31 protein-coding genes (2 of these 31 cut by a window edge) are annotated in these 57,671 nt (G+C 63.4%); 15 read left to right on the forward strand and 16 right to left on the reverse strand.

Annotation, left to right across the window (positions count from 1 at the left end; translation table 11 throughout):
• Positions 1-49, forward strand: the 3' portion of a protein-coding gene (locus IFT99_RS18575) for an oxidoreductase (RefSeq protein ID WP_192134188.1). Its footprint begins 785 nt before the window's first position; 49 of the gene's 834 nt are visible here — the last part of the coding sequence; the start codon falls outside the window, past its left edge; the stop codon is at positions 47-49.
• A gap of 485 nt (positions 50-534) precedes the next feature.
• Here the strand turns inward: IFT99_RS18575 and IFT99_RS18580 are convergent, their stop codons facing one another.
• Complete coding sequence (locus IFT99_RS18580) at positions 535-1,296, reverse strand: FadR/GntR family transcriptional regulator (RefSeq protein WP_192134190.1); 762 nt, start codon at positions 1,294-1,296, stop codon at positions 535-537.
• 247 nt (positions 1,297-1,543) lie between these two features.
• On the opposite strand from IFT99_RS18580, the gene IFT99_RS18585 reads away from it, so the two are divergent.
• The 7 genes from IFT99_RS18585 (at position 1,544) to IFT99_RS18615 (ending at position 8,164) form a co-directional block, all read left to right on the forward strand.
• Positions 1,544-2,284: an SDR family oxidoreductase gene (locus IFT99_RS18585; protein ID WP_192134192.1), complete on the forward strand. Its 741-nt coding sequence runs from the start codon at positions 1,544-1,546 to the stop codon at positions 2,282-2,284.
• Positions 2,285-2,350: 66 nt separating this feature from the next.
• The gene (locus IFT99_RS18590) at positions 2,351-3,196 is read left to right on the forward strand and encodes a fumarylacetoacetate hydrolase family protein (RefSeq protein ID WP_192134194.1); all 846 of its coding nucleotides are present in this window, start codon (positions 2,351-2,353) and stop codon (positions 3,194-3,196) included.
• Between the two features lie 191 nt (positions 3,197-3,387).
• Entirely contained in the window at positions 3,388-4,665 is a 1,278-nt protein-coding gene (locus IFT99_RS18595; protein ID WP_192134196.1) for an L-fuconate dehydratase, read from the forward strand.
• Positions 4,666-4,716: 51 nt separating this feature from the next.
• Positions 4,717-5,610 (forward strand): amidohydrolase family protein, encoded by an 894-nt coding sequence (locus IFT99_RS18600; protein ID WP_192134198.1) that lies wholly within the window; start codon positions 4,717-4,719, stop codon positions 5,608-5,610.
• Positions 5,607-6,383: an SDR family oxidoreductase gene (locus IFT99_RS18605; protein WP_192134200.1), complete on the forward strand. Its 777-nt coding sequence runs from the start codon at positions 5,607-5,609 to the stop codon at positions 6,381-6,383. The genes IFT99_RS18600 and IFT99_RS18605 overlap by 4 nt, the downstream gene beginning before the upstream one ends.
• A gap of 10 nt (positions 6,384-6,393) precedes the next feature.
• Positions 6,394-6,771, forward strand: a complete 378-nt coding sequence (locus IFT99_RS18610) for an L-rhamnose mutarotase (RefSeq protein ID WP_192134201.1) — start codon at positions 6,394-6,396, stop codon at positions 6,769-6,771.
• A gap of 160 nt (positions 6,772-6,931) precedes the next feature.
• Positions 6,932-8,164, forward strand: a complete 1,233-nt coding sequence (locus IFT99_RS18615) for a sugar MFS transporter (protein ID WP_192134203.1) — start codon at positions 6,932-6,934, stop codon at positions 8,162-8,164.
• 229 nt (positions 8,165-8,393) lie between these two features.
• Here IFT99_RS18615 and fhuF read toward each other — a convergent pair whose 3' ends face one another.
• From fhuF to IFT99_RS18685, 14 genes are all read right to left on the reverse strand, one after another.
• Positions 8,394-9,107, reverse strand: a complete 714-nt coding sequence (gene fhuF, locus IFT99_RS18620) for a siderophore-iron reductase FhuF (protein ID WP_192134205.1) — start codon at positions 9,105-9,107, stop codon at positions 8,394-8,396.
• 42 nt (positions 9,108-9,149) lie between these two features.
• On the reverse strand, positions 9,150-9,983 hold the full coding sequence (locus IFT99_RS18625; RefSeq protein WP_192134206.1) for a N(5)-hydroxyornithine transformylase PvdF: 834 nt from the start codon (positions 9,981-9,983) through the stop codon (positions 9,150-9,152).
• 11 nt (positions 9,984-9,994) lie between these two features.
• A complete protein-coding gene (locus IFT99_RS18630) occupies positions 9,995-10,987 on the reverse strand; it encodes a TauD/TfdA family dioxygenase (RefSeq protein ID WP_192134208.1) in 993 nt (330 codons plus the stop codon).
• Positions 10,988-11,024: 37 nt separating this feature from the next.
• Positions 11,025-11,225 carry an MbtH family protein gene (locus tag IFT99_RS18635; protein WP_065986085.1) on the reverse strand — a complete coding sequence of 67 codons (201 nt, stop codon included), beginning with the start codon at positions 11,223-11,225 and terminating at the stop codon, positions 11,025-11,027.
• Positions 11,226-12,125: 900 nt separating this feature from the next.
• Positions 12,126-14,324: a TonB-dependent siderophore receptor gene (locus IFT99_RS18640; protein ID WP_192134210.1), complete on the reverse strand. Its 2,199-nt coding sequence runs from the start codon at positions 14,322-14,324 to the stop codon at positions 12,126-12,128.
• Between the two features lie 176 nt (positions 14,325-14,500).
• Positions 14,501-15,931, reverse strand: a complete 1,431-nt coding sequence (locus IFT99_RS18645) for an aspartate aminotransferase family protein (RefSeq protein ID WP_192134212.1) — start codon at positions 15,929-15,931, stop codon at positions 14,501-14,503.
• Entirely contained in the window at positions 15,924-32,138 is a 16,215-nt protein-coding gene (locus IFT99_RS18650) for a non-ribosomal peptide synthase/polyketide synthase (RefSeq protein WP_244657014.1), read from the reverse strand. The genes IFT99_RS18645 and IFT99_RS18650 overlap by 8 nt, the downstream gene beginning before the upstream one ends.
• Positions 32,138-41,872, reverse strand: coding sequence for a non-ribosomal peptide synthetase (locus tag IFT99_RS18655; RefSeq protein WP_197986035.1), 9,735 nt, complete (start codon positions 41,870-41,872; stop codon positions 32,138-32,140). Before IFT99_RS18655 ends, IFT99_RS18650 begins: the two co-directional genes overlap by 1 nt.
• A 129-nt stretch (positions 41,873-42,001) precedes the next feature.
• Positions 42,002-43,348 (reverse strand): lysine N(6)-hydroxylase/L-ornithine N(5)-oxygenase family protein, encoded by a 1,347-nt coding sequence (locus IFT99_RS18660; RefSeq protein WP_192134214.1) that lies wholly within the window; start codon positions 43,346-43,348, stop codon positions 42,002-42,004.
• Positions 43,349-43,512: 164 nt separating this feature from the next.
• Entirely contained in the window at positions 43,513-45,207 is a 1,695-nt protein-coding gene (locus tag IFT99_RS18665; RefSeq protein WP_192134216.1) for a multidrug ABC transporter permease/ATP-binding protein, read from the reverse strand.
• Between the two features lie 45 nt (positions 45,208-45,252).
• Entirely contained in the window at positions 45,253-45,804 is a 552-nt protein-coding gene (locus IFT99_RS18670; RefSeq protein ID WP_167355800.1) for a sigma-70 family RNA polymerase sigma factor, read from the reverse strand.
• Positions 45,805-45,951: 147 nt separating this feature from the next.
• Positions 45,952-46,530, reverse strand: a complete 579-nt coding sequence (locus IFT99_RS18675; RefSeq protein WP_192134218.1) for an NUDIX domain-containing protein — start codon at positions 46,528-46,530, stop codon at positions 45,952-45,954.
• A gap of 496 nt (positions 46,531-47,026) precedes the next feature.
• Positions 47,027-47,953 (reverse strand): Gfo/Idh/MocA family protein, encoded by a 927-nt coding sequence (locus IFT99_RS18680; RefSeq protein ID WP_192134220.1) that lies wholly within the window; start codon positions 47,951-47,953, stop codon positions 47,027-47,029.
• Positions 47,954-48,019: 66 nt separating this feature from the next.
• On the reverse strand, positions 48,020-49,207 hold the full coding sequence (locus tag IFT99_RS18685) for a XylR family transcriptional regulator (RefSeq protein ID WP_065989647.1): 1,188 nt from the start codon (positions 49,205-49,207) through the stop codon (positions 48,020-48,022).
• 188 nt (positions 49,208-49,395) lie between these two features.
• Between IFT99_RS18685 and xylA the strand changes: the two genes are divergently transcribed.
• The 6 genes from xylA (at position 49,396) to IFT99_RS18715 (ending at position 56,111) form a co-directional block, all read left to right on the forward strand.
• The gene (gene xylA / locus IFT99_RS18690) at positions 49,396-50,712 is read left to right on the forward strand and encodes a xylose isomerase (RefSeq protein ID WP_192134222.1); all 1,317 of its coding nucleotides are present in this window, start codon (positions 49,396-49,398) and stop codon (positions 50,710-50,712) included.
• A gap of 712 nt (positions 50,713-51,424) precedes the next feature.
• Entirely contained in the window at positions 51,425-52,426 is a 1,002-nt protein-coding gene (gene xylF / locus IFT99_RS18695; protein WP_192134224.1) for a D-xylose ABC transporter substrate-binding protein, read from the forward strand.
• 218 nt (positions 52,427-52,644) lie between these two features.
• On the forward strand, positions 52,645-54,231 hold the full coding sequence (gene xylG, locus IFT99_RS18700; RefSeq protein WP_244657015.1) for a D-xylose ABC transporter ATP-binding protein: 1,587 nt from the start codon (positions 52,645-52,647) through the stop codon (positions 54,229-54,231).
• Entirely contained in the window at positions 54,228-55,364 is a 1,137-nt protein-coding gene (locus tag IFT99_RS18705; protein ID WP_192134226.1) for a sugar ABC transporter permease, read from the forward strand. The genes xylG and IFT99_RS18705 overlap by 4 nt, the downstream gene beginning before the upstream one ends.
• Before the next feature lie 230 nt (positions 55,365-55,594).
• On the forward strand, positions 55,595-55,837 hold the full coding sequence (locus tag IFT99_RS18710) for a CopG family ribbon-helix-helix protein (RefSeq protein WP_192134228.1): 243 nt from the start codon (positions 55,595-55,597) through the stop codon (positions 55,835-55,837).
• Complete coding sequence (locus tag IFT99_RS18715) at positions 55,827-56,111, forward strand: type II toxin-antitoxin system RelE/ParE family toxin (protein ID WP_192134230.1); 285 nt, start codon at positions 55,827-55,829, stop codon at positions 56,109-56,111. The genes IFT99_RS18710 and IFT99_RS18715 overlap by 11 nt, the downstream gene beginning before the upstream one ends.
• 43 nt (positions 56,112-56,154) lie before the next feature.
• Here IFT99_RS18715 and dusA read toward each other — a convergent pair whose 3' ends face one another.
• Complete coding sequence (dusA, locus tag IFT99_RS18720) at positions 56,155-57,165, reverse strand: tRNA dihydrouridine(20/20a) synthase DusA (RefSeq protein ID WP_192134232.1); 1,011 nt, start codon at positions 57,163-57,165, stop codon at positions 56,155-56,157.
• A 452-nt stretch (positions 57,166-57,617) separates the two neighbouring features.
• On the opposite strand from dusA, the gene IFT99_RS18725 reads away from it, so the two are divergent.
• Positions 57,618-57,671 carry the beginning of a CsgE family curli-type amyloid fiber assembly protein gene (locus tag IFT99_RS18725; protein WP_192134234.1) on the forward strand. Its footprint extends 390 nt past the window's final position, so the window shows 54 of its 444 coding nt (coding positions 1-54); it begins with the start codon at positions 57,618-57,620; its stop codon lies off the right edge, out of view.

Raw genomic sequence — 57,671 nt, forward strand, 5'->3', positions numbered from 1 at the left:
AGCCGAGTTTGCGGAATGGGAAGAGGTGTCGCGCTCGACGGATGGGTGAAGTTCGATGAAAGTGCGTCGGCCTAACGGCCTCGGGTTTCGCCTTCGGCGAGTTACTTGATAAAGCCCCAAGTAACCAAGGGCTTTTGCTCCTGGTTGGGCCCTTCCTTCGTCAGGGTTCCTTCACTCCGGTCTCGCTCCGTGGGCCCGCGCCGAACGAACATCCATGTCCTGACGGCGCTCTCGCCGCATCCATGCGGCTCGGCCCACTGCGCGAGACCTGCGTTCAGCCTGCACCCAAGTCGCGTTTGGCGGTGACTGGACTTTTTGCGTATGAAGGTCAAAAGCAGATCAACATCAACATCAACATCAACATCAACATCAACATCAAAAGCTTCCCGGCTGAAGCCGGTCCTACAGACCTGCTGCGTACCCACCGTAGGACTGGCTTTAGCCGGGAAGAGGCCGGCATGACCGCCATCATTTTTTCTGGGATACGCCCTCCTTGTGGGAGCCGTCAACCGGGAACTCGTGGCGTAACTTAACCTACACCCCGCCCCGGCTGAAGATGCGGATCACTTCATCCAGATGCCCCGCCATCGCCTGCCTCGCAGCTTCTGCATCGCGGTGTTGCAAGGCATCGAGGATCAGGCGGTGTTCGTGCTCGGAGCGGAACGGCATGTCGTCGGAAGTGTAGTGGGCCTGCAAGCGCTGGAACATGCTGCCGTACTGATGCCCGAGCAGGTGCTTAATCATCAGCCCATAGGCCGGGTTGCCCGAGGCCTGGGCGATGCGGATGTGGAACAGGCGATCGCCGGGGTGGGTGTGGGAATGCTCGCGGTTGTCCCGGGCGTTGCGTTCGAAGGCCTCGCGGATCGCGTCGAGTTCTTCATCGCTGGCGTTTTGCGCGGCAAGCGCCGCCGCTTCCGGTTCGATCAGCCGACGCGCCTGAAGCAGGGCAAACGGCGGAATCTCCGCGCTGAAATCCACCTCGATGCCCAGCTCCGGGTCGACGTCCTTCCACTGATCGCGGGTGACCTGGGTCATCACCGGTTCATCGGACAGCTTCTGCCCCGGCGGTTCGCAGACCAGCACGCCATTGCCCACCCGCACATCCACCAGCCCGATTACCTCAAGGGCAATCATCGCCTCACGCACCGACGCCCTGCTCACCCCCAGCATCTTCGCCAATTCACGTTCGGCCGGCAGGCGGCTGCCCGGTGGAAACTCGCCGCTGTCGATCAGCGCACGCAGCTGATCGGCGATCTGGCGATAAAGTCTCTGGTTATCAATTACTTGGATTGGCATGGGGAATCGGCTCGGAAATTTTCAGCGCACTGGATCGACAAATGGCCTTGTTGCGGCCCATGACAAGTGCTAAAAACAGGACCAATGGCCTGACCATTGGAGCGCTGCAGTGATCGGAGCATAGCAAAACCCGATGGGGTTAGCGTGCGTCGTCGTCGCCTGAATGCGGCCTCCGTGGCCCGGTCAGCAGACCTGAACCGCTTGATAGCCAGGCAGGTCGTCTCAACAATAAAAACAAGGGATCAACATGGACCTCACCGGTAAGCGAGTGCTCATCACGGCCGCCGCCCAGGGCATCGGTCAAGCCAGCGTCGAGGCCTACCTGAAGGCCGGCGCGGAAGTCTTCGCCATCGACATCAACGGTGCAGCGCTGGACCATCTGCAAGGCGTGCACAAGCGCGTGCTCGACGTCAACGACCACGCCGCCATCGAACGGCTGGCCGCCGAAGTGGGCGCGCTGGACGTACTGTTCAACTGCGCAGGCGTGGTGCACAGCGGCAACATCCTCGAATGCTCCGAAGACGACTGGCGCTTCGCCTTCGACCTCAACGTCACCGCGATGTACAAGATGATCCGCGCGTTTCTGCCGGCAATGCTGGCCAACGGTGGCGGCTCGATCATCAATATGTCGTCGGTCGCCTCGGCCATCAAGGGCGTGCCCAACCGCTTCGCCTACTGCGCGAGCAAGGCCGCCGTGATCGGCATCACCCGTTCGGTCGCTGCTGATTTCGTCGGGCAGAACATCCGCTGCAACTGCATTTGCCCCGGCACCGTGGAATCCCCTTCCCTGCGTCAGCGGGTGGCCGATCAGGCCGCGCGCGAGGGACGGGAAAAGGCCGAGGTGTACGCCGCGTTCGAAGCCCGCCAACCTATGGGACGCCTGGGTACGCCCGAGGAAATTGCCCAACTGGCGCTGTACCTCGGGTCGTCCGCCAGCGGTTTTACCACCGGCACTGCGCAAATCATCGACGGCGGCTGGAGCAATTGAGTCCGCCGCCAATCCCGCATATTCGTTAAACCGATTTCTGATCAATCACCATTTAGAGGACTCCCCATGAAATTGCTGCGTTACGGCGAACCCGGTCAAGAACGCCCTGGCCTGCTGGACAGCAACGGCCGCATTCGCGATCTGACCGATCTCATCGGCGACCTGTCGGGCACCGCCCTGAGCCCGGAAAGCATCGCGCACTTGCAGTCCCAGGACATCAACAGCCTGCCGCTGGTCGAGGGCACTCCGCGCCTCGGCCCGTGCGTAGGCAAGATCGGCAAGTTCATCTGCATCGGCCTGAACTACGCCGACCACGCCGCTGAAACCGGCGCCGACATTCCGAAAGAGCCGATCATTTTCAACAAGTGGACCAGCGCCATCGTCGGCCCCAACGACAACGTGGAAATCCCGCGCAACTCGAAGAAGACCGATTGGGAGGTCGAGCTGGGCGTGGTCATCGGCAAGGGTGGTCGCTACATCGACGAGGCCGATGCGCTGGAGCACGTGGCGGGTTATTGCGTGATCAACGACGTGTCCGAGCGTGAATTCCAGCTCGAGCGCGGCGGCACCTGGGACAAGGGCAAGGGTTGCGACACCTTCGGCCCGATCGGCCCATGGCTGGTGACCCGCGATGAAATCGCCGACCCCCATCAGCTCAACCTGTGGCTGGAAGTCGACGGCAAGCGCTACCAGAACGGCAATACGCGCACGATGATTTTCCAGATTCCCAAGCTGGTGAGCTACCTGAGCCAGTTCATGAGCCTGCAACCGGGCGACGTGATTTCAACCGGCACACCGCCGGGCGTGGGCCTGGGCATCAAGCCGGAACCGGTTTTCCTGCGCGCCGGCCAGACCATGCGTCTGGGGATTGAAGGGTTGGGTGAGCAGCAGCAGCTGACGGTCGACGCCTGAGGCAGCAAACACCATTCCTGTGGGAGCGAGCTTGCTCGCGAAGAGGCCAGTGCATTCCCTGCCTATTCATCAGGAGTAAAGGCTTCGCGAGCAAGCTCGCTCCCACAGGTTCTGCATGCACTTGAGATCAGTGGTTTCCTCAGTTTTCCCAATACGCCGCGCTGCCCATAACAATGCCAAAGGGACCCGCCATGACCACCATCACCGCCTTTCGCGTTGAAGACATCCGTTTCCCCACGTCGCAATTGCTCGACGGCTCCGACGCGATGAACCCGGACCCCGATTACTCGGCGGCCTACGTCATTCTCGAAACCGATCACCCCACCCTGCAGGGCCACGGCCTGACCTTCACCATCGGCCGTGGCAACGAGATTTGCTGCACAGCGATCAACGCACTGGCCGGCGTGATGGTCGGCTTGACGCTGGAATGGATCACCGAAGACATGGGCCGTTTTTGGCGCCACGTCACCAGCGACAGCCAGTTGCGCTGGATCGGCCCGGACAAGGGCGCTATTCACCTGGCGACGGGCGCCGTGGTCAACGCAACCTGGGACCTGTGGGCCAAATCCGAGGGCAAGCCGGTGTGGCAACTGGTGGCGGAAATGACCCCGGCGCAACTGGTGCGCTGCATCGATTTTCGCTACATCACCGACTGCCTCACCCCGGACGAAGCCCTGACCCTGCTGACCGAGCGCGCCGAGGGCAAGGCGCAGCGGCTGCGAACGCTGCTGGCCGACGGTTACCCCTGCTACACCACGTCGGCGGGCTGGCTGGGCTACGCCGACGACAAGCTGCGCCGGCTGTGTCAGGAAGCGGTCGATGGCGGCTTTTCTCACATCAAGCTGAAAGTGGGCCGCGACCTGCAGGACGACATTCGTCGGGTGCGCATCGCCCGGGAAGTGCTGGGGCCGGATCGCCATCTGATGATCGACGCCAATCAGGTCTGGGAGGTCAAAGAGGCTATCGACTGGGTCCGCGAGCTGGCGTTCGCCAAGCCCTGGTTCATCGAAGAACCGACCAGCCCCGACGACGTCGAGGGCCATCGCACGATTCGTCTCGGCGTCCACCCGGTGAAGGTGGCGACCGGCGAGATGTGCCAGAACCGCATCGTCTTCAAGCAACTGATCATGCGCGGCGCCATCGACGTGGTGCAGATCGACGCCTGCCGGCTCGGCGGGGTCAACGAGGTGCTGGCGGTGATGTTGATGGCCGCCAAATACCAGCTGCCGGTCTGCCCCCATGCCGGCGGCGTCGGCCTGTGCGAGTACGTGCAGCACCTGTCGATGATCGATTTCCTGTGCATCGCCGGGACCCATGAAGGTCGGGTGGTGGAGTATGTCGATCACCTGCATGAGCACTTTGAAGATCCGTGTGTGATTCGCGATGCGGCGTATCTGCCGCCGGCCGCACCGGGGTTCTCGATTCAGATGAAGGCCGCTTCGCGGGAGCAGTACGCGTACAAAGGCTGAGGACCCCGCCAGAGCTTTGCCCAGGCATGAAACGGACGGAGTACAACAACAATGTCGTCCCGACACTCAAGCGTTCCGGCAGCGCCCTTGCGGGTGGATGCCCATCAGCATTTCTGGACCTACGACGCCCGGGATTACCCCTGGATCGACCAGCGCCATGCCGCGTTGCAACGTGATTTCCTGCCGGGGGATTTGAAACCTCTGCTCGATGAGCACGGTATCGACGGCTGCATCGCGGTGCAGGCGCGGCACAGCGTCAGCGAGACCGACGCGCTGCTCAGCCACGCCGCCACTTACCCGTGGATCTTTGGCGTGGTCGGCTGGGCGGATCTGCGGGCGGATGACCTAGAGGCGCAACTCTCACGCTGGGGCGACGCTCATAAAGGCGCGCAAAAACTGGTCGGCCTCCGTCATCTGATCCAGGACGAACCGGCGCCGTCGCTGTTCCTCCAGGACCCTGCGTTCGCCCGTGGCATTCAGCTGTTGCAACGCCACGGGCTGGCGTACGACGTGCTGATAAAAGACAAAGACCTGCACGCCGCCACCGACTTCTGCCAACGCCACGACCGGCATCACCTGATCCTCGATCACCTCGGCAAACCGGACCTGTCCCGGGAAGACCCCATCGACTGGGCCGACCGCCTCGCCCCGCTGGCCGCCCTGCCCCACGTCGCCTGCAAGCTCTCCGGGCTGATTACCGAGGCCGACTGGCAGCACTGGCGAGCGGGGGAGCTGCTGCCTTACTTCTATCTGGCGCTGGAGCTGTTCGGGCCGCAACGGTTGATGTTCGGTTCAGACTGGCCGGTCTGCCAGCTCGCCGGCCGTTACAGCGATGTCCACCAGTTGTTCGAAACCGCCATCAGTAGGCTCTCTGTCGATGAGCAACATGCGCTGCGCGGCGGCACCGCCATTCGCCTTTATGGCCTGCAAGGAAACTGCCCATGAATCTGCACCTGCACGACAAAATCATCATCGTCACCGGCGGCGGCTCGGGGATTGGCGCAGCCATCTCGCTGGGGCTGGCCGAAGAAGGCGCGATCCCGGTGATCTTCGCCAATCAACCGCTGCCCGCCGAACTCGCGGCAGAACTGGACAGACGCCAGCCGCACACCCTGTTCGTCCAGGTCGAGCTGCGCGATGAGGCCGAATGTGCGGCGGCGGTGAGCCAGGTGCTGGAACGCTTTGGTCGCATCGACGGGCTGGTCAACAACGCCGGGGTCAATGACAACGTCGGGCTGGAGGCGGGTCGCAGCGCGTTCATCGAGTCGCTGGAGAAGAACCTCATTCACTACTACGTCATGGCGCATTTGTGCGTTGACGCGCTGAAGGCCAGCAAGGGCGCCATCGTCAACATCGGCTCGAAAACCGCCCTCACCGGCCAGGGCGGCACCAGCGGTTATACCGCCTCGAAAGGCGCGCAACTGTCCCTGACACGGGAATGGGCGGCGTCGTTGCTGAGCGATGGCGTGAGGGTGAACGCGGTGATCCCGGCCGAAGTGATGACGCCGCTGTACGAGCGCTGGATTGCCAGCTTTGACGACCCTGACGGGAAGCTGGCGAAGATCGTCGAGAAAATCCCCTTGGGCCAGCGCATGACCACGCCGACCGAGATCGCCGACAGCGTGCTGTTTCTGCTATCCCCGCGCGCGTCCCACACCACCGGGCAGTGGCTGGTGGTGGACGGCGGCTATACGCACCTTGACCGAGCACTGACATGAGCGCGCTGACATGAATACTGGGCTGGTTGCGCAGCGTTTTTGTCTGGCTCTGGACCTCGCCGATGACGAGGCATTGATTGCCGAGTATGAGCAGTTGCATCGGCGCATCTGGCCGGAAATCGCCGATCATCTTCGCGGCCAGGGTGTGCTGGACATGCAGATCTGGCGACTGGGCACGCGGCTGTTCATGGTCATGGACACAGCGCCGGGCTTCAGTGCCGACGCGATGGAGCAGGCGTCGGCGGCCCATCCCAAAGTGCAGGAATGGGAAGCGCTGATGTGGCGGTTTCAGACGCCGACGCCGTGGACCGAGCCGGGGAATAAATGGCAGCCCATGGCGCAGATTTTCAGTCTGGATGAGCAATTCAAAAGACTGCATGAGCCCTGACACCCCTCTGCGCCGGCTGCTGAATGGGTCTCTGGTGGGAGCGAGCTTGCTCGCGAAAGCTGAGTTTCAAACGCTGGAAAACTCGTGGATGTACCGGCCTCTTCGTGAGCAAGCTCACTTCCACAGGCACGCTTGAACAACAACAAAAAAGGAGAGCGTTATGTTGACCAAACACAGCAAAGTACAGACTGGGGTGTATCGGCACGCTGAGCCATCGGTGCGGATGGCGTTGATGCTGGTGACCAGCCTGTTTTTTCTCTGGGGCCTGTCGTATGGCCTGCTTGATGTGCTGAACAAGCATTTTCAGGAAACCCTGCACGTCAGCAAGGCCCAGTCCGGACTGTTACAGGCCGCGTACTTCGGCGCGTATTTCATCATCGCCCTGCCCGCCGGCTTTTTGATGGACCGCTTCGGCTACAAGGCCGGGATCCTGCTGGGTCTGTGCCTGTACGCTGCGGGCGCGTTGCTGTTCATGCCGGCGGCCAATGCGGCGAGCTTCCCGTTCTTCCTGTTCGCGCTGTTCGTCATCGCCCTGGGCCTGGGTTGTCTGGAGACGGCGGCCAATCCCTATGCGACGGTGCTGGGCGATGCGAAAGGTGCTGAACGTCGGCTCAATCTGGCGCAATCGTTCAACGGCCTTGGCCAGTTCGTCGGGCCGCTGCTGGGTGGCGCGCTGTTCTTCGGCGGCAGCAACGCCGGCAGTGACAACAGTTCGCTGCAAACCACGTATGTGGTCATCGCGGTGATCGTCCTGCTGGTGGCGGCGCTGTTCGCCCGCACGCCGATGCCCGATCTGCGCGAACAGGAATCGAGCATCCAGCGTCAGGACAGCAAAACCCTCTGGCAGCACCGCGAATTCGTCGGTGGCGTGGTCACGCAGTTCTTCTACGTCGCGGCGCAAGTCGGCGTCGGCGCGTTCTTCATCAACTACGTCACCGAGCACTGGGCGAGCATGACCAGCCAGAGCGCCGCATACCTGCTGTCGGTGGCGATGATCTGCTTCATGTGCGGACGTTTCTTCAGCACCTGGCTGATGGGGCGCATCCCGGCGCAAAGGCTGCTGATGGTCTACGCGTGGATCAACGTTGCGCTGTGCGCGGTGGTGGTCAGCGGCGTGGAAAGCGTGTCCGTGGTGGCGCTGGTGGCGGTGTTCTTCTTCATGTCGATCATGTTCCCGACCATCTTCGCCATGGGCGTGAAAAACCTCGGCCCCCACACCAAACGCGGCAGCTCGTTCCTGATCATGGCCATCGTCGGCGGCGCCCTGATGCCGTATTTCATGGGGCTGGTGGCGGACCACTTCTCCACGGCGCTGGCGTACCTGCTGCCGCTGGGGTGTTTTGTGGTGGTGGCGTTTTATGGGCGTAGCGGGTTACGCGGGCGGGAGGCGTGATCTCGGTTTTGTGGTGTGAGGACTGACGCCTTCCCGGCTGAAGCCGGTCCTACTATCAGGTTTCAGCGAGTCCCAATCGGCGTGCGCGACGCTTTTGTGGGACCGGCTTTAGCCGGGAAGAGGCCCGTGGCAGCAGCCTCACTTTTGCGGTGTGACGCCTGGTGCTTTCCCGGCTGAAGCCGGTCCTACTGTCAGGTTTCAGCCAGCCCCAATCGGTGTGCGCGATCAGTCAGGACAGCGGGCAGTTGCTGCAGTAATCGAGGCCTTTAACTCGATAGCGAATGCAGCACACACGGCGTTGTCGCTTGGGTTCGTCTTGCCCTTTGACCTTGATGTAGCGCACCGGTTGAAACAGAGGATTGCGGCGTCTGTCTGGCAGGTAGTGGGCGTTGAGCAGCTGGTGGCCGTGACTCACATCGGCGTGGGGTATCGCGTTTGCGAGGACGCCCAATAGCCATTCGAAATAGTTGCCGGCGTTGCTCCACAGCACCTTCGGCGACAGGCGCACATGGCGGGCGAAAGTGTCGATGAAGGGCCTGAGGTGCTGCTCCAGCAAATCATCGAAACGCTCGAAGGCATCACTCGGACCGGGCGTCCATTGCTGTCCCTCGTCAGGCAGCTTGAAGGCGACAGGCAGGCAATCATCGTCGAGAATCAGCTGCAGATGATCGAGGTGCAGCGGCAGGCGATGGTCGAGTATCAGTGAGGCCGCGACCACCGGTGGTATCAGTTTGATGAAGTAATACTTGCTCCAGATCGACGCCAGCCCGCGCGGGTCGCTCTCGGGATAGGCAGTACCGAATCGCGTTAGGACATCGTTCAGGTAATCGCCGCCGAGAAAGGTGCGTAAAGGCACACCGACGCGAGGGTCGTCGGGCAATACGAGCACATCGCGATAGTGCTCGAAGTCAGCGATAAACAGCGGCGCCAGCGCAGGAATCATGGGGCGATTCGCTGTGCTGGCCGCCTGTTCATCGTGAAGCGGTCAATGGGACTGCTGCCGCGCCAGCACCCACAACCCCTGCTCCAGCGCGGGAAACAGGCTGTTGTTGAAGTTGTTCCAGCGCAGTTCGAGGATGGTGTCGTCGGGCGCGATCGGCGTGTCGAGCACGTCGAACACCACCTCACCGGAATCGATGCCGGTGTCGACGTAATGGAACGACGCGCCGGTCATGTTCACCACCGGCGTGTCCACCATCTCCCGCGTGGTCCAGTCGACCACTTTCTTGCCCCGGGCGCCGTACAGCGCGTCGAGGGTGGCATAGGCTCCGCGCCGTTCGTACGGTGACTCCAGCCGCGTGATGCCCGGGTGCACGTTGAAGATGCGCCGATGGAAATCAGCGCCTTCGCGCACCAGTTCGTCGAGGATTACCAGCAACCCGTCGAGGACCACGACGTCGGCGCCCAGCGCGTGCAGTCGCTCGCCGAGACGTCGCTCGAAATCCGACTTGCCGGCCGGCCGCGCACTGTCGTCGAGGCGCAAGGCGCGGTAGCTCGACGGCACGTTTTCCAGCAGGTCATCGACCTTGCGCCCCTGCACCGTCAGGCCCGCCGGGTAGAACCAGTGGGCGCCCTCCCCCGGCGTGAACCCATAGTCCTTGATGCTCTCGCGGTCCCGCGCGGACTCAGGATTCTCGTCGTAGATGATCGCTTCCAGCGAGTAGTGATCGCCGAGGGCGGTGTCGTTGAGCGCCTTGACCAGGTACTCCAGCGGCGAGGTCATGTAACGCTGCTCGCCGTGGTAATCGACGTATTGACCGGCCTTGTCCGCCGCGGCGTTACGCAGCGACCAGACGTAAACAAGCTTGGTTTTCTGCATGAATATCGGACTCAGGAAAGGGTGTGCAGGGTGTCGCCGCTGACGCCTTCGGCCATGGCGACCACGACTTTGCGTTCGCCGCTGAACGGCTTGCGCGAGTGCGCCGTGAGCATGTTGTCGAGCATCAGCACGTCGCCGGTCTGCCAGGGGAAGACCACTTCGCATTCGCTCAGCACGCCACGAATTTCCGCCAGGGCGTCGGCCTCCAGCGGGCTGCCGTCGCCGTAGTAGACGTTGCGCGGCAGGCCTTCTTCGCCGACGGTGTCGAGGAGGATCTCCTGCATCTCCTCGTCCAGGTTCGACAGGTGGAACAGGTGCGCCTGGTTGAACCAGACCCAGTCTTTGGTGCGCGGATGCTGGGCGACGCCTTGCACCAACTGCCGGGTGCGCAGGTCGCCGTCCTCGTTCCAGTCGCACTGGATGCCACGGGGGCGGCAGTAGTCTTCGACGTCGCTGTGGCGCTCGGTGTTGAAGACCTGTTGCCAGGTCAGGTCCAGCCCGTTGCCGTAATTGCGCACGTACATCAGGCGCTTTTCTTCGAAGCGTTTGCGCAGCGCCGGACTGATGCGCTGGAACACCCGGCGGCTGTCGGCAATCGGCGTCTCGCCTCCGCTGACCGCGGCTTTGGCGCAGTAGAAGAAGATGCGCATGGGCCATTCGGTGGTGTAGGCCTGTTCGTTGTGCAGGGGGATCGAGCGGTGGGCCGGGTATTCGGTGGAGGTGTAGACGCCTTTGCCATCGACCTGGCTGCGCGGGGTGGAACCGAATTCGTAGTTGAGCAGCGAGTGGCCGAAGGAGGCGGCGAACTGCTGGAAGCCTTCGACGCCTTCGGGGGTGAAGCCGCTGAAGAGGATGGCGCCGTCGCGCTCAAGCGAGTGGTCAACGACGCTGCGCAGGGCGTCGATTTCGGCGGCCAGGGAGACGCCGGTCTGGCCGGGCTGGACGCGCAGGGGGAAGCCGGCTTCAAGGCGCAGGCGTTCGGGGGTGAGCATGCGCATGTTCATGGGCGGGACGCTCCTGATGTGGCTGAAGGGGGTGGGTTCAGGCCATGGCCTTGCGCAGGCTGAGGGGGCGCATGTCGGTCCAGACGCTTTCGATGTGGTTGAGGCAGGTCTGTTTGTCGCCTTCGACGCCGACGCTTTTCCAGCCGTCCGGGATGGCTTTGTAGTCGGGCCAGATGGAGTACTGTTCTTCGTGGTTGATGACGACCCGGAACTGTGTGTTTTCGCTGTCGAAGCTCATGTGTTATCCCTCGTGGTGTTGGAACGGCGCAGGTAAGCGCGCCTTACCTGAAAGACGAACGAGGGGGCTGGATGGTTAGTGGTTTTCAGTAAAAAATCTGTTGCCGCGTGAAGCTTGAAGATCACAAGCATCTGCCTAACGGCAGATCGTTTCGCCTTCGGCGAGTTACTTGGAAAAGCACCCCAAGTAACCAAGGGTGCTTGCTCCTGGTTGGGCCCTTCCTTCGTCAGGGTTCCTTCACTCCGACGACACTCCGTGGGCCCGCGCCGAACGGACATCCATGTCCTGACGGCGCTCTCGCCGCATCCATGCGGCTCGACCCACTGCGCGTCGTCTGCGTTCAGCCTGCACCCAAGTCGCGTTTGGCGGTGACTGGGCTACCGCGTAGAAGATCAACAGCGAGAGCAAAAGCAAAAGCAGATCAAGGGCTTCCCGGCTGAAGCCGGTCCTACTAACAGACCGCGCGCACCCGTAGGACCGGCTTTAGCCGGGAAGCCGTTGCCGTTGCCGTTGCTTTTGATCTTCATACACATGAAGCTCAGACGACACCCATCGCGACTTGGGTGCAGGCTGAACGGAGGTCTCGCGGAGTGGGCCGAGCCGCATGGATGCGGCGAGAGCTGCCCCCCGCCATGGATGGCGGATGGCAGCGGGCCCACGGAGCGGGACCGGAGTGAAGGAACCCGACGAAGTCGGGCCCAACCGAGAGCAAGCACCCTTGGTTACTTGGGGTGCTTTTCCAAGTAACTCGCCGAAGGCGAAACGTCTGCCCCTAGGCAGACGCTTTTGATCCTGGCGCAATAAGCCGCACCGCGCACCTCGGGGACAGATTAATTGACGATGAAGCGCTGTAAATAAATCGGTCCCCTAACGGATTAAATAAATCGGTCCCCTAACGGATTACCAGCGGAACGCCACAGTGCCCAGGACCGTACGCTCTTCGCCCCAATAACACCGACCCGCGTTATTGCAGCCGCTCACATACTCCTTGTCGAACAGATTCTTCGCATTCACATCCACCGACCAATGCTTATCGATGTCATACCCCACCAACGCATCCACCAGCGTCACATCGCCCGTCTTCAACTTCCCGTACAACGTCGGCCTGGTATACGCGAACGTATTGTCGAAATAACGCACCCCGCCACCCACACGGAAACCGCTCATCGGACCATCCAGGAAGCGATACGTCGCCCAGGTACTCGCCTGATTACGCGGTATGCCGGTCAACTGATGATCCTCGTACAACGACCCCGCACTGTCCTTCGTCACCCGCGCATCGGTGTAGGTGTACGACGCCGTCAGGCTCAGGTTCTTGGTCACATCACTGTTGACCTCCAGCTCCACGCCCTTCGACTCGCTCTTGCCGATCTGACGGCTGTATCCGTTCGAACCGGAAATCACATCGTGGGTCTTGGTCAGGTCAAACACCGCCGCGCTGAACGTCGTGTTCCAGCCAGCCGGCTCGTACTTCAGGCCCACCTCGTACTGCTCGCTGAGAATCGGGTCCAGCAACTCACCGTTCGGTTGCGACGACTGCTGCACTGGCGTGAACGCCGTCGAGTAACTCACGTACGGCGAAATCCCGTTCTCGAACTGGTACATCAAGCCGGTCTGCCAGCTGAAACGATGGTCCCAGCCGTCCAGGTCTGCGGCGCCACTGGCGGTTCCGGCGCGGTTGCGGTACTGGCTGTTGACGAAGTCCTGGCGACCGCCCAACAGATAGATCCAGTTGTTGTACTTGCTCTGCAGCTGGCCGTAAACGCCGTACATCTGCTGGTCCAGTTGCGAGTTCTGCGCTGTAACGAGCATCCGTGGAGTGCCCGACGGAAACACCGGACTAAAGGCGTTGTAGGTACCGCCGTTACCGATCGCCCAGTCTTGGTTGTAAGAGGTGCGGTCGTAGCTCGCGCCCAGCAGCACGGTGTTTTCCAGTGCGCCGGAGGTGAAGTGGCCTTCGAACTGGTTGTCCAGCGAGTAGGTGATCGACTTGTTGTCGCGATCGTAGGCTTGGCTGCTCAGCGTGCTACCGAAGCCAGAATTACTAAGATCACCTGGCCAGGTCTCATGACGGTCCAGACGCGATTCCATGAAGCGAGAATTTTGGCGGAACTGCCAGGTGTCGTTGAGCTGGTGCTTGAACTCGTAACCCAGGGTCCAGGTTTCGCGCTCGAAGTCGTCCCAGTTCGGGTTGCCGTTGAACTGGTCCTTGCCGATCTTGCCGTTGACGTTGTTCAACAAGGTGCCCGCTGCGGGGTAGCCGAGCAGCAGCTTGGTGCGGTCGCGCTGGTAGGACGAGAGCAGGGTCAGCGCGGTGTCTTCGTCGAAGTTGAAGGTCATCGACGGCGCGATGTAGATGCGGTCGTCCGGCACCGAATCCACCTGGGTGTCGGCGTTGCGGCCGAGCATGACCACGCGGCCGAGGATGCGGTTGTCGTCGGTCAGCGGACCGGACACGTCGAGGGACAGCTGGCGGCGGTTGTTGCTGCCATAGGTGAATTTGGCTTCGCCCTGGGGCGTTTCGGTCGGGCGTTTGCTGACCAGGTTGACCAGCCCGCCCGGCGCGTTTTCACCGTAGAGGATCGAGCTCGGGCCGCGGAACACTTCAGTGCGTTCCAGGCCATAGGGTTCGGTGGTGGTGTCGTAACGGTTGCCTTGCAGACGCAGGCCGTCCTTGAGCAGGCCGTAACCGTAGTCGGTGGCGTTGTAGCCGCGAATGGAGAACAGGTCGCCCGCGAGGCCGTCGCCGACGGCGAATGGCGGGGCGAATATGCCGGGGACGTAACCGAGGATGTCGGTCAGGGATTGCGAGCCCTGATCCTGAATGCGCTGGCGTGTGACCACCGACACCGAGCGCGGGGTTTCCGACAGCGGTGTGCTGGTCTTGGTGCCGGCCGTGCTGTTTTTCACCTGATAGCCTACGGTTTGCTCCCCTTCGGGTGCTTCACCGGTGACCACCGAATTCTGCAGCTCGATGGTGGCGCCCTGCTCGGCCTTGGCCGGGGCATCCGCCGCCCAGGCCGCGCCGTGGCAGGCGACCGTTGCGACCAGTGCGGCCAAGGCATTGATCTTGAATTGACCCTTGTTATTGCTCGCCATCCGAACTCCCCCTCCCTTTGATATCACACGGGGCAAGGCCCCAAAATTGACCACATATGTCAAAAAAGCGTGAAAATGTAACAAAGAACGTTTCTCATTACCATTCTTATCGTAAAAAAAGGGCGAAGGGCCACTGCTGGTCCTACGCCCTGGTTCAACGCTGTTACAACAAGGGTTTAACGCTGTTTGACGGCCGCTGAAACGGCGGCGGCGAAGATGTCGGCGATCTGGTCGATCTGCGCGGCGGTGACGATCAGCGGCGGCAGGAAGCGGATGACCGACGAGTGCCGCCCACCTACCTCAATGATCAGGCCGCGCTGCAAACATTCACGCTGAACATTCGAGGCCAGCGCCCCGCTGTGGGGGAAGTGACCGAGGGCGTCCGGGCGGCCGTCGAGATCGACCATTTCCACCCCGAGCATCAAGCCCATGCCACGCACATCACCCATCTGCGGGAAGTCCTTCTGCAGCGAGCGCAGGTGGCCGATCAGGCGCTCGCCCATGGCGGCGGCGTGCAGGTCCAGTTGCTGTTCGCGGACGATGCGCAAGGTTGTCGAACCCGCCACCATCGCCAGCTGATTGCCACGGAAGGTGCCGGCGTGGGAGCCCGGTTTCCACACGTCCAGGGACTTGTTGTAGACGACCACCGCCATCGGCTGGCTGCCGCCGATGGCTTTGGACAGCACCAGCACGTCCGGCACGATACCCGCGTGTTCGAAGGCAAACGGCTTGCCGGTGCGACCGACGCCACACTGGATTTCGTCGAGAATCAGCGGCACGCCAGCGTCGCGGGTGATGCGGCGGATTTCCCGCAGCCAGTTGGCCGAGGTCGGCACCACGCCGCCCTCCCCCTGCAGGGTTTCCAGAATCATCCCGGCCGGCGGCAGGACGCCGCTTTCCGGGTCGGTCAGCTGGTTCTCGATGTAGTGCAGGCCGATGCGCTCGCCGGCCTCGCCACCGACGCCGAACGGGCAGCGGTAGTCGTAGGGAAACGGCAGGAACTGCGCGCCGCCGGCCATGCCGTCCAGATAAGTCTTCGGCCCCAAGTTGCCCATCAGCGCAAGCGCGCCCTGGGTCATGCCGTGATAGGCGCCGTGGTAAGCCATGAGATTGCTGCGCCCGGTGGCGGTGCGTACCAGTTTCAGCGCCGCTTCCACCGCATCGGTACCGGCCGGGCCGCAAAACTGAATGCGCGCGTCCTTGGCGAATTCTGGCGGTAGCAAGGCGAACAGCTCGTTGATGAAATCGTCCTTGGCTTCAGTCATCAGGTCCAGGGTGTGCAGCGGACGCTGGCCGTCGAGGGTGGCGCGCATCGCCTGGATCACCTCGGGGTGGTTATGCCCCAGCGCCAGGGTGCCGGCGCCGGCCAGGCAATCGATGAACCAGCGCCCTTCGCTGTCCTGCACGTGAATGCCCTGGGCGCGCTTGAGTTCCAGGGGGATGCGCCGTGGGTAGCTGCGCGCATTGGATTCCACGGCGGCCTGCCGCTCCAGTCGCGGGGTCGGCGCAAAGCGGTAGTCGGCGTTGGCCACGGCGGCGTCCGGGCTGCTCGGCAGCGCCTCGCTGTGGCGGGCGGCAATCGGCGTCACGTTGTGTTGGCTATGCATGTTCGTGCTCCTGGGAATCGTAGGAATGAGGGCGTTCGTTGACCTGCGCGAGGGCCTCGGCAAGCTGAGTGATAAACGGCTGATCACGGACGATCGAAAGGTGGTCGGCGTCGATCCAGGCAGAAACCTGCAAGCGAACACCCATGCCCTGCTCCAGAAGAGCCGGTGCGTTATCGTTATTTTCCGGCGAGCGCTCGGCCCACCAGGCGTAGACCGGCACGCTGAGGGCGTGGATCTGGCGGCATTGATTGGCCAACTGGCGCATGTGCCGCTCGACGCCGAGCAACTGTTGCCAGTGCGCGTCGGCTTCCACGCCCTCGTCATCAGCGTCGAGAACCGGGGTTCCCGGCACGGCAGGACGCGGCAGGCCGGCGCCCGGTACGTAGCCGTCGATCAGGCCGACGAACTCAACGCGCTTGCCGAGTCGGGTCAGCAGCCGGGCCATTTCCAGGACCATGGTCCCGCCCATGGACCAGCCGATCAGCCGGTATGGGCCGGACGGTTGCTGTTCAAGCAGCGCCTTGACGTAGTCGCGGGCCATTTGCTCAATGGAGCTGTCGCGCCACTGACCGTCCAGCACCTGACGGTTCTGAATGCCCCACACGTCCCACTGCGCAGACAGCCGACGGGCCAGTGCGTAGTAACCCACCACCGTGCCGCTGACCGGGTGCACGCAGAACACCGGCGGCTTGTCACTGGCGCCGCCGCTCAGACGAATCAATGGATTTGGCGCGCCGTCGCGGCTGACCGACAGGCTTTGCGGTGCAGTCGATTGCGGCGCGGCCGGTTGCGCCGACGGCAGGCTTTCCAGCAACGCCACCAGCCCGTCGCGATAAGCCGCTTGCAGACGTTCGATGGTCGGGCGCTGATAGCGCTGACCGCTGAAACGGAAAGTCAGCCCCAGTTGCCCGGCGAACACCTGACCGTTGATTTCCAGCTCGCGATTGAGCGGCGTGGACGGATCCACCAGCGCCCCGGCCGACAGCTTCGACGGCGAGAAGCGGCCATCGCCCAGGTCCTGATCGAACTGACCGAGGTAGTTGAACACCACCTTGGGTTCCGCCAGCGCGGCCAATGACTGACGCGCCGAATCGTTGCCCAGATAGCGCAGCAGGCCGAAGCCGACGCCCTTGTCCGGCAAGCCCCGCAGGCTGTCGCGCACGCTGGCGAGGGTCTGGCGGATGTCGTTCGCAGCACGCACCCGCAGCGGGAACAGACTGGTGAACCAGCCCACTGTACGGCCCACATCCAGGCCGTCGGCGAGGGCTTCGCGGCCATGGCCCTCCAGCGCGATGAGGGTGTCGGGCTGGCCACTCCAGTCCTTGAGCGCTTCGGCGAGCACCGCCAACAGAATTTCATCAGTGCGCGCCGCCAGTGCCGCCGGGGCTTCGCGCAGCAGACGACGGGTCAGCCCGGCGTCCAGCAGCAGCTCGCACTGTTCGAGGTCCTGTTGCGTGGCGCGGCCTTCCGGGTGGTCCACCGGCCACACCGGCTCGGTGCTGCCGACCTGCTCCCGCCACTGGCCCACTTCGGTTTGACGCTCAGGCGCTTGTGCCGCATCGACCAGATGCCGGGCCCAGCGCTGAAAGCTGCTGGATTTCGGCCCCAGATCGACCGAGCTGCCCGAAGCAATCTGGGCGTAAGCCCGCGCCAGATCCTCCAGCAGCACCCGCCACGACACGCCGTCGACCACCAGGTGATGAGCGACCAGCAACAGCTTTTGCCCTTCAGGTATCTGCGCCAGCACCACGCGCAACAGCGGGCCGTTATGCAGGTCAAGGCTGCGCTGGGCCTGTTCGCACAGCGCAGTCATGGCGCGCTCGTCGGCCACGTCACGCAGCCAGAGGCTGTCGACAGCCGGTGTCGCTCGATAGCGCTGCTGCCAGCGACCGTCGGCGTGCTGATGGAAACTCAGGTTCAGGGCATCGTGATGACCCAGCAGCGCGTCCAGCGCCTTGCTCAGCAATGCCGCTTCCAGCGGGCGCTGCACGTCCAGCAACAGCGCCTGGTTGAAGTGCGCGCGGTTGCTCATCGGCTGCTCGAAGAAATGCGCCTGAATCGGCGTCAACGGCAACTCGCCCTTCGGCGCGTCTTCAATCAACGGCGCTGCGCCGGCCTCGATGACCGTGAGGCGCAGGGCCAGATCCTTGAGCCGCGGATGGCTGAACACGTCTTTGGGCAGCAGCTTGAAACCGACCTGACGCAGACGGGTGATGACCGCCAACGACTGGATCGAATCGCCGCCCAGCTCGAAGAAGCTGTCCTGACGGCTGATGGTTTCGACGCCCAGCAATTGTTGCCAGACCTTTGCCAGCTCGACTTCGCGCTCACCTTCCGGCGCTTCGACGGCCTGACTGCCGAGCTGCGGATCAGGCAGCGCGTTGCGATCGAGCTTGCCGTTGGGCAACTGCGGCAGACGCTCCATGACCACGATGTGCGCCGGCACCATATATTCCGGCAGGGTGTTTTTCAGCTGATCCTTGAGGCTGTCTTCCGACAGTTCATTGCCGCCGACATAGCCGAGCAACTGCTTGCCGTTGCCTTTGTCGCGCACGATCACCAGCGCTTCACGCACGCCCTCGCAGGCCTTGAGCGCCGCTTCGATTTCACCGGCCTCGATGCGGAAGCCACGGATCTTGATCTGATGGTCGATACGGCCGAGGTATTCCAGCAGTCCCTCGCTGTTGAGGCGCACGCGGTCGCCGCTGCGGTAGATGCGTTCGCCAGCCCTGAACGGGTGCGGCAGGAAACGCTCGGCCGTTGCGCCGGGACGGTCGAGATAACCCCGCGCCACGGCGCCGCCCAGATAAAGCTCACCGGCGATGCCCTGAGGCAGCGGGTTCAAATTCGCGTCCATCACGTAGCCCTGACGATCCCCCACCAGATCACCAATCGGCGCGTAGGCCGTGGTGAAATCGGCGGTCTCGGCAGACGCCAGCCACAAGGTCGGTGTGACCACGGTTTCCGTCGGGCCATAACCGTTGATGATCCACAGCGGTTGCAGGTTACGAATGACGTCGTGGAGCATTTCGCGGCTGAAGGCTTCACCGGCGAAGCAGTAGGTCTTCACCCCAGGGCCCTTGTCCTGCACGCCGGCCCAGTCGGACAGCTGACGCAGGTAGCTCGGCGGGAACGAGGCCACGGTGATGCCTTCGCGGATCAGCGTGTCGTAGGTCTGCTCGACGCTCCACAGCTCTTGATCGCGCAGTACAACGCGAGCGCCGTAACACAGCGGCATCATCCAGCCTTCGTGGGCGCCGTCGAAGCTGATCGAGAGGAAGTGAAACTTGCGGTCTTCCGGGGTAAAGCGATAACGCTCGCCGATGGTCTGGATGTGCATCGAGATGTCGGCGTGGGCAATGGCCGCGCCCTTTGGCTTGCCGGTCGAACCCGAGGTGTAAATCAGATAGGCCAGTTGCTGCGGGTGAATGACCACATCCGGTGCCGTAGTTGGCTCGGATGAGCAATCCAGTTCATCGATATTCAGCAGCGGCACATCACCGACCGGCACACGACCCAGCGCAGCGTCGTGGCTGATCAGCAGCTTCACGCCGCCGTCTTCCAGCATGTAACGCAGGCGCTCTGTCGGGTAATCCGGGTCCAGCGGAATGTACGCCCCTCCGGATTTCAAAACGGCATAAAACGCCAGCCACAAATCAATCCCCCGCTCCATGGCAATCGCCACCCGCACTTCGGTGCCAATGCCTCGGGCGCGCAGCGCATGAGCCAGTTGATTCGCGCGACGGTCAAACTCGGCGAAGGTCAGGCGCTGCTCGCCATGGACCAGCGCGATGGCGTCGGGCCGAATGCGCGCGTGGTCGGCGATCAGCGCGTGAATCGGCCGATCCACGTAAGGCGAAAACGGCGGCGTGTTCCACTGATCTAGCGCGGCCAGGTCCGTCTCGCCGAGCAACGGCAGGTCGCCGATGGCGGCGTCGGGCTGGGCGCAAATCGCCCGCAACAGCGTGACCAGTTGCTCGAACAGACGCGCCACGGTTGAGGCGTCGAACAGGTCAATGGCGTAATCGAGGTAGCCGCTGATACTGCCGTCGCGGTGCTCGAAGGTGCCCAGCACCAGATCGAACTGCGCGCCCTTGATGTCCCATTGGCGGGCTTCGCAGCTCAGGTCGTCGAACTGCAGCAGCGACAGGTCCGGCTGCTGCTGATGGTTGTAGCTGACCTGGAACAGCGGGTTGACGCTGAGGCTGCGCGCCGGTTGCAGCGCTTCCACCAGTTGCTCGAACGGCAGGTCCTGATGGGCATGGGCGCCGAGCAGGTTGTCCTTGACCTGGGCGAGCAGCGCGGTGAAGGGCTGGTCGCCGCTGAGCTGGGCACGCAGCACCAGGGTGTTGACGAAGAAGCCGATCAGGCCCTGGGTCTGCACCTCGGCGCGTCCGGCCACCGGCACGCCGATGCGCAGGTCGCGCTGGCCGCTGAGGCGATACAGCAGCGTGTCGAACGAGGCCAGGAACAGCATGAACAGCGTGGCGTCGTGGGTTTTTGCGGTCTGGCGCAGCGTGTCGGCCAGGTCTTGCGGCAGCACGAAGGCATGGCGCCCGCCTTTGCCGTCGCGTTCGGCCGGACGCGAACGGTCCGCCGGCAGTTCCAGCACCGGCTGCTCGTCACCCAAGGCTTCACGCCACCAGTTCAACTGGCGCTCGCGCTCAGCGCCGCTCAGGTGCTCGCGCTGCCAGCAGGCGTAGTCGGCGTAGTGCACGCTTAGCTCCGTAAGTTGCGGCCCAGACAGTTGCACGTCGCTGCCCTGGGCGAACCGGCGATACAACGCGGCGAAGTCTTCGAGCATGACCTGCACCGACCAGCCGTCGGAGATGATGTGATGCATGCACAGCAGCAGGCGCCATTGATCGTCCGCCACCCGCGCCAGGGCCACCCGCCACGGCGCGCGCTCGGCGTCGAGGTCGAAGGGCTGGTTCATGAACGCCTCGGCCAGCGCGTCGAAGGCGGCTTCCGGCGCCGCGTTGTCGCGCAGATCGTGACGGCCGATGTGCACGCTGCTGATCGGCAAAATCCGTTGCTGCGGCACCGCCTCCCGGTGTTGAGTCGGGGATGGACGGAAGCAAGTGCGCAGGGTTTCGTGACGGGCCGCCAGGGCATCGAAGGTCTGCTGCAGGGCATCAAGTTTCAGCGCGCCGCTGAGGTTGAGCACGCACGGCAGGTTGTACGCGACGCTTTCGGGCTCCAGTTGCGCGAGGAACCACAGGCGCTGCTGGGCAAAGGACTGCGGCGCGAACTCGCGGTCGGCACGGGGCTGCAGAACCGGCATCGCCGTCGCAACGGCCTGTGTGTTCAGGTAGTGAGCGAGGTCAGCCAGCACCGGTGACTCGAACAGCGCACGCAGGGGCAGCTCAAGCTTCAGGTCGCGGCGGATCTGCGCCACCAGTTGAATGCCAAGCAGCGAATGACCGCCGAGGGCGAAGAAGTTGTCCTGACGGCCGATCTGCGCCACGCCAAGCAGGTCTTGCCACAGCGCGGCCAGCTGGGTTTCGACCCCCGCCAGTGGCGCTTCGAAGGCCCGTTGCTGGATGTGCGGGTCAGGCAACGCCTTGCGGTCTAGCTTGCCGTTGGCGGACAGCGGCAGGCTGTCCAGCGTGACGAAGTGGGCCGGGACCATGTAGTCCGGCAGGCGTTGTTTCAGTTGAGTGCGCAGGTGTTCTTCGTCGAAGTCCTCGGCCACCAGATAGCCCACCAGCTGCATCCCAGTGCTGAGCTCACGGGCGATAACCACCGCTTCGCTAACGGCTGGATGATCGAGCAGCGCCGCTTCGATTTCGCCGATTTCAACCCGCAGACCGCGCAGTTTGATCTGGTGATCGAGACGGCCGAGGTATTCCACCACGCCGTCGGCACGCCAGCGGGCCAGGTCACCGGTGCGATACAGACGCTCGCCGGTGCCGAACGGGCTCGCCACGAACCGCTCGGCGGTCAGGCCGGGACGCAAGTGGTAGCCGCGCGCGAGGCCGGCGCCGCCGATGTACAGCTCGCCGGGCACGCCGACGGGTTGCGGGTTGAGGCGGCTGTCGAGGATGTGGATCTGCAGGTTGGCGATGGGGGCGCCGATGGGCACGGAAACGCCCGGCTCATCAACGCACGTCCAGTGAGTCACGTCGATGGCCGCTTCCGTCGGGCCATACAGGTTGAACAGGCCGGCGTTGGGCAGGCGTTGAAGGGTTTCCCGCGCCAGATCGGCAGGCAAGGCTTCGCCGCTGCAGACGATGCGTTTCAGGGAAGCGCAGCTAGTGAGATCGTCCTGAGCCATGAAGGCACCGAGCATCGACGGCACGAAGTGCAGCGTGGTGATGTGCTGCTGTTCGATCAGCGATTTCAACAGCAGCGGATCGCGATGATCCCCCGGTTGAGCGACCACCAGACGCGCACCCACCATCAACGGCCAGAAGAACTCCCAGACCGACACATCGAAACTGAACGGCGTTTTTTGCAGTACCGCGTCCGAGGCGTCGAGAACATAGGCCTCTTGCATCCAGGCCAAACGGTTGAACAGCGCGGCGTGGGTGTTGCCCGCCCCCTTGGGTTTGCCGGTCGAACCGGAGGTGTAAATCATGTAGGCCAGTTGTTCGGGGTGCAGCTCTACAACTGGCGCTGTGACCGGATAATCCGCCAGTGCCAGGTGATCGAGGTTCACCACTCGCAGGCCTTCCACAACCGGGAGGTCATTGATCACGGCATCGTGGCTCAGCAGCAACCCGATCCCGGCGTCTTCGAGCATGTAGCGCAGACGATCCGCCGGGTACTCGGGATCAAGCGGCACATACGCCGCACCGGCTTTGAGCACCGCATACAGCGCAACCACCATTTCCACCGAGCGCAACGCCGCCACGCCTACCAACGATTCGCGGCCGACACCTTGCTCCCCGAGGTAATGGGCCAACTGATTCGCCCGCTGATCTAGCTCGCGATAGCTCAACACCTCATCGCCAAAGCGCAAGGCTTCCCGCTCAGGATGCAACTGCGCCAGACGCTCAAACTGGCGATGAACAAATGGCTCATCGGCAGCCCAGTTCCGTGCTGTGTCATTGACCAACGCCAACCGCGCACGGTCTTCAGCATCCAGCAGCTCGAAATCGCCAATCGCCGCGTCCGGCTGCTCGATCAACTCGGCGAACAGCTGCTCAAAGCGAGCATGCAGCCGCTCGATACTGCCGTGATCAAACAGATCCGTGGCGTAATTCCACGACCCACCCAGCCCGCCCTCGGCGTCTTCGTGGGTGTTCAGCGCCAGGCCGAACTGGCTGCTGCCGTCGTCCAGCGGCAGCACGTCGGCGCGCAGACCCGGCAGCCCGGCGAGTGATTCGAAGTTCTGCTGCTGGTGATCGTAGGCCACCTGGAACAACGGGTTGTGGCTCAGGCTGCGCGCAGGTTGCAGCGCCTCGACCAATTGCTCGAACGGCAAGTCCTGATGGGCCTGGGCGCCGAGGGTTCGTGTCTTGGCCTGCTCCAGCACCTGGCGATAGCTCAGCTCGGCAGACACCTCGGCGCGCAGCACCTGGGTGCTGACGAAAAAGCCGATCAGCCCTTCGACTTCCAGCCGCGAACGACCGGCAATCGGCACGCCGATGCGCAGGTCGTTCTGCCCGCTCAGGCGGTGCAGCAAGACTTGGTACGCCGACAGGATCGCCATGAACGGCGTAGCACCCTGCTGTTTCGCGAACTCGCGCAGGCGCTGACTGAACGCGGCATCGAAGGCGAACAGCACACGGTCGCCGCGATAGCTTTGCTGGGGGGGACGCGGTCGATCGGTGGGCAGCTCCAGCACCGGATGCTCGTCCCCCAGTTGCTCGCGCCAGTAGTTCAGTTGCCGCTCGCCCTCGCCCGCCGCCAGCCATTCGCGCTGCCAGGCGGCAAAGTCGGCGTATTGCACCGGCAATGGCGCGAGTTGCGGCGCGCGGTTTTCCACGGCGGCGCGGTACAGCTCGCAGAATTCCTGCAGCAGCACGCGCACTGACCAGCCGTCCGAGATCATGTGGTGCAGGCACAGCAGCAGACGCTGCTCATCAGGCGCGACACGCACCAGGGCCAGCCGCCAGACCGGGCTGCGGGACAGGTCGAACGGGCGCTTGACGAAGGCCTGGGCCAGGGCGTTGAAAGCGGTGTCGAGATTCGGCTCGGCGGTGATGTCTATCCGCTCAATCTGCACAGACTGGGCAGGCTCGATCTGTTGCATCGGCATGCCATTGACCGCCATGAACCGTGTGCGCAGTACTTCATGGCGTGCGGTCAGGCCGTCGAAGGCCGCCTGCAACGCAGCCTCGTTCAGCTCGCCGCACAAGCGCACGGCGCCCGGCAGGTTGTAGGCATGGCCGCCGGGTTGCAGCTGATCGAGGAACCACAAGCGCTGCTGGGAAAAGGACTGTACGGCAAGGGCTTGCCGGCGCGGGGTCAGCTCAAGCTGCTTGGCATCGGTGGATGCCAACCCGGCAATGCGCTGGGCGAAATCACTGAGGCGCGGCGCGTCGAACAGCACCCGCAACGGCACGCTCAATTGATGCTCATGGCGCAGCCGGGAGATCAGCTGCATCGCCAGCAGCGAGTGGCCGCCGAGTTCGAAAAAGTGATCGTTGCGGCCGACGGCGTCGATGCCCAGCAACGGCTGCCACAGCGCCGCCAATTGCTGTTCAAGGAGCGTTTGCGGCGCCTGATAATCGCTGGAGATCACCTGCGGGTCAGGCAGCGCGTTGCGGTCGAGTTTGCCATTGGGCAACTGCGGCAGGCGCTCCATGACCACGATGTGCGCCGGGACCATGTATTCCGGCAGGGTGTTTTTCAGCTGCTGCTTGAGGCTGTCCTCGGCCAGACCGTTGCCGCCGACATAACCCAGCAGGAGCTTTCCGTTCGCGCTGTCACGGACAACGACCAAGGCCTCACGCACGCCGTCGCAGGCTTTCAGCGCCGCTTCGATCTCGCCGGCCTCGATGCGGAAGCCACGGATTTTAATCTGATGGTCGATACGGCCGAGGTATTCCAGCAGCCCCTTGCTGTTCAGGCGCACGCGGTCGCCACTGCGATAGAGGCGCTCACCGGCCTTGAAAGGATGCGGCAAGAAGCGCTCGGCGGTTGCGCCGGGACGGTCCAGATAACCCCGCGCCACGGCGCCACCCAGATAAAGCTCCCCTGCGATACCCTGGGGCAGCGGGTTCAGATCCGCGTCCATCACGTAACCCTGACGATCCCCCACCAGATCACCAATCGGCGCATACGCCGTGGTGAAATCAGCGGTCTCGGCAGACGCCAGCCACAGCGTCGGCGTAACCACGGTCTCCGTTGGGCCATAGCCGTTGATGATCCACAGCGGCTGCAGATTGCGGATCACGTCGTGGAGCATTTCTCGGCTGAAGGCTTCACCGGCGAAGCAGTAGGTCTTCACGCCAGGACCCTTGCCCTGCACGCCGGCCCAGTCGGACAGCTGGCGCAGATAGCTCGGCGGGAACGAGGCCACGGTGATGCCTTCGCGAATCAGCGTGTCGTAGGTCTGCTCGACGCTCCACAACTCCTGATCGCGCAACACGACTCGCGCGCCGTAACACAGCGGCATCATCCAGCCTTCATGGGCGCCGTCGAAGCTGATCGACAGGAAGTGAAACTTGCGGTCTTCCGGGGTGAAGCGGTAGCGCTCGCCGATGGTCTGGATGTGCATCGAGATGTCGGCGTGGGCGATGGCGGCGCCTTTCGGCTTGCCGGTCGAGCCCGAGGTGTAGATCAGGTACGCCAGTTGCTGCGGATGAATCACCACATCGGGTGCCGTCACTGGCTCGGACGAGCAATCAAGCTCGTCGATGTTGAGCAGCGGCACTTTGCCCACCGGCACTCGATCCAGCGCTGCATCGTGGCTGATCAACAGCTTCACGCCACCGTCCTCCAGCATGTAACGCAGGCGCTCGGTCGGGTAATCCGGGTCGAGCGGAATGTACGCCCCTCCGGATTTCAAAACGGCATAGAACGCCAGCCACAAATCAATCCCCCGCTCCATGGCAATCGCCACGCGCACTTCGGTGCCGATGCCCCGGGCGCGCAAGGCGTGAGCCAGTTGATTGGCGCGGCGGTCGAACTCGGCGAAGGTCAGGCGCTGTTCGCGATGGACCAGCGCGATGGCGTCAGGACGAAGGCGTGCGTGGTCGGCGATCAGCTCGTGAATCGGCCGATCCACATACGGCGAAAACGGCGGCGTGTTCCACGCGTGCATCTGCTGGATGTCGCCTTCGGTGAGCATCGACAGCTCGCCGATGCGCGCCTCGGGGAAGCGGCAGAGGCCGTTCAATAGCGCCTGGAAATGCCCGCACAGACGCGTGATCTGTTCGGCGCTGAACACGTTGCTGTGGTAGTTGACGTGAACATGGGCGTGCTCGCCCGCCACCACCGCCAGGCTCAGTGGATAGTGGGTCTTGTCGCTGAGTTCGACGGAACCCAGGTTGACGCCGTTGGCCTGCTTGTCCCGCAGCACCGCGTCCACCGGGTAGTTCTCGAACACCAGCAGGCTGTCGAACAGGTCACGACCGGCATGGCCCGCATAGCGCTGGGCCTCAAACAGTGGCGTGTGTTCGTGCTCGCGCAGCTCTAGATTGTGGGCTTGCAGGTCATTGAGCCAGTCGCCGACCTTCTGCTGCGCTTGCGGCGCCTGCACCAGCGGCAGGGTGTTGATGAACAGCCCGAGCATGCGTTCGATGCCCGGCACTTGCGCGGAACGACCGGACACGGTGGCGCCGAACGCCACCCGTTGCTGGCCGGTGTAGCGCTGCAACAGCAACACCCACACCGCCTGAATCAGCGTGTTGACGGTCACGCGCTGGCGGCGGGCGGCGCTGTTCAGCAGTTCGCTGTTCAGATCCATGGACGTGACCCGCACCTGGTTCGGCAACGGCTCGCCCGTGGCGGACGTCGGCGCGGTAAGGGCGGCTGCCATCATGGTCGGTTGGTCGAAACCGGCCAGGTGGGTCTGCCAGAAGGTCTTGCTGCCCTCGGCGTCGCGGCTCAGCAGCCATTCGACGTAGTCGCCGTAATGCCCGGCGGGCTGCGGGGTGGCGTCGGACATCGCCGCCTGAATCACTTCGCCCAGCACCGCCGCGCTGCTCCAGCCGTCCAGCAAAATGTGGTGGAAGGTCCAGACCAGTTTCCACAGCGTCTCGCTTTGGCGAACCAGCAGCACGCGCATCAGCGGCGCGGCGTGCAGGTCGAACGGGGTTTCGCGCTCGGTCGCCAGTACGTCGGCCAGTGCCTGATCGCTGCCGCCCGGTTCCAGTTCACGTAGATCCAGTTCGCGCACGACCAACGCCGCATCGCGACGAATCAGTTGCACCGGCTGTTCGCTGCCGGAGACGCGCAGGAACGCCGCACGCAGGATCGGATGACGCTGCACCGCCGCCGCCCACGCCGATTTAAAACGGGCCACCGGCAAGTGTTCGATGTCCAGAGCCACCTGGTTGATGTACAGATCGCGGGCGCTGTCGGGATCGACGACCTCGCTGCCGCTCAGCTCGGTGTGAAACAGCAGGCCTTGCTGCATCGGCGTCAGCGGGTACAGCTGTTCGATGTCCCATGCGGCGACCGGCAGTGCGTCGAGTTGTGCCTGAGTCAGAGCGAGTGCCGGGAAGTCCGACGGGGTGACCGCAGCGTGGCGGCGGCAGTGTTCGATCACCTCGTTCAGCGCTTCGCCGTAGGCGTCTAGCAAGCGTTGGATCGACGCCGATTCATGGCGCTCGCTGCTGAAACTGCAGGTCAGGCTGAACTGGCCGTCACGGATTTGCGCATCGATGGACAGCTCGCCATTGAGCGGCGCATCGGCGGCGCGCTGGGCACCGCTGCCCTCCTCGGCCAGATTGAAAAGCCTGCTGCTATTTTGCAGTCGCCCCATGTAATTGAACAGCACGCAGCCGTCCAGCGCCGGCAAGGCCTCGCCGCGCAGATGGCGCAACAGGCCGTAACCCAAGCCGCCGTGGGGCACAGCGCGCAGGGTTTCCTTGGTGTGTTTGAGGGCGACGTCGAGGTCGTCGTGGGCGTGCAGGCTGACCGGGTACAGGCTGGTGAACCAGCCGACGGTGCGCGCCGGGTCAACGCCGTCGAACAGGTCTTCGCGGCCGTGGCCTTCCAGGGCGATCATCGCCTGGGACTCGCCGCTCCAGCGCTTCATCGCGCGGACCAGCGCGGTCAGCAGCAGGTCGTTGATCTGCGTGCGATACGCCGCCGGCGCCTCGCTGATCAGCTTTTCGGTGCGAGCAGCGTCCAGTTGCAAATGCAGCTGGCGCACGTTGCTTTGTCGCGCCTCTCCCTTCGGATTGGCGCAGGGCAACGCAGGTGCTGACGGCAGATTGCGCCAGTATTCGGCTTCGGCCAGCACCGCGTCGCTGTAGGCGAAATCGAGCAGGCGGTTGGCCCAGCGCTGGAACGACGCGGTCTTGTCGCCGAGATCGATGGCGAGGCCGGCTTGGGCCTGGGTGTAGGCGTTTTGCAGGTCCTCCAGGAGGATGCGCCACGACACGCCATCCACCACCAAATGATGCACCACCAGCAACAGACGCTCGCCGCCTTCGGCCAGGGTGAAATGCACGGCGCGCAGCAACGGGCCGTCCCTCAGATCGAGGCTGGCCTGGGCTTCGTCGCAGTCTGGGGTCAGCTCGTTCAGGCTGGTTGTACGCTGCCAGATCAGGCCATCGGCGGTATTTTCGTCCGCGGAGTGCTCGGCGCGATAGCGTTGCTGCCACTGGCCGTTGTCCTGCTGCACAAAGCGCATCCGCAGGGCGTCGTGGTGGTTGAGCACGGCGTGAAGGGCTTGGGTCAGCGCCGGGAGGTCCAGCGCTTCGCTCGGGTTCAGCAGCAGCGACTGGTTCCAGTGGCTACGGTTGCGCATTGGCTGCTGGAAGAACCAGTGCTGAATCGGCGTCAGCGGTATGTCGCGGTTCAGCTCGATTCGCTCAACCGCGGGCGCATCCTGACTGACCACCTGGGCGACCTGGGCCAGTTCGGCGATGGTCTGGCGTTCGAACATCTGCCGAGGCGACAGCACGATGCCGGCCTTGCGGGCGCGGGAGATGATTTGCAGGCTGAGGATCGAGTCGCCACCGAGGGCAAAGAAGTTGTCTTGGCGACCGATTTGCGCGACGCCGAGCAGGTCTTGCCACAACGCCGCCAGCTGGGTTTCGACCCCGGCCAGCGGTGCTTCGAAAGCGCGCTGCTGGATCTGTGGGTCGGGCAGCGCCTTGCGGTCGAGCTTGCCGTTGGCCGACAGCGGCAAGCTGTCCAGCGTGACGAAGTGGGCCGGGACCATGTAGTCCGGCAGGCGTTGTTTCAGTTGAGTGCGAAGGTGTTCTTCGTCGAAATCGTCGGCCACCAGATAGCCCACCAGCTGCATCCCAGTGCTGAGTTCACGGGCGATAACCACTGCTTCGCTGACCGCGGGGTGATCCAGCAGCGCCGCTTCGATCTCGCCGATTTCCACGCGCAAGCCGCGCAGTTTGATCTGGTGATCGAGACGGCCGAGGTATTCCACCACGCCGTCGGCACGCCAGCGGGCCAGGTCGCCGGTGCGGTACAAACGCTCGCCACTGCCGAACGGACTGGCAACAAAACGCTCGGCGGTCAGCCCCGGACGCAGATGGTAACCGCGAGCCAAACCGTCGCCGCCGATGTACAGCTCGCCGGGCACGCCGACGGGTTGCGGGTTGAGGCGGCTGTCGAGGATGTGGATCTGCAGGTTGGCGATGGGGGCGCCGATGGGCACGGAAACGCCCGGCTCATCAGCGCACGTCCAGTGAGTCACGTCGATGGCCGCTTCGGTCGGGCCATACAGATTGAACAGGCCAGCATTTGGCAGGCGCTCAAGGGTTTCCCGCGCCAGATCGGCAGGCAAGGCTTCGCCGCTGCAGACGATGCGTTTCAGGGACGCACAGCCGGCGAGATCGTCCTGAGCCATGAAGGCACCGAGCATCGACGGGACGAAGTGCAGTGTGGTGATGCGCTGCTGTTGGATCAACGCTTTCAACAGCAGAGGATCGCGATGATCCCCGGGCTGAGCGACCACCAGACGCGCACCGACCATCAACGGCCAGAAGAACTCCCAGACTGACACGTCAAAACTGAACGGCGTTTTTTGCAATACCGCGTCCGAGGCGTCGAGTGCGTAAGCCTCTTGCATCCAGGCCAGACGGTTGAACAGTGCGGCATGGGTATTGCCGGCGCCCTTGGGTTTCCCCGTCGAACCGGAGGTGTAAATCATGTAGGCCAGCTGCTCGGGGTGCAGCTCTACAACTGGCGCTGTGACGGGATAATCCGCCAATCCCAGATGATCCAGATTCAGCACCCGCAGGCCTTCCACGACCGGCAAATCAGCGATCACCCCATCGTGGCTCAGCAGCAACCCGATCCCGGCGTCTTCCAGCATGTAGCGCAGACGATCTGCCGGGTACTCAGGGTCCAGTGGCACATACGCAGCACCCGCTTTGAGCACCGCATACAGCGCAACCACCATCTCAACCGATCGCAACGCCGCCACGCCCACCAGAGATTCCCTCCCCACGCCCTGTTCGCGCAGGTAATGGGCCAGCTGATTCGCACGCTGATCCAGTTCGCAATAACTCAACACCGCATCGCCAAAGCGCACAGCCTCCCGCTCGGGATGTGCCTGCGCCAGCCGCTCAAAATGCCGATGCACAAACGGCTCGGTATCAGACCAATCCCGCGCCGTGTCATTGACCACCGCCAACTGCGCGCGGTCCTCAACATCCAGCAACTCGAAGTCGCCAATCGCCGCATCCGGCCGCTCCAGCAACTCGGCAAACAGCTGCTCAAAACGCCCATGCAAACGCTCGATGCTGCCGTGATCAAACAGATCCGTAGCGTAATTCCAGTTCCCCGCCAGTTCCCCCGCCGCGTTTTCCCAGGTGTGCAGCGCCAGGTCGAACTGCGCGCTGCCGTTGTCGAGCGGCATCAGCGTGGCGTTGAGGCCGGGCATCAATTGCAGCGCTTCGTCCTGGCGTTGCTGATGGTTGTAGAGCACTTGAAACAGCGGGTTGTGGCTGAGGCTGCGTTCCGGCGCCAGGGCGTCCACCAGTTGCTCGAACGGCAGGTCCTGATGGGCTTGTGCGCCCTGGGAGGCCAGACGAACGTTGTCGATGATCTGGTTGAAACTGGCGTCGGCCTGCACGTCGCCGCGCAGAATCTGGGTGTTGACGAAGAAGCCGATCAGGCCCTCGGTTTCGGCGCGCTGACGGCCGGCAATGGGCACGCCAATGCGCAGATCGGTCTGGCCGCTCAGCCGTTGCAACAGCACTTGATAGGCCGCGAGCAGGACGGTAAATAGTGTCACGCCGCGCTGGCGGGCCAGTTCACGCATACGCCCGGACAGTGCCGAGTCGAAGCTGAACGGCAGGCGCGCCCCACGGAAACTCTGGCGCGCTGGACGTGGACGGTCGGCCGGCAATTCCAGCACCGGCGGCTCATCGCCCAGTTGCTGCTGCCAGTAGGCGAGTTGCCGATCACCCTCGCCGGCATCCAGGCAGGCGCGCTGCCACAGGGCGACGTCGGCGTAGCTCAGAGGCAGCGGTGGCAGTGAGTCAGTATCGTTTTGAACGGCAGCGCGATAGGCCTCGACGAAATCCAGCAGCAGCACTTGAATCGACCAACCGTCGGCGATGATGTGGTGCAGACAGACCAGCAGCACGTGATCGTCTGCGGCGCGTTCGATCAACGCCACGCGCCACAGCGGGCCCTGGGCCAGGTCAAACGGGCGTCGGGCGAAGGCGTCGGCCAGCGCCTGCACTTCGGCTTCGTCAGCCGCGCGCAAACGCTCGAATGGCAACGATTGACCAGGTTGAATCACCTGCTCCGGCGTGCCGTCTTCAGCGGTGGCGAACACCGTGCGCAGGCTGGCATGCCGCTCGGCCACGCGCTCGAACGCCGTTCCCACAGCCCCGACATTCAGCTCGCCCTTCAGGCGCAAGGCACCCGGCAGGTGATACGTGCTGTTGCCCGGTTCCAGTTGCTCCAGAAACCACAGACGCTGCTGGGAAAACGACGCCGGGCTGCGCTCGCCCGCCACACCCGGTGGCACCGGCAACGACGACGCATCCAGGCCCTGCTCGCGCAGCTTGTTCAAAAACACCCGACGCTGAGCGCTGCCAAGGCTGAGGAAACGCGCGGCCAGCGCCAGCAGCTTGCTCTGTGAAGTCATGCTCGGTTGCGACATCAGTTGCTTTCCTCCAGCTCATTCATTAACTCGTCCAAGGCATCGAGCCGGTCGAGTGTCAGGGTCTGCCCCTGCAAGGTGTCGATCAGCGCCGCCTGGGCGGCGACGGTGGTGGCTTCGAAGGCCTGGGCCAGCGGGATGCTCACCCCGAGGCGCTCGCGAATGCGCGACAGCAGCCGCGTCGCCAGCAACGAATGGCCGCCGAGTTCAAAGAAGTTGTCATGACGACCGACCTGCTCAACCTTCAGCAGGCTCTGCCAGAGTTCGGCGAGGACTTCCTCACGCTCGCCCTGTGGCGCTTCGAACACGCGCTCTTCCAGGCTCGGCGCCGGCAGTGCCTTGCGGTCGAGCTTGCCGTTGGCATTGCGCGGCATCTGTGGCAGCACAACGACGTGGGCCGGCACCATGAACGCCGGCAGGGTCTGCGCCAGCGCGCTTTTCAGCACGTCGCTGGACAATGCCTGCTGCGCCTCGGCGACCACATAGGCCACCAGTTGCGGGCCGTGGGCCGTCGGTAGCGCGCTGACCACGGCGTCGTGCACCCAGGGTTGCGCCAAGAGCAGGTTTTCGATTTCGCCCAGCTCGATGCGCTGGCCGCGGATCTTCACCTGGAAGTCCGCCCGGCCGACGTATTCCAGCGCGCCGTCGGCGTTCCAGCGGGCCAGGTCGCCGCTGCGATACAGCCGCGCACCGGTTTCGCCAAAGGGATCGGGCAGGAAGCGCTCGGCGGTCAGCCCTGGCCGCGCGGCATAGCCACGGCCGACGCCAACGCCGCCGATGTACAGCTCGCCCACCACACCGGGCGCGGCCAGTTGCAGGTTGGAATCCAGCACGTACAGGCCGTTGTTGTCGGTGGGCCGGCCAATCGGCATGTTGGCGTTGAGGGCGGGCGCGGCGGTCAGAGTGTGCAGCGCGACATCGTCGGCGCACTCCGCCGGACCGTAGGCGTTCACCAGCGGCACCTCGGGGTAGCGGGCAAACCAGCGCGCGGCGAGGTCGGTGGTCAGCGCTTCGCCGGTCGGCAGCAGCCAGCGCAGGGCATCGAGTCGCTGGGGCGCGACCGCGAGCATGGCGTCGATCACCGCCGGCACGCATTCCAGCACGCTGACCTGATTGGCCGCGACTGCCTCCAGCAGGCGTTGCGGGTCCTGGACCACGGCGTCCGGCAGAATCTCCACGCGCCCGCCGAACAGCGGCGCCGTGAGGAACTGCCACACGGAAATGTCGAAGCCGGTGGCGGCGGTCTGGGCAATGACATCGCCCTCGCCCAGCCGCAGATACGGCAGCTTGGACATCTGGTTGTTGAGCATGCCGCGCTGGTTAACCATCACCCCTTTCGGCTCGCCGGTGGAACCGGAGGTGTAGATGACGTAGGCCAGTTGCTCGGCCGTTGCGTAGCGGCCCGGGTTCTCGTCGGCGGACTCATCGGCGCCCGCCAGGACGTCCTCAAGCACCCGCACACGGGGCTTGCGTTCAGCCAGCGCGACAATCGCCTCGACCTGAGGCAGACACTCCCGCGGCGTCAGCAATACCGGCGCGGCGCTGCTGACCAGCATGCGCGCGCTGCGCCCGGCCGGGTGACGATCATCCAGCGCCAGATAGGCCGCACCGGCCTTGAACGCGCCGACGATCATGCTCAACAACGGCAGACCGCGGGGTGCGAAGAGCGCCACCACGTCGTCGCCCTGTACGCCCGCTGCGATGAGGCCGTGACCGATGCGGTTGGCCTGACGGTTCAGTTCGCGGTAGCTCAGGCGTTGACCCTGACAACGGGCCACTTCCTGGGCCGGATGGGCCAGCACCCGCGCCTCGAAACGCTCCAGGTAGCTGATGTTGTACCAGTGTTTTTGCACCGGGCCGAGCCCTTGGGCCAGCAGCTGCTCGCGCTCATTGTGCTCAAGAATCTGCAACTGGCTCAGGGTCTGCTGCGGGTTGTCGATCAACTGGGTCAGCAAGCGGCGGAAATGGCTGACCAGCGTGCCCATCTCGGCGTCGTTGAAGTGCCGGCTGTCGTAGGTCAACTGCAGTTGCAGGGATTTACCCGGCAGCAGCACCACGGTCAACGGGTAGTTGGTGTGAGTACGGTTGGCCAGCGGGTTGATGCGGTATTCGTTCACGGCCTGCTGCACCTCGGCGCCCAACGGAACGTTCTCGAAAACAAACAGGCTGTCGAACAGCGGCTGGCCGCGGGGGGTGTCGGCGAGCAGCTGAATGTCGGCCAGGGACAGGTGTTCGTGCTGGCGCATGTCGGCGTTCTGCCCCTGCAAGGCGTTGAGCAGCTCCAGCGCCGACGCGCCCATGCCCGGCCGGCGGATGCGCAGCGGCAAGGTGTTGATGAACAACCCCAGCGCGCCTTCGATGCCTTCCAGCTCGGTCGGACGACCGGCCACGGTGACACCGAACAGCACTTCGTCGCGGTCGGCATGGCGCATCAGCAACAAGGCCCAGGCGGCCTGCACGAAGGTGTTCGCCGTCAGACGATGCTGACGGGCTTGTTCGGCCAGTTTCGTCGTCTGCTCGACACCCAGGGCCAAGGTCACGTCGCGCATTTGCGAATCACCCTGAGGACTGTGGCGGTACGGCAGTGGCGTGACGTCGGTGAAGCCCGCCAATGCGTTGCGCCAGTAATCGCGGCTCACCGCTTCGTCCTGCTCGGCGAGCCAGGCGAGGAAGTCGCGGTACGGTCGCGCCGGCGGCAGGCTGACCTGACGGCCTTCGAGAAACGCGCGGTAATGGGTGAAGAATTCGGTGAGCATCAGACCCCGGCACCAGGCGTCGATCAGCGCGTGGTGGTGGCTCTGGACGATGCGGAAATCCGCCTCGCCGAACTTGATCAGGCGCAGGCGCAGCAACGGCGCCCGGGCGAAATCGAAGCCCTGCTCGCGCTCGCTTTTCAGCAGCTCATCCAGCTCGGCCTCGGCGGCGTCGCGGGGCAGATGGCTGAGGTCGATCAGTTGCACCGGCGACGGCACGCGGCGCATCACAATCTGACGCTGCACGCCGCTTTCCAGCCCATGAAACGCCGTGCGCAACGCCGGGTGTCGTTGCACCACTTGCTGCCAGGCGAATTTGAACGCCTCAAAATCCACGTGACTGCCGACGTCGTACTGATCCTGCATCAGGTAGATGCCGTTGCCCTGCTCCAGCAGGCTGTGCAGCAAAATGCCCTGCTGCATGGGCGCCAGCGGCAGGATGTCTTCGATCTCCCGCGCGGGGATGCCCAGCCCGTCGAGTTGCGTTTGATTCAACGCCGCCAGGGGGAAGTCCGACGGCGTCAGGCCGGCATTGGTTTCGTCGCTGCAATGGGCGATCAGCTGCAACAACTGCGCTTCATACAGCGCAACCAGTTGCCCAATGCTGTCGCGGCTGAAGCGTTCGCGGCTGAAGGTCCAGTCCAGCTGCAACTGGCCGTCGCGGACTTGGCCGTCCACCGCCAACGCATTGGCCAGCGGCCCTTGTGGGTCACGCAGATTGTTCGGCGTGCGGCTCGACAGGGCGAACAGCGCGCCCTCGCTGTCGTCGAAGCGTCCGAGGTAATTGAAGGTCACGCCCTGGCCGATCAGCTCAGGCAAATCCGCCCCAGCGATGTACTTCAGTATTCCGTAGCCGAGGCCTTTTTCCGGTACCGCGCGCACGGCTTCCTTGACCGCCTTGAGGGTGGCGACCGCGTCATCTGCGGCGTCCAGCGCCAGCGGGTACAGGCTGGTGAACCAGCCGACGCTGCGGCTCAGGTCCAGGGTGCCGGTGGCGTCTTCGCGGCCATGGCCTTCGAGGCTGATGACCTGGCGACGCCGACCGCTCCACTGCCACAGCGCCTGGGACAATGCCGCCAGCAGCAGGTCGTCGATGCGGGTGCGATACGCCGCCGGGGCTTCGCTGAGCAGGCGACGGGTGTTGTCTGCGTCGAGGGTCAGGTGCATTGTTTCGCTGTCGCCGACAAGGCTCTCTACCGAAGCATCGCCGGGCAGAGTGGCATCGGCGGCGTTCAGCCCTTGCCAGTGCGGCAATTGGTTTTGCAGCTCAGGGCTGCCCGCCAGGGTGTTCACCGACTGCGACCAGGCCTGGAAGCTGGCGGTTTTGTCGGCCAATGCCACGCTCTTTCCAGCCGCCAGTTGGCTGTACGCCAGTTGCAGGTCTTCCAGCAGCACCCGCCATGACACGCCGTCCACGGCCAGGTGATGGATGGCCAGCAGCAACCGCGCTTCACCCGACGGCAGGCGCGCATGCACTACCCGCAGCAGCGGACCGGTGTCGATGTTCAGGCTGCGCTGGGCTTCGTCGTTGAGCGAATCGAGGTCGTCTTCGCGGCTCAGTTCGCAGGTCCACAGCACGCGCTCGGCACTTTCGCTGTCGCGGTAACGCTGCTGCCACTGGCCTGCGTCGTTCTGATGGAAGCTCAGGCGCAGGCTGTCGTGGTGGGCCAGCACAGCGGCGAGGGCCTGCTGCAACAGCGCGGTGTCCAGCGCCTGGGGCACGTCGAGCAACAGCGACTGGTTCCAGTGCTGACGCTGGGCGATGGGCAGGCTGAAGAAGCGCGCCTGAATCGGCGTCAGGGCAAACTCGCGGGGCGCAATGGCCGCCGTGACGGGCGCAGCGGCAGGCTTGGCTTCGGCCACCGTGGCGACCTGGGCGAGTTCGGCGATGGTCTGTTTTTCGAACAGCTGCTTGGGCGTCAGGCGAATGCCCTGACGCCGCGCCCGGGCAATGATCTGCAGGCTGAGAATCGAGTCGCCCCCGAGGGTGAAGAAGTTGTCGTGACGGCCCACCGCTTCGACGTTCAACGCCGCTTGCCACAGTGCGGCGAGTGCGGCTTCGACCCCTTCGTGGGGCGCTTCGAAATCTTCCGATGTTGTGGTCGGCGACGGCAGCGCGCTGGCGTCGAGCTTGCCGTTGGCGGTCAACGGGAAAGCATCAAGGGTCAGGATATGGCTCGGCACCATGTAGTCCGGCAGGCTGTGGGCCAGTTGCGCGCGCAGCGCCTCGCCGTCCACTGTTGCACCACTCGCCACCAGCGCATAAGCGATCAATTGGCCGCGATCGTCGACGCGGACATGGGCGTCACGCACGCCGTCCAGCTGGCGCAGGCGCTGGGCGATTTCGCCCAGGGCCACGCGGTAGCCGCGCACCTTGACCTGGTCGTCGGCACGGCCGAGGAACTGAATCTGCCCGTTGGCCAGCAAGCGCGCGCGGTCACCGCTGCGGTAGAGCCGCGCGCCGCTGCCCCTCGGGTCCGGAATAAACGCCGCAGCGGTCATCGCCGGGCGCTGGTGATACCCGCGCGCCAGGCCCGGCCCGCCGATGTACAGCTCGCCGACGTCGCCCTGCACCACCGGTTGCAGATGGTCGTTGAGAATCAGCGCGATGGCGTTGGGCAGCGGCCGGCCGACGGGCACGCTGTCGCCCATCGACTCTTCAAACGCCTCATTACTCAGCACGCCCACGGTGGTCTCGGTCGGCCCATAGTGATTGATGACCCGGCAGCCGGGCTTCAAGCGGTTGACCTGGGCCACCAGCTCCCACGGCAGCGCATCGCCGCCGAGGATCAGCGCGTGTTCGGGCAGCACATCGGCGGCATTCGTCGCCTGCAACAGGCCGTTCAAATGGGTCGGCACGATCTTCAGCACGCCCACCCTGTGCTCGGCCATGTAGGCGGCGAAGCGGTCGGCGTCGTTGGTGCGGTCGGGGCTGATCAGGTGCAGCGAACGCGCCGAGCACAGCGCGCCGAACAGCACGGTGTGGCCCAGGTCGGCGCCGACGGTAGAGACCATCGCCATGCTTGCTTCGGGCGCCAGATCGAGACGGGCGAGCAAGCCCTGGACGTAATCGGCCAGGGCGCCGTGGCTGATGACAACGCCTTTCGGCGTGCCGCTGGTGCCGGAGGTGTAGATCAGGTACGCGGCCTGATCGGCGTTTACGGGTACATCCAGTGTTGTCGCCGGTAGCGAACGCCACGCAGCGTCGGCACCCACGCTGATGACGTCGCCATGGAAGTCACCCGGCGCCGCCACGTCACTGATCAACCCGCTTGCGCCGCTGTCGGCCAGGACAAACGCCTGACGCTCGGCCGGCCATTTCGGGTCCATCGGCACAAAAGCGGCGCCGCTCTTGAGCACCGCCAGCAGGCTCACGACGAACTCCAGGGAACGCTCCAGCAGAATACCCACGCGGCTTTCCGCGCCCACCCCGGCCTGGCGCAAATGCTGCGCCAGTTGATTGGCCTGGGCGTCGACCTCGGCAAAACCGGCGCTGCGCTGTTCGTCTTGCAGGGCCAGACGATTCGGTTGTGCGCGCACGCTGGCGTCCCACAGGCTCAGGACATCGGTGGCCGGGAACGTCACGGATTCGGCAGCGATGCAGGAAGGTTCGGCACCGATCTGCAAATCAGCCAGACGCACCTGCGGTTGCGCCACCACTTGCGCGCAGATCCGCAGCAGGTCACCGGCGAGACCGGCGATACGCGGTTCGTCGAACAGGTCGCACGCATAGGTGAACACCGCCTGAATGCCGTCGGCGTCGTCGGTGATGTCCAGGCCTAAATCGAAGTGCGCCGAGTAGTCGTCGAGCTGATTGACGTCCATGCGCACGCCGGCCATTTCAACGTTCTGCGGCAGCGGGAACTGCTGGGTGAATTTCACCTGACACAGCGGGTTGTGGCTGAGGTTGCGCGACACGCCGAGGGCTTCGACCAGTTGCTCGAATGGCAGGTCCTGATGGTGTTGCGCACCCAGCGCGGTGTGGCGCACGGCGTCGATCAGCGTGCTGAACGACTGCTGCGGCGACACCTCGCTGCGCAGCACCAGGGTATTGACGAACAGGCCGATCAGGCCTTCGGATTCGGTGCAGGTCCGCCCCGCCACCGGCACGCCGACGCGCAGATCGGTATGGCTGCTGTAACGCTGCAACAGGGTTTTGTAGGCGCCGAGCATGACCATGAACAGGGTCGCGCCGTGACGGCTGGCGAGGTCGCGCAGGCCCTGGCTCAAGTCGCGGTCAAGGGCGATGGCGTAACGGGCGCCGCGATGGCTTTGTTGCGCCGGACGCGGGCGATCGGCCGGCAGATTCAAAACGGTCTGGGCATCACCCAATTGCTCACGCCAGTAGGCCAGTTGACGCTGGCCTTCCCCACCGGCCAGACGCGCGCGCTGCCAGGCGGCGAAGTCGGCGTATTGAACCGGCAGAGGCGGCAACGTCGGTTGTGCCCCCTTTGCATGGGCGCTGTACAGCGCAGCGAATTCCTTGAGCATGACCTGCACCGACCAGCCGTCGGCAATGATGTGGTGCAACACCAGCACCAATTGCTGCCGGTCCGGTGCCAACCGCACATTGAGCACCCGCCACAGCGGACCTTTCTGCAAATCCATTGGCTGCTCGACGGCCGCTCTGGCCAGTTCGCTCAAGGCGGCTGCCGGGTCGGTGTCCTCGCTCAGGTAATGGCGTTCGACCAGCACCGGGACCGGCGCGTGGATGCGCTGCACCAGCTTTTCGTTGGCGTCGATGGCGAAGGTGGTGCGCAGGCTTTCGTGGCGGGCGGCCAGGTCGTCAAGGCTGCGTTGCAGCGCGGCATCATCCAGCGCGCCGTTGAGACTCAGCTGACCGCACAGGTGATAGGCGCTGCTGTCCGGCTCCAGTTGCGCGAGGAACCACAGGCGCTGCTGGGCGAAGGATTGCTCGGGATCGCTGTCACGGGAAATGCGCGGCACGCCCGCAGAGGCTTCGGCACTGCGGTCATGGGTGGAGAGGTGCGCGGCGACGTGGGCGTTGAAGGCGCCAAGGGTCGGATGTTCGAACAGGTGGGCGGGCTCAAGTTTCAGGCCCAACTCGCTGTTCAGACGGGACAGCACTTGCACCACGCCCACCGAATCACCGCCACGGGCAAAGAAGTGATCGGCAGCGATCAGGTCGCTTTTGCCGAGGACTTCCTGCCACGCGGCCCGCACTTCCGACAGCAAAGGCGAAGCCTCAACCGAGACGTCCGTGCTGTCAGCATCGAGCAAGCGCCCGTCCTGCCAGATCGCGAAGCTGTCGAGGCTGCCGTTCTGCCAGCCACTGCGGCAGGCGGAACGCTGCAGCTTGCCACTGGTGGTGCGCGGCAGTGCGCCCGGCTCCAGCAGCACGATGACTTTGGGCGCCACCAGAAACAGCTCGGACACGGCGTCGCGCACCGCATCGCAGATCATCGGCGGCTTCATCAGGCGGCGCACGTTGCGGCTGATCTCCAGGGCCAGGCCGACGCCTTCGACGCCCTGCTCGTCCGTCACTGGAAACGCCGCGATGCGCCCGCGACGCAGCAGCTCGACGCTCTTCTCCAGCGCCTGCTCGATGTCCTGGGGGTAGAGGTTCTGGCCGTTGAGGATGATCAAATCCTTCAAGCGACCGGTGATGAACAGCTCGTTGTCGCTGGCGATACCCAGATCGCCGCTGCGCAACCAGCGCTGGCCGTCTTCCTCGACGAAGGTCTGCGCGGTGGCTTCGGCGTTCTGCCAGTAGCCCTGGGCGACACTCGGCCCGGTAATCCAGATTTCGCCGACGTGACCCGGCGCGAGGGGCTGCAGCGTGGCCGGATCGACAATGCGCAGGTCATGATCGGGCCGGCACCAGCCGCACCCTGGCAGACGACTTTTGGTGTTCTGATTGGCGAACACCGCCTCAGCGGCATCCCCGGCCGCCAGTTGACTGCCGTCGAAAGGCTTGATGCCGAACGGCCTGTCGCGCTCGGCGGCGCTGACATACAGGGTCGCTTCGGCCAGCCCGTAGCTCGGCGTCAGGGCGCGACGGTTGAAACCGGCTGGCTCAAAATGTTCGCTGAAGGCATCCAGCGTGGCGATGCGGATCGGCTCGGAGCCGGAAAACGCCAGGCTCCAGCGATCCAGCACCAGGCCTTTCACGGCGGCGGGCTTGATGCGCTCGACGCACAGGCGATAGGCGAAATCCGGGCCACCGGAGAAAGTCCCGCCGTACTGACTCATTGCTTCCAGCCAGCGCGCCGGCCGGCCGAGGAAATAGTTCGGCGACATCATTGTCAGGGTGCCGCCGTAGTACAGCGGCAACAGCAGGCCGCACATCAACCCCATGTCGTGGTAAAGCGGCAGCCAGCTGACCCAGCTTTCCGATGCGGCGTCCGAAATGAAGTGCCGGGCCATGGCGATTTCGTTGGCCATGAGATTGTCGTGGGAGACCATCACGCCTTTCGGTGCGCTGGTGGAGCCCGAGGTGTATTGCAGGAAGGCCAGCGACGCGGTGTCGATCAGCGGCGCCTGAAACCCTGCGTGGCCGTCGGCGATTTCTTCCACTGCAGCGAAACGCCCGCCAGCGGGCATAAAGGGTTGCAACAGGTGTTGGAACTTGTCCAGGTCTTCCCGGCGCCCGAGGACCATCTGCGGTGCGGCGTCGTGAAGGATGCCGGTGAGACGGTCGAGGTGGGTCTGGCGGTTGTACTCCGGAGCGAAGGCCGGCACCGCGATGACCCGGGCGTACAAACAGCCGAGGAACGCCGCCGCGTAATCGGCGCCGGTCGGCAGGATCAGCACGCATCGCTCGCCGCCCTGCACGCCGAGGTGCTGCTGAAGGCAGGCGGCAATCGAACGCGCCCTGGCATCCAGCTGGGCGTAGGTGGTCAGCAGTGGCGCCTGGTCCTCGTGGACGATGTGTCGAAGGGCAATCCGGTCCGGCTGGGTCTGCGCATAAAAGCCCACCAGTTCGGGAAAATGCGCGGCCTGATCTCGTATGGATTTCATTCTTTCACCTGTTTGTATCGGCAAGGCTCAACCCGCAGGCCGCGCAACGGCGGCCCACAACGTTGTGAGAAAAGAGTGGGTGGCCGCTGACGACCACCGTTGTGACGGGCTTTGTTTGAAGGCCCGGGCTTAGCGCGCGAGTTTCAGGGCCACGCGGGGCTCGGCCTGGGCCTGCAACGACCCATGGGCAGAGCGCGCCGAACACGGTTGCTGCTGATCGCCGAAGATCGATTCGACGACCTCCTGGGAACGGATCGCCAGCACCGACAACAGCGTGTCGCTCAAGCCGTGGCTGTCTTCGCAGCAACCCTGCAGGAAGATGCCCGCTTCGCTGCCGGGGGTCAGGGGCAAACGGTAGTGCCGGTCGACGTTGGCGCCCTCGATGTATTGCTGAATGCCCGAGAGCAGCTCCAGGTGATAGTCGCGGCGGTAGCCGGTGGCGAGCACGACAACGTCGAAGGACTCGCTGTGCATCTGGTCATGGGGCGCATCGCGCAGGAACAGCTCAATGCCGTCGGCGGCCACTTCGGCGTGGACCACTTCACGGTTGGTGAGCATGCGGTGACGCTCTTCGCCGCGCACCTTTTGCTGGTACATGCGCTGGAAAATCGTCTCGATCAGATCGGTGTCGACCACCGAATAGTTGGTGTTGCGGAACTCGTCGAACAGCGCGACGCGACGCTCCTGACTGTGGTTGAAAATAGTGTCGGTGAACGACGGGTTGAAGATCTGATTGACGAAGGGGCTGTCATCGGACGGCTTCAGCGCGCTGCCGCGAATCACCAAAGTGGCCTCGACGTTGTCGAAACGCGAGGCCAGGTCTTCGAAGATTTCCGCTGCGCTCTGACCGCCGCCGACCACCGCCACGCGCACCGGGCCGGGGCGATTGGCGAGGAGTTTTTCGATGCCGCCGCGGTAGCCGGCAGAGTGCAGCACGCGGGCATCTTCCAGACCGTCGAAGGCCACTGGCGCCTGGGGAATGCCGCCGATGCCGAACACCAGATTGCGCGCGCGACGGCGGGAGATTTCGCCGTGCTCATCGCGGGACAACACGTCCATGGCGACGAAGCGGCCGTCTTCGAAATGCGGTTCCACCGACATCACTTCGGCACCGTAATGGGCCTGTTCGTTGAAATGCGAGGCGGCCCAAGTCAGGTAATCGGTGTATTCCTCGCGGGTCGGGAAGAAGGTCTTCAGGTTGATGAAGTCCTGCAGGCGGCCGCGCTCGTTGAGGTAGTTGACGAAGGTGAAACGGCTGGCCGGATTGCGCAGGGTCACCAGGTCCTTGAGAAAGGAAATCTGCATGGTGGAACCGTCGATCAGCATGCCTTCGTGCCAGTTGAACGCCGGCTTTTTCTCGAGGAAACACACGTGGGGCGCCAGACCGCTGCGCTGGGCATGCTCCTGGGTGGCAATGGCCAAAGCCAGGTTCGACGGGCCGAAACCGATGCCGATGAAGTCGTAGACGAGTTCCATGCTTCCCTCTCGTAAGGCGCGACGCGCGATCGACTCCGGCAAGCCGCGCGACAAAATCGCTGGCGCCGGATGGCAGTTCACGCGCATCAAAAATGTTTAAGACTGATTCTCATTAACATGACGACTGAGGCTGACGGCTGTTTAGTCGCAGTCGCAGAAAATTCTTACAACGCCTCTACTGTCTTCATCTGGTAGGCAGCGCCAATCTCTTCCACCGCGTCGCGGCTGGCGTTTTCCCGGCGATCACCCTGCAGTTCGCTGAGCTGCCCGGACTCCATCTTCACCAGGCGGTCGGCCAGGTCGAAATACTGGTCGTCGTGGCTGATGGCGAACACCGTCACGCCGGCTTTTTTGAACATCGGCAGCAGCTCGCGGTAGAAGAAGCGGCGGAACAACGGGTCCTGATCGGCGGCCCATTCGTCCAGCAGCAGGATGTCGCGCTTCTCCAGCAGCGCCAGCATCAGCGCCAGACGCTTGCGCTGACCTTGGGAAAAACGCGTGTCGAGCAAGTGCCCGTCGGCGAGCTGCACCTTGTGCTTCATGTGCAGTTTCTCCAGCCAGTGCTCGACGTCAGCGACTTCAGCGTTCTGCCCATCGGCGCCGAGCAATTGAGCGAAAAGATGGAAGTCGGTGAACACGCTGGCGAACAGCTGACGATAGGCCAGCCAGTCGTCCGAGCCGATGACCTGGCCGTCGATCAGGATCGCCCCCGCCGACGGTCGATACAAACCGCTGAGCAAGCGCGCCAGGCTGGATTTGCCGCTGCCGTTGCCACCCATGAGGAACACCGTTTCGCCCCGGCGCAGGGTCAGGTTGACCGGGCCGACATCGAAACCGGGCTCGTCACCCTGGGGCGCATAGTGGTATTCAACGTCACGCAGTTCGAGGGTTTGCCAGTGGCCGGCGATGTGGCTCGGGGCGACGTCAAAGCTTTCGTGGTGCTCGGCCAGGGCCAGGGACTCGACTTTATCCAGCGCCACGCGCCCGGAGATCTGCGCCGGAATCGCTGCCACCGCCAGCACCAGCGGCGTGCGCATGAACAGCACGGTCAGCGCGTAGGTCGCCGCCACTTCCGTCGGCGCCCAGCCCAGGCCGTTGGCCAGGTAAAACGCCAGGCCAATGGTGCCGAGGACCATGATGTTGGCCCAGTTGCTGGCCAGGCCGTGATAACGATCGGCCAGGGTGAAATGCTCGCGGTAGCGCTGGGCGGCGACGTCGAAGGTTTCCTCGTACAGCCGGCGCGCGCGGTCGCGGTTGAGGGTCAGCTCCTTGCGCCCGTCGATCACCCCTTGATAGCTCTGATAGAGCTTGTCTTCGGACTCACGCAGCGCGCGGATGTGGGCGTTGAGCTTACCCACCAGCAGCCAGCCCACCCCCAACGTGAAAGCCATCCAGCACAAGGTGGTGATGAACAGCGACGGCGACAGCCAGGCCAGGTAACTGAACGACGCGATGCTGAGCACCGAGCCGTAGATCAGGTCCGGCAGCTGCACGAAGGCCATGGTCACCGCGCGAATGTCGCTGGACAGGCTGGCAAAAATCTTCGCCCCGCCGATGGATTCGATGCGCTCGATGTTGGTGTCCAGCAGGCGCTTGACCATCACCCGGCGCAGGCCGTAGACGAACCGGTGACCCAGGGCGGTCAGCGACAACGACGCCCCGGACGCCAGCGCCAGCAGCACGGCGAGCATCAGGCCAAACTGCCACAGCGCGGTGCCGAGGCCTTCGTGGCTGCTGATCATGCGTTGGTTGACGAAGGCAATCACGCCGACGCTCAACAGCCCGCTGCTGACGCTCAGCAGCAGCACCATCGCAAGCGGCCAGCGGTATTGCTGGAAGACCAGACGAACTAATTTCATGGATGACTCCGGGCAGTGAAAACGGGGGACATGGCGCGGCGGTGGCTAGAGCTCGCCGAGCCGCGCGCGGCAGTGAGACAAGGTGTCGCGCAGGAGGAAGTTGACCATCGTCGGCGAGGTGCCGATGACCTTGGCCACGTCGCGCTGGGTGTAGCCCTGGATCTGGCTGAGGTCGAAGACGATGCGCATGCGCTTGGGCAGTTCGTTGAGCGCCCCGACCAGCTGATCCAGTGACTCGCGACCGGCCAGCACACGTTCGGGGGACACCTCGAAACGTATCTGCTCTTCATGCTCGGCTTCGGCGCCGTGGTTGCGTTCAAGACGCTGGCGGCGAAGACGGTCGATGGACAGATTGCGCACGACGCGAAACATGTAGCGCGCCGGTTCCGCAGACGCCAGGTCGCTTTCGAGCATCTTCACGAAAGCGTCCTGGACCACGTCCTCGGCGCGGGCGCGACAGCCAAGGAATTTTGCCGCCAGGCGCATCAGCGCCTCGCGGTGGGTGTTGTAGGTGCCCATCAGCGCCTCGAGGCGCGGGTCTCTCGCGCCACGGGTGGCGCCAACACACGGTGAGCCGAGCCGGGTGGGCTGGCTCATTGCAGGGCGAAAATCCATCTTGTTCGACATCCCTGGTAACAAAGGAACGCGAAGGATAACGCAAACGATTCTCATTGCAACGTAAGAAAGTTTACCGATTGGTGAAACTTTCTCGCCGCACCCTGAGTCGTTTCGGCCCTGCAATCCTCATTTCATAAGGCGCAGCTCCAGGTATTGCAGGAGCATGATGGTCTTGCCGTCATTGATTTCACCGCTTTCCACCATGGCGATGGCCCGCTCGAAGTTCAGCTCCAGCACCTCGATGTCTTCGCCCTCCTCTTCCAGTCCGCCGCCGTCGCTGACTCGATCGTCGGGCTGGTATTCGCCGATGAAAAAGTGAATGCGCTCGGTCACTGAACCGGGGCTCATGAAGGCATCGAAGATTTTCTTCACCGAGCGCACGACGTAGCCGGTCTCTTCCTCGGCTTCCAGGCGAATGCGCTCTTCGGGGCTGGCGTTGTCCAGCAACCCTGCTGCCGCTTCAATCAAATAACCGCTGTGACCGTTGACGAAGGCCGGCATGCGGAACCGGCGGGTCAGCACCACGGTCCGGCGTTCGAGGTTGTACAACAGAATCGTCGCGCCATTGCCCCGGTCGTACACCTCGCGGGTCTGCGACTGCCAACTGCCGTCGCGGCGTTGCAGCTCGAAGCTGTATTTCTTGAGCACGTACCAGTTGTCAGAGAGGAGTTGTTCATCGGTGAGGCGGATGGGGGTGGAAGGCATGGTGGTCCTTATGGGTAGGGAGTGGTTGGATTTGGCTCATTGAGTTGGCGCAGCTGCAGGGATTTAAGCAACGACACGGAATTGTGAAAGTGACACGGATTTTGTGGGGGCGAGGTTGCTCGCGAAGAGGCCGAGGCATCCGTTACATCTCTGGCGCCTGAAATGCCGCCTTCGTGAGCAAGCTCACTCCCACATTGCCTACATGTGCCACTTCATCTGCGTTCCTGGCAAAACCCCGAACTATTGTTTCCATCGATTGCCAACATAGTCACGAACGCCGTTCAGTTTGCCTGTGCAAATCCGGATGATGGCGACACTGATTAACCAGACAAGGATTTGCCCGCAATGTCCATCAACATGACCATTCTGTTGGCCCTCATCGTTTCGTTTTCCATCGCCCTGGTCGGCGTGGTGCATATCTGACACTGGCTGCAGATACGCATTAGGCGCCGAAGCCCGGTCCGGCACACCAGATCGGGCCATCGATCGTCACTTTTTACTCGTGAAACGCCGCTACCGTCTCCTTACTGCCGACAAAAAAACTGTCGGCGACGATGCGCAGCGGCTGCAGATCCAGGTCGCTCTTGCCCCCGTCGATCAGGCGCGCGAAGTGCCCGTACATCGCCGGGTACTCGCCCTCCTCCGATACGGCCTGCGTCACGCCGTCGATGCTGACCTGCGCGCCGCCCGCGTCCAGACGCATCACGCCCTCGTCGCATTGCAGCTCGATTCTCCACTGCTCGTTGACGCTGTGATCGAAATCCAGTTCGGCAATCACCTGCACGTTCTCACCGGAGCGCATCTGCAACGACGCCGCAATCGGCGACTGGCAGTTGCTCGGCACGCTGAGGTTCGCCGATTCGACGAACAGCGCGCGGGGCAGCAGTTCGGTGACGATCGACAACGCGTTGATCCCCGGATCGAACACGCCCAGCCCGCCCGCCTGCCAGATCCACGCCTGGCCCGGGTGCCATTTGCGCACCTGCTCTTTCCAGTCGATCCGCACCTGTTTGAGGGTCTTGCCTTCAAGCCATTGCACCGCGTTGCCCACGCCCGGGGCGAAACGTGAATGCCAGGCGAACAGCCCGCTGACGCCCGCTGCATTGACCCCGTGGATCAGGGCAAGGGCTTCACCGAGGGTCGAGCACGGCGGTTTTTCCACCAGCACGTGTTTGCCGGCTTTCAGCGCCTGTTCAACCAGCGCAAAACGCCCTTGGGGCGGCGTGCAAAAGGCGATGGCGTCCACCGCCGGTCCTTCGGCCAGCAGTTCAGCCAGGGAGCTGAAATTGGGCACGCCCGGGCAGTGCTGGCCCAGCGTCGCCACAGCCACCAGCTCAAAGCGGTCACTGCCGTGGATCGCCGGCACATGCTGGTCCTGGGCGATCTTGCCGTAACCCACCAGCCCTAAACGAATCGGATGCATCGATGACTCCTGTGATGTTGTCGTTGTTATGACAGACGCGCCCCAAACGAGACGCGCTAAAGCAATTCAATGAAGCGGTGCTGCCTCGCCCTGCTGGTATTCGCGAGGGGTGCAGCCGAACTCCCGGCGGAACACGGTGTGCAGGTATTGCGCGGACTTGAAGCCGCAGTTTTGCGCGATGTCGGCGATGGCCGAGTCACCGTGTTTCAGCCCTGAAGCGGCGGCAGTCAGTTTGAAGCTCAGAATCTCGTCATGCACGCTGCAGCCGCGTTCCTTGCGAAAGTGTGATTCCAGGGAAGAACGGGAAATGCCGACGTAGCCCGCGACCTGGGCGGTCTTGATGCCCTGGCACGCGTACTGGCGAATGAAATGCAGCGCCTGCATGACGTAAGGGTTCCCCAGCGGCTGATGCAGGCTGGAGGCCTGAACGTTGATGGCCTCGGGGGGCACCAGAATCTGGCGAGCGGTCGAGGGCATGCCGTGGAGCATCTGGTGCAGCAACTGCGCCGCCGTGCGCCCCATCAGCTGGGTGCCTTGCGTCACCGAACTGAGCGGCACCCGCGTCAGGGTGCGGGTCAGCGGGTCGTTGTCGATGCCGATCAGCGCCACCTGCTCGGGCACCGCAATGCCGGCCGTCAGACACGCTTGCAGCAACTGCCGGGCGCGGGCGTCGCTGACGGCGATGATGCCAATGGGTTTGGGCAGGCTTTGCAGCCAGGTGATCTGCTGTTCGACGGCGCTGTCCCACAACGGCGCGCTGGTGCTCAGACCGCGATAGACCTCGCCGTACAGACCGTCACGCTGCAACAGCCGGCGAAAGGCTTTCTCACGCTCCTGGGCCCAGCGATTGCTCTGGGCTTCCGGCAGGCTGAAACAGGCGAAGCGCGTCAGACCCGCCTCGATCAGGTGCTCGTAGGCCAGCTTGATCAGGGCGAAGTTGTCGGTGGCCACGTAGGGAATGTGCTTCGGGTAGGCCCGCTCGTCCTCGTAGGAACCGCCCACGGCCACCACCGGCAAGGTGCTGCCGGCCAGCGCCTCGCCGATCAGCGGATCGTCGAAGTCGGCAATGATGCCGTCGCCCTGCCAGCGCTCGATGCCCTTCAGGCGGCAGAGAAAGTCCTCTTCCAGAAACAGATCCCAGGTCGCGCGGGTGCTGCTCAGGTAATTGCCGATGCCGGTGATGATGCCGCGGTCGTAGATCTTGCCGCCGTTGAACAACAGCGCGATGCGGTGAGCGGGCGGGACGGTTTTCATTATTGTTCCCCGGGCCTGTGAAGCGAGTCGGCACAGACTAGGCCTGCGCCGGGGGAATCTCAATACTCAAAATCGAACACCGAGTTGGTGATTTTCGCAATCGGCGCGGACGGGGCCGTTGCTAGTATCGGCACACAGGCAATCACACATCGCCCGTCAACGCTGGCAAGAATAATAAGGAAACCCCGATGCCCTGCTTCCCCGATGTCGACACCATTCGCTACGAAGGCCCCGGCAGCGAGTCGCCCCTCGCCTTCCGCCATTACGACGCCAACAAGATCATCCTCGGCAAGCCCATGCGCGAACACCTGCGCATGGCCGCCTGCTACTGGCACACCTTCGTCTGGCCCGGCGCTGATATGTTCGGCGTCGGCACCTTCAAGCGGCCATGGGTCAAACCGGGGGACGCCATGGAGCTGGCGCGCTTGAAGGCCGATGCAGCATTCGAATTCTTCTCCAAGCTGGGCATCGACTACTACAGTTTCCACGACACCGACGTCGCCCCCGAAGGCGCCAGTCTGAAAGAGTACAGCCGCAACTTCGCGCAGATGGTCGACGAACTCGAACGCCATCAGGAACGGAGCGGCATTCAGCTGCTGTGGGGCACCGCCAATTGCTTCAGCAACCCGCGCTTCGCCGCCGGCGCTGCGAGTAATCCGGACCCGGAAGTGTTCGCCTTTGCCGCCGCTCAGGTGTTCAGCGCGATGAACGCGACCCATCGGCTCAAGGGCTCGAACTACGTGCTGTGGGGTGGCCGCGAGGGTTACGAGACGCTGCTCAATACCGACCTTGCGCGCGAGCGCGAGCAACTGGGCCGCTTCATGGCCATGGTGGTCGAGCACAAACACAAGATCGGTTTTACCGGCGACCTGCTGATCGAGCCCAAACCCCAGGAGCCGACCAAGCACCAGTACGATTACGACACGGCCACGGTGTTCGGCTTTCTGCAACAGTTCGGCCTGGAGAAAGAGATCAAGGTCAATATCGAGGCCAACCACGCCACCCTCGCCGGCCACAGTTTTCACCATGAAATCGCCACCGCGGCGTCCCTCGGCATCTTCGGCAGCATCGACGCCAACCGCGGTGATCCGCAGAACGGCTGGGACACCGATCAGTTCCCCAACAGCGTCGAAGAGCTGACCCTGGCCACCTACGAAATTCTCAAGGCCGGCGGTTTCAAGAACGGCGGCTACAATTTCGATTCGAAAGTGCGCCGGCAGAGCCTGGACGAAATCGATCTGTTCTACGGCCACGTCGCGGCCATGGACGTCCTCGCGCTGTCGCTGGAACGGGCTGCTGCGATGATTCAGGACGATAAGCTGCAAGCGTTCAAGGACCAGCGCTACGCCGGCTGGGACCAACCGTTCGGGCGCGCCGTGCTGTCGGGGGATTTCAGCCTGGATTCTCTGGCGCAGCACGCCATGGACAACGAACTTAACCCGCAGGCCGGGAGCGGCCGCCAGGAAATGCTCGAAGGCGTGGTGAACCGGTTTATCTATCCCTGACAGCAGGCGCCCGCGATTCCCATGCAGGACCGGCGAGGTCATCACCAAATCCGCTGGATGGACGCGATGCTTTTCGTAGGACCGGCTTTAGCCGGGAAGAGGCCAATGCGTGCAACATTCATCTTGCGGTGTGACGCCAACAGCTTCCCGGCTAAAGCCGGTCCTACAGTCGAGGTCAACGCCAAATCCGCGGGCTGGACGCGGTGGTTTTCGTAGGACCGGCTTCAGCCGGGAAGAGGCCAATGCGTGCAACATTCATCTTGCGGTGTGACGCCAACAGCTTTCCGGCTAAAGCCGGTCCTACAACCGAGGTCATCGCCAATGCCGTCGGATGGACGCGGTGGTTTTCGTAGGACCGGCTTCAGCCGGGAAGAGGCCAGTGGTAGCACCCTCACATTTGCAGCGTGACGACTGACGCATTCCCGGCTAAAGCCGGTCCTACAGTCGAGGTCAACGCCAAATCCGCTGGATGGACGCGATGGTTTTCGTAGGACCGGCTTCAGCCGGGAAGAGGCCAATGCGTGCAACATTCATCTTGCGGTGTGACGCCAACAGCTTCCCGGCTAAAGCCGGTCCTACTAAGGGAATTGCGTTGGTTACATTCTCACGACAATTCCCTGCTCGCGGCGCGCGGCCAGTATCTACAGTTCCACCGGCAAACCCATACATGCTCGAAAAGTGTCTTTAAACAAAAATAACAGGACGCAACCCCATGAAGAGTTTCAAGACCACCCTGCTCGCCAGTGCTCTGGCCCTGCTCAGCCTGCCCGTCATGGCCGATTCGGCCCATCCGAAAATCGGCTTTTCCATCGATGACCTGCGCCTCGAACGCTGGGCCCGGGACCGCGATTACTTCGTCGCGGCAGCGGAGAAAATGGACGCCAAGGTCTACGTACAGTCCGCCGATGCCAACGAAGGCAAACAGATCTCCCAGATCGAAAACCTGATCTCCCGCGGCGTCGACGTCATTGTCATCGTGCCGTTCAACGCCACCGTGCTGACCAACGCCGTCGCTGAAGCCAAGAAGGCCGGCATCAAAGTGGTGTCCTACGACCGGCTGATCCTCAACGCCAACATCGACGCCTATATCTCCTTCGATAACGAAAAAGTCGGCGAAATGCAGGCGGCGGGCGTGCTCAAGGCAGCCCCGAAAGGCAACTACTTCCTGCTCGGCGGGGCACCCACCGACAACAACGCCAAGGTCCTGCGCGAAGGCCAGATGAAAGTGCTGCAGCCAGCCATCGACAAGGGCGACATCAAGATTGTCGGCCAGCAGTGGGTCAAGGAATGGAACCCGACCGAAGCCCTGAGCATCGTCGAAAACGCCCTGACCAAAAACAACAACAAGATCGACGGCATCGTCGCCTCAAACGACGCCACCGCCGGCGGCGCGATTCAGGCCCTCGCCGCGCAGAAGCTGGCCGGCAAGGTGCCCATCTCCGGGCAAGACGCCGACCTGGCAGCGGTCAAGCGCGTGATCGACGGCACCCAGACCATGACCGTCTACAAACCGCTGAAACTCATTGCCTCGGAAGCGGCAAAACTGTCCGTGCAACTGGCGCGCAATGAAAAGCCTACGTACAGCTCGCAGTACGACAACGGCACGAAGAAGGTCGACACCATCCTCCTGACCCCGACGCCGCTGACCAAGGACAACATCGATCTGCTGGAGAAGGACGGGTTTTACACCAAGGATCAGATCGCCGGGAAGTGATCACTTTTTGCAGATTGCCATAGCTGCAGTGTGACCCCTGCACCGACACCTGTAGGAGCGTGGCTTGTCCCGCGAGCGGCGGGGAACCCGTCGTAAAACCTGACACTGTGGTTTGCCTGACACAACGCGTCTGCTGAATTTACGACTGATTCGAAGCCGGTCGCGGGACACGCCGCGCTCCTGCACAAGAACTCCGGCCTGTCCTGGAATACCGCGCCATGTCCGACTATCTGCTGCAAATGAACGGCATCGTCAAATCCTTCGGCGGCGTCAAGGCGCTCAATGGCATCGACATCAAGGTGCGGGCCGGCGAATGCGTCGGCCTGTGCGGCGAGAACGGCGCCGGCAAATCGACCCTGATGAAAGTCCTCTCGGCGGTCTATCCCCACGGCACCTGGGAGGGTGAAATCCTCTGGGACGGCCAGCCGCTGAAGGCGCAATCCATCAGCGAAACCGAGGCCGCCGGGATCGTCATCATTCACCAGGAACTCACCCTCGTCCCCGACCTGTCGGTGGCGGAAAACATCTTCATGGGCCATGAACTGACCCTGCCGGGCGGGCGGATGAATTACCCGGCGATGATTCACCGCGCCGAAGCCCTGATGCGCGAACTGAAAGTGCCGGACATGAACGTCGCCCTGCCGGTCTCGCAATACGGCGGCGGCTATCAGCAACTCGTGGAGATCGCCAAGGCGCTGAACAAGCAGGCGCGACTGCTGATCCTCGACGAACCCTCTTCGGCCCTGACCCGCTCGGAAATCGACGTCCTGCTCGACATCATTCGTGATCTCAAAGCCAAAGGCGTCGCCTGCGTCTACATTTCCCACAAGCTCGATGAAGTCGCTGCCGTCTGCGACACCATCTCGGTGATCCGCGACGGCAAACACATCGCGACCACGGCCATGGCCGACATGGACATTCCCAGCATCATCACGCAGATGGTCGGCCGCGAGATGAGCAACCTCTACCCCACCGAACCCCACAGCGTCGGTGAGGTGATTTTCGAGGCGCGCCACGTCACCTGCTACGACGTCGACAACCCGAAGCGCAAACGCGTGGACGACATCTCCTTCGTGCTCAGGCGCGGGGAAATCCTCGGCATCGCCGGGCTGGTCGGGGCCGGCCGCACCGAACTGGTCTCGGCACTGTTCGGCGCTTACCCGGGACGCTACATCGGCGAAGTGTGGCTGGACGGTAAAGCCATCGACACGCGCACACCGCTCAAATCCATCCGCGCGGGGCTGTGCATGGTCCCCGAGGACCGCAAACGCCAAGGCATCATTCCCGACCTTGGCGTCGGTCAGAACATCACCCTCGCCGTGCTCGACAGCTTCGCCCACCTGACGCGAATCGACGCCGAAGCCGAGCTGGGCAGCATCGACAAGGAAATCGCGCGCATGCACCTGAAGACCGCGAGCCCGTTCCTGCCGATCACCAGCCTCTCTGGCGGCAATCAGCAAAAAGCCGTGCTGGCGAAGATGCTGCTGACGAAGCCGCGGGTGCTGATTCTGGACGAGCCCACCCGCGGCGTGGACGTCGGCGCCAAATACGAAATCTACAAACTGATGGGCGCGCTGGCGGCCAGCGGCGTGTCGATCATCATGGTGTCGTCGGAGCTGGCCGAAGTGCTCGGCGTCTCCGACCGGGTGCTGGTGATCGGCGACGGCCAGCTGCGCGGGGACTTCATCAACGAAGGGCTGACCCAGGAACAGGTGCTCGCGGCCGCACTCAGTCAGTCCGGCGACACTGCGCACAACAAAAACAATAACGACCGGCCAGGTGCTGTGGGAGACGCGCGTCAATGAATCAGCTCAAGCAACTGTTCACCCGCTACAAAATGCTCGCACTGGTGATCGCCATCGCGGTCATCTGGCTGTTCTTCAGCTGGGAGACCGACGGAGGCTTTCTGACGCCGCGCAATCTGTCCAATCTGCTGCGGCAGATGTCGATCACCGGGATTCTGGCCTGCGGCATGGTGCTTGTGATCATCAGCGGTGAGATCGATCTGTCGGTGGGGTCGTTGCTCGGCCTGCTCGGCGGCGTGGCGGCGCTTCTCGACGTGGTCTACCACCTGCCGCTGCCGCTGAACCTGTGCATCGTCGCCGGCTGCGGGCTGTTGATCGGGCTGGCCAACGGCTGCATGACCGCGTACCTGCGCATCCCGTCATTCATCGTCGGCCTGGGCGGCATGCTCGCGTTTCGCGGCATTCTGCTGGGGATCACCGGCGGCACCACCATTGCGCCGGTGTCGCCGGAGCTGGTCTACATCGGCCAGGGGTATCTGCCGCCGCTGGTGGGGATCGTGCTTGGCGTGCTGCTCTTCGCGCTGACGCTGTTCCTGACCTGGCGTCAGCGCAGCAACCGCGCTTTGCACGGGCTGGCGGCCCATTCACTGGTTCGGGATGTGGTGCGGGTCGTGGCGATTGGCGCCGTCCTGGCGGGCTTCGTCTATACGCTGAACAGCTACGACGGGATTCCGGTGCCGGTCCTGCTGCTGTTGGTCCTGCTCGGCGTGTTCAGCTACATCACCACCCAGACCGTGTTCGGCCGGCGCATCTACTCGGTGGGCAGCAACATGGAAGCCACGCGGCTTTCCGGCATCAATGTGCAGGCGGTGAAATTGTGGATCTTCGGCATCATGGGCGTCATGTGCGCCCTCGCCGGCCTGGTCAACACCGCGCGCCTGGCTGCGGGTTCGCCGTCGGCGGGCAACATGGGTGAACTCGACGCCATCGCCGCCTGCTTCATCGGCGGCACCTCCATGCGCGGCGGCTCGGGCACCGTCTACGGCGCCCTGCTCGGCGCCCTCGTCATCACCAGCCTCGACAACGGCATGTCCATGCTCGACGTCGACAGCTACTGGCAGATGATCGTCAAGGGCAGCATTCTGGTGCTGGCGGTGTGGGTGGATGTGAGCACGCGGGCGGGACGACGGTGAGTGCTTAACCACACCGACTTTCACTACACTCGAGTCTGTAGGGGCCGGCTTGCTGGCGAACCGGCTGTGTAAGCTCACACGTTCATGCCTGGACAAGTGCCTTCGCCAGCAAGTTGGAGCGCCGGACCGGTAAATCCTGGATCTGTCGTACACGCCTCGCGACAACCTGCCGGTTCTCGATTCAGGACGACGGTGTAACATACGGCCCACCACTCAATGTCGAGGTTGCCATGACCGGACTATCGCTGAACCTCCCGGAAGACCTATCCAACTCCCTCGCCGACCTCGCAAAGGCCCATGGCCAGAGCGCAAGCTATCTGGCGATGGATGTCCTTCGTGACTACATCGAACACGAAAAGACCCTGACCACTCAGATCGAGCAAGCGGTGATTGAGGCAAACGAAGGAAAATTCGCGAGCGACCAGCAAGTCGCGGCGATGCGCGCCCGGCGCTGGGGTCGGGATGCGAGTTGAGTGGCTGGAACAAGCCCTCAAGAATCTCAAGGATGAAGCCGATTACATTGCGCTGGAGAACCCGGACGCCGCTGATGATTTCGCCGATGCCATTTTCGCGAGCGTCGATAACTTGGCTTTGTTTCCCGGTATGGGCCGTGAGGGTCGGGTTAAGAATACGCGGGAATGGGCGGTACCCAATTGGTCCTATTTGATACCGTACCGACTTGTCGGCGACCGACTGCAGATCCTCGGGATTTTTCATACAAGACAGCGGCCTCGCGCAAATTGGTGACCGCTGACAATCCGGACTCCGGGAGCCTGTAGGCGCTCCGAACTCACCGCCCCTCCAGCAACTCCCCCGCCCGATCCAGCAACCCCAGCGGATCGTCCGTCTTGTGAATGTCCACCGAGAGCATCTGCCGAAATTTTCGCGCGCCGGGGAAGCCGGTGCCCAGGCCCAGCACGTGGCGGGTGATGTGGTGCATGGAGCCGCCGTCGCGTAGGTGCGCTTCCACATAGGGGCGCATCAGCGCCAGGGCTTCGGCGCGGGTGATCTGCGGGGCGTCGCTGCCGAAAAGTTCGCGGTCCACGCCGGCCAGCAGGTAGGGATTGTGATACGCCTCGCGGCCAAGCATCACGCCGTCGAAGGTGTTCAGGTGCGCCTGGCAGTGCTCCAGGGTCTTGATGCCGCCGTTGAGGATGATCTCCAGTTCGGGGAAGTCCTGCTTCAACTGCGCGGCGATGTCATAACGCAGCGGCGGAATGTCACGGTTTTCCTTGGGCGACAGGCCCTCGAGAATGGCGATACGTGCATGCACAGTGAAGCTCGTGCAGCCGGCGTCGCGAACGGTGCCAACGAACTCGCACAGCTGCTCGTAACTGTCGCGGCCGTTGATGCCGATGCGGTGCTTGACGGTCACCGGAATCGTCACGGCGTCGCGCATGGCCTTGACGCAATCGGCCACCAACTGCGGATGCCCCATCAACACCGCGCCGATCATGTTGTTCTGCACGCGATCGCTCGGGCAACCGACGTTGAGGTTGACCTCATCGTACCCCGCGGCCTGCGCCAGACGCGCGCTGGCAGCAAGGTCGGCCGGGTTGCTGCCGCCCAACTGCAAGGCCAGCGGATGCTCCGTTTCGTCATGGCGCAAAAAGCGCTCGGTATCGCCGTGCAGCAACGCGCCGGTGGTCACCATTTCGGTGTACAGCAGCGCATTTTTCGACAGCAGACGCAGGAAGAAACGGCAGTGACGGTCCGTCCAGTCCATCATCGGGGCCACGGAAAAACGCCGTGAGGGCTCGGACGGAAGGCGGTCGGTACGGGGTTCTGTGATAGGCAACATGGGCGCAATTAGCAGGTCGGGCGAAGGGGGACGCGCATTCTAACAGCTCGCCCGCCAGGCTGAAGCCGATCCGGCTGAAAAGACACCCTCTGCAGAACCGGTTCCATCCTGACATTAATGACCCAAGTGTTCAGAACTTATAACAACTTAAGCGATACCGCACAGTCCTACACTTAGCGACGCTACTAAACATTAGCACGCTAACAACCGCCTTTTAAAACACGCTTTTTACACGCCCATAGACGCTGGCGTTATTAACGCCATCGCCCGTTGGATTCTTTGACGCCATTAATTCGCAACGTGGTTAATCCACTACTCTTTAAACAGGGTTATTTAAATAAGAAAGGAAGTTGACGCCAACAAAATAAATGAACTTTATTTTAACTCACCACTGGCAAAGTATTTTTATTGAGATATAACAAGTAACAACCTGCACACACGAACGTACAAACATGACAACCCTTAAGTTCATCGGCCTATGGCTGCTGCCTCTGTGCGCCGCCACC

Source organism: Pseudomonas sp. CFBP 8772 (genome assembly GCF_014841665.1).
GTDB classification, from domain to species: domain Bacteria; phylum Pseudomonadota; class Gammaproteobacteria; order Pseudomonadales; family Pseudomonadaceae; genus Aquipseudomonas; species Aquipseudomonas graminis_B.

What these genes read in the sequence shown, in the direction of transcription:
- dusA (WP_192134232.1), bottom strand. Translation starts at nt 57,165, where the DNA reads ATGTTGCCTATCACAGAACCCCGTACCGACCGCCTTCCGTCCGAGCCC.
- IFT99_RS18710 (WP_192134228.1), top strand. Translation starts at nt 55,595, where the DNA reads ATGACCGGACTATCGCTGAACCTCCCGGAAGACCTATCCAACTCCCTC.
- xylG (WP_244657015.1), top strand. Translation starts at nt 52,645, where the DNA reads ATGTCCGACTATCTGCTGCAAATGAACGGCATCGTCAAATCCTTCGGC.
- fhuF (WP_192134205.1), bottom strand. Translation starts at nt 9,107, where the DNA reads ATGATTCCTGCGCTGGCGCCGCTGTTTATCGCTGACTTCGAGCACTAT.
- IFT99_RS18605 (WP_192134200.1), top strand. Translation starts at nt 5,607, where the DNA reads ATGAATCTGCACCTGCACGACAAAATCATCATCGTCACCGGCGGCGGC.
- IFT99_RS18705 (WP_192134226.1), top strand. Translation starts at nt 54,228, where the DNA reads ATGAATCAGCTCAAGCAACTGTTCACCCGCTACAAAATGCTCGCACTG.
- IFT99_RS18645 (WP_192134212.1), bottom strand. Translation starts at nt 15,931, where the DNA reads ATGCATAGCCAACACAACGTGACGCCGATTGCCGCCCGCCACAGCGAG.
- IFT99_RS18660 (WP_192134214.1), bottom strand. Translation starts at nt 43,348, where the DNA reads ATGGAACTCGTCTACGACTTCATCGGCATCGGTTTCGGCCCGTCGAAC.
- xylF (WP_192134224.1), top strand. Translation starts at nt 51,425, where the DNA reads ATGAAGAGTTTCAAGACCACCCTGCTCGCCAGTGCTCTGGCCCTGCTC.
- IFT99_RS18585 (WP_192134192.1), top strand. Translation starts at nt 1,544, where the DNA reads ATGGACCTCACCGGTAAGCGAGTGCTCATCACGGCCGCCGCCCAGGGC.
- IFT99_RS18715 (WP_192134230.1), top strand. Translation starts at nt 55,827, where the DNA reads ATGCGAGTTGAGTGGCTGGAACAAGCCCTCAAGAATCTCAAGGATGAA.
- IFT99_RS18610 (WP_192134201.1), top strand. Translation starts at nt 6,394, where the DNA reads ATGAATACTGGGCTGGTTGCGCAGCGTTTTTGTCTGGCTCTGGACCTC.
- IFT99_RS18640 (WP_192134210.1), bottom strand. Translation starts at nt 14,324, where the DNA reads ATGGCGAGCAATAACAAGGGTCAATTCAAGATCAATGCCTTGGCCGCA.
- IFT99_RS18650 (WP_244657014.1), bottom strand. Translation starts at nt 32,138, where the DNA reads ATGTCGCAACCGAGCATGACTTCACAGAGCAAGCTGCTGGCGCTGGCC.
- IFT99_RS18670 (WP_167355800.1), bottom strand. Translation starts at nt 45,804, where the DNA reads ATGAGCCAGCCCACCCGGCTCGGCTCACCGTGTGTTGGCGCCACCCGT.
- IFT99_RS18630 (WP_192134208.1), bottom strand. Translation starts at nt 10,987, where the DNA reads ATGAACATGCGCATGCTCACCCCCGAACGCCTGCGCCTTGAAGCCGGC.
- IFT99_RS18625 (WP_192134206.1), bottom strand. Translation starts at nt 9,983, where the DNA reads ATGCAGAAAACCAAGCTTGTTTACGTCTGGTCGCTGCGTAACGCCGCG.
- IFT99_RS18580 (WP_192134190.1), bottom strand. Translation starts at nt 1,296, where the DNA reads ATGCCAATCCAAGTAATTGATAACCAGAGACTTTATCGCCAGATCGCC.
- IFT99_RS18655 (WP_197986035.1), bottom strand. Translation starts at nt 41,872, where the DNA reads ATGAAATCCATACGAGATCAGGCCGCGCATTTTCCCGAACTGGTGGGC.
- IFT99_RS18600 (WP_192134198.1), top strand. Translation starts at nt 4,717, where the DNA reads ATGTCGTCCCGACACTCAAGCGTTCCGGCAGCGCCCTTGCGGGTGGAT.
- IFT99_RS18675 (WP_192134218.1), bottom strand. Translation starts at nt 46,530, where the DNA reads ATGCCTTCCACCCCCATCCGCCTCACCGATGAACAACTCCTCTCTGAC.
- IFT99_RS18685 (WP_065989647.1), bottom strand. Translation starts at nt 49,207, where the DNA reads ATGAAAACCGTCCCGCCCGCTCACCGCATCGCGCTGTTGTTCAACGGC.
- IFT99_RS18595 (WP_192134196.1), top strand. Translation starts at nt 3,388, where the DNA reads ATGACCACCATCACCGCCTTTCGCGTTGAAGACATCCGTTTCCCCACG.
- IFT99_RS18665 (WP_192134216.1), bottom strand. Translation starts at nt 45,207, where the DNA reads ATGAAATTAGTTCGTCTGGTCTTCCAGCAATACCGCTGGCCGCTTGCG.
- IFT99_RS18680 (WP_192134220.1), bottom strand. Translation starts at nt 47,953, where the DNA reads ATGCATCCGATTCGTTTAGGGCTGGTGGGTTACGGCAAGATCGCCCAG.
- IFT99_RS18590 (WP_192134194.1), top strand. Translation starts at nt 2,351, where the DNA reads ATGAAATTGCTGCGTTACGGCGAACCCGGTCAAGAACGCCCTGGCCTG.
- IFT99_RS18635 (WP_065986085.1), bottom strand. Translation starts at nt 11,225, where the DNA reads ATGAGCTTCGACAGCGAAAACACACAGTTCCGGGTCGTCATCAACCAC.
- IFT99_RS18615 (WP_192134203.1), top strand. Translation starts at nt 6,932, where the DNA reads ATGTTGACCAAACACAGCAAAGTACAGACTGGGGTGTATCGGCACGCT.
- xylA (WP_192134222.1), top strand. Translation starts at nt 49,396, where the DNA reads ATGCCCTGCTTCCCCGATGTCGACACCATTCGCTACGAAGGCCCCGGC.